This is a genomic window from Enterococcus sp. LJL128 (assembly GCF_056924295.1).
In genome coordinates, this window is the sequence record NZ_JBXPBP010000002.1 from 111,789 (window position 1) to 169,459 (window position 57,671).

Genomic DNA, 57,671 nt, shown 5'->3' on the forward strand with positions numbered 1-57,671 from the left:
TTGATTAAATAGGTTAGCGGTTTGAAGCGTGTTTGTAATCCAAAAGCAACGACAATCCCTAGAGGAATTGATCCTAATAAAGTAAAGATAAAAACTTTCATCGTCATTGCTGCCCCGCTTAATAAAGCAGGTAAAATTTCCCATACATATTCCATCTTACTTCCTCCAATAGCTATCTATATAAATTTCCAATCTTTAGTGTCATCTATATAGATGTTCTGATTTCTTGCTGAGTGTTCAGCTGATTTATAAAAAAAGCCCTCTCGGCGTTAGCCAAGAGGGCGAAGATTCGCGGTTCCACCTCAATTCACTACTGACTTTCGAACAGTAATCTTGTGAACATTCAGATTTTTCTGAATGTTTCCTCAGTAACGGTGAGCGTTCCGCAGCTTCCTACTATATTTGTTCAGAAACTGACTTTTTCAGATGTGTTCATTACCGGACTTCAGCTGCCTCTTTCAGCAAATAAGGCATTCTCTGGACAGAAGTAATCGGGAACTACTTGTTCTGTGCATTAGTTTTTATTGTATTTTAATGACTTGGCAGCAATAGCATAACGTACTGCCTGTTGCAATATTGAAAATAAAAAAGTCCTTTGGCAATAAATGCCAAAGGACGAAATATCGTGGTTCCACCTTTGTTCACTGTACTCTCACAAGTAACAGTCTTAAAAAGTCAATGTATGACTTTATGCTGTAACGGGCTTACCCGAATCTGCCTACTTCCTTCAGCAAATCAACTCCCAGATGTGGTTCACTTTGTATTGTGTCTTTTTCCACCAGCCAAAGACTCTCTGTTTCAATCAGCAAAGCTACTCTTCTGTTCTCTGTTTTTTTATAACTTTATCACCCGTCTTCCTTTCTGTCAACTAAAAAAATAAATGTTTGTAAGCATATAAGTTAAGCAATCAATTTTTTTCAGGTAAAATAAAGAGAAGAAAACAAAATAACAGCTGGTATTTTGTGAGCTGTTGAACGAATGGTTTCAAAGGGGGAAAGAGGATGAAAAAATTTAGTTTACTGGCAGCAGCAGCGGTTCTGATTTTGAGTTCATGCAGTACGGGTCAGCAAAGCAGTAGTAATTCTACTGAAGAGAAAAATGAAGCAGAACAGGTAATCAATGTGGCTTCCGGAGGTGAGCTGTCAACATTGGACAGTGCGCAGTATACAGATGTTTATAGCTCAGATATGATTGGTCAGGTGTCTGAAGGGCTGTACCGATTGAATAAAAACCAAGATCCGGAATTGGCAATGGCAGCAGCAGAGCCCACAGTCAGTGAGGATGGTCAGGTTTACACTTTTAAATTAAGAGAAGCAAAATGGTCAAATGGTGATCCTGTTGTGGCAGGTGATTTTGTGTTTGCTTTCAAAAATGTTGTTGACCCCGCTTACGGATCAAGCAGCAGCAATCAGATGGATATATTTAAAAACGGCAGGAAAATTCGTGAAGGAAAGGCTTCCTTGGATGATTTTGGTGTGAAGGCTTTAGATGATCAAACCTTAGAGCTGACATTGGAGTATCCAGCACCTTATCTAGCTCAAGCTTTGGTGGGTACACCTTTTATGCCGAAAAATGAAAAATTTGCCAACGATAAGGGGACAGCTTACGGTACTTCTTCTGATGATTTTGTAGGGAATGGTCCTTTTCTGATTTCCGGTTGGGATGGAACGACTGAGAGCTGGACATTATCTAAAAATCCTGATTATTGGGATCAAAAAAATGTAAAGCTAGATACTATCAACGTGCAGGTTGTAAAAGAAATTTCTACTGGAGCAAATCTTTTTGATAATGGGGATTTAGATTATACCGGGCTGGCTGATACGTATGCACTTCAATACAAGGATTCGCCACAAGCCTATTTTGTTCCTAAGGCATTAGTGGGTTATTTAAGCCCTAATCATAAACGTGAAGTAACTGGAAATGTTCATGCTCGTAAGGCAATTTTGCAGGCGATTGACAAAGAAGCATTTACGACCGATATTTTAGGAGATGGCTCGACAGCGCTAAACGGATTTGTTCCTAAGGATTTTGCGAAAAATCCTGAAACTGGAGAAGACTTCCGCAAAGAAAATGGTGATTTTTTAGCCTATGATTTAGAAGCAGCTAAAAAAGAATGGGCGCTGGCAAAGCAGGAGCTTGGAAAAGAAGAAATCGAACTAGAATTGTTATCTGCTGATTCTGCTATTGCCAAAAAGACGATTGAGTTTGTTCAAGGACAGCTGCAGCAAAATCTTTCTGGACTGAAAATTGTTCTTAAATCAGTTCCCCTGCAGAACCGACTTGATTTGCAGACGGATAGTAATTTTGATTTGGTTTTTGGTACATGGACGCCAGATTATGCTGATCCAATTAACTTTTTGGAATTTTACGACTCTAAAAGCGGCTTAAATACAGCTGGATATGATAATCCAAAATATGATGCTGGGTTGAACGATGCTCGAATTACTTTAGCCAATGAGCCGGAGAAGCGTTGGAAAGAACTGCTGGATTTAGAGAAAATTCTTATAGAGCAAGATACCGCAGTTTTACCGTTGTATCAGGGAGCGATTGGCTATTTAAAATCTGATCGATTAAAAGATCTTCAGGTATTTTCATTTGGACGGACGATTTCTTACCGGACTGCTTATGTAGAAGAATAAGAGAAACGGAACACCATAAATAATTAATACATTTAAATACGATAATCACTGGATTTTCTGATTTCCAAGAAAATCCAGTGATTATTTTTACCTATTAACAAAATGGCATGTGCATATACCAGAATGGTATGGGGACGAAAATGAAGATGATTGTGGAGAGCAATCATCGCCAAATGTTGTCCCCTCAATGCAGCTTGACATAGAAAAATAAGCTGTCTGAAAGCAATTTCGGTTTTCAGACAGCTTATTTATTGTTCTATTTCTTAATGTTCTGAAATTTCGGTTGGCAACAGGATGGTTTCTCTTTTTCCATCATCAAATGCAAACACTCGATCTGGATAATCAGGAGAGTAGTTGTAGGCTAAATCTACAGCCATTTCTACATCACTGAACTCCTGAGAGAAACGCAGAGTAATTTTTCCGTTGTTGTTGACTAAATCAAAGGTCAGCATATTTGTTAACGGAATAACTCCTTTTAAATTCAAGTCTATAATCAGCCAGATACTGTCAATCAATTCTCCTGGAAGACTGGAAACAACACCAAAGGAAGCATAGCGGCTGCGGCTTCTGTCAAATGATTCAAACATAAGAATCCCTCCTCGTTTCACTTACTCTATAAATCCTGCTAAAAATTTCCCATTATGAATGCTGGCGCTGCTATACAGAAACACATGATAGAAAAATAAGCCCATAAAGAAAAAGCTGGATAGTTTCTAAATATCTGTATGGTTGTTTGAGTTAAATGACAACTTTTCCAACAACGATGTTTGTGCTAGAGACTGGATAAATGGAAATAAAACTATCTTACATTTTTAATAGGATTTACATAGTAGTATACAGCAAACAATAATAACTTTCCTTTTTTCTGTCTTGAACCAGAGAATTTTCTCTAAGATAAGAGATTAAGATTTTTCTTTTCTTGATTTTTTATAGACAAATAAGCTGAGAATCAGAAGGAATACTAGACCGATAATCAAGGAAAACTGAGCGCTTATTTCTCCAGTAGTTGGAAGCAAGCCGCTAGAAGCTTGTTTTTTCTGTTCTGATTCAATTTCTTTAACAGCAAGTTTCTCTGTGTTAATCGTCTGTTTCTCGTCATTTGAGTCAGTGTGTTCTGCGAACAGCTGCTCTTTTTTTGTGCTTTCTCCTGTATAGTAATATTCGAAACAAACATACTTAGCTTCTGGATTAAGTGTATTTGCAGGAATGTTGAACACGGCTTTATCCGTTCCAGAAGAAGCTTCGATCGTGACCACGTCTTTATTTTCAATGACGATTTTTGGCTCTTTTCCACTGACAATTTCTAGAAGCTGAGTAACTCGAGTGTAAGTGCCGGGAAGAAAGTTTTCATAGGTAATCCAATCCTCCAAATGATTGTCGACGGTTGCATCAATGGTTTTGCCCCCTTCGCTGGTGAGCAGTTCAGTACCTACAAGAGGTAATTCATTTGCATAGACTGTCTGGCTGGTGCTTTTTGGGTCCGTATGACTAGCAAAAAGATATTCTGCATCAGTATTTTTTTCAGTATAGTAATACTCAAAGCAGACATATCTGTCTCCTGGTAAAAATGTATTAGCTGGAATGATTAGTTCTGCTGTATCTTGACCGTTTGCTTCATCTATCTGAACCTCACTTACCTGCTCGTAAATAATTTGACTGGCATTTTGTGTATCATCAAGCTTAATCAGTTGAGTAACTCGAGTATACTCACCAGGGATGAAGTACTGATAGTCGATAAAATCGATAAGTATATTTTCTTTGCGGCTATCAATAAGCTTTTCACCATCGATGCTAGCCATCACAGTCCCTACAATCGGCAAGCTATTTGTATAAACTGTCTGATCTGCGTCTGTAGCGTCTGTGTGTTGTGCAAATAGATTCTTCTCCTCCATCTCTGAGCCTGTATAGTAATATTCAAAACAGACATACTTACTATTGGCTTTAAACGTATCAGCTGGAATGATTAAACGAGCTGAATCTATCCCGTCCGACTGAGAAATAAGAATAGAATCTGTCTGTTGGAAGACGACTTCGCCGGCTTCATTTTGTTCGTTAAGCTTAAGAAGCTTTGTTAGCCGGGTGTAAGGACCGGGGGGGAAGTTCTTATACTGAATCTGGTCTTCAAGGATTTGTTCCTTACGGCTGTCGATTTCTTTACCACCATCAATTGCGGCTAAAATAGTTCCTACGGATGGATTAGCCAAGACATTGATTTTCAAAGAAACAGTTGTCGGTACAGCACTGCCGCCAGTGGTTACCGACTGGGCGTTGTTTTTTACGTAAAAGTACTGGCTGCCGGAATAATACCCTTCTTTTGAGAAATGAATGGTTTCACTTTTAGAGACAGCACTTGGGGTGACCGTGACAGAGTTTCCATCATGACTGATGCTGAAAGATGGTGTACTGCTAAGTGTAAATCCGGCTAACAGGTTCTCATCATCTGTGATTGTTAATGATTCACCAACCTTTACAGTGTATTCTTTTTGGTGGATAGCTGGCTTTTTTTGGTAATTTGCAATGTTTTGATAGATTGTTTTTTTATAGTCAGCGTAATTACTCAAATTAAGGTCCTGCAGCTGATAGCCCATTGCTTCCCAAATAGCAAAGTTAGTCGCAACTTTGAACTCCACAGAGTCTGTTTCTTTTGCACCGAAGTTCACAATTAGATTAACTTCTTCTTTTTGCTCGGGAGTCATTCCAGCGAATTCTGTCTGCTGAGTAAATCCTGCTCCGGGCTGAAAAACGACCCCTGGTTCTACACAATAAGCTAATTTTCCATCAATATGATAGATTTCAAGATAGGAACCCCAGCCGTACCAAGAGCTGCCTTGAGATTCATGTGTTACATGCCACGTATAAGGGTACATCTCACTGGCAGTTCCGGAGGCTTTTCCGCCTTTTCTGGAAAAAGGGATATCAATAGTCTCGCCGAATTCAGTCGTCACTTGTAGGCCGAAACCAGGATCGGCGGCTGCATAGTCGCCGTAGCGCTGTTCAGCCAGTTCAATGATTTCCTGACGCGTTAGACCTTGAAGGTTAAAACCGTTTATTTCTGCTCTATTCTTCTGGATAACTTGAAGATGAGGCACTAGAGAATCAAGTGCGGGGAGTGCTGTTGAGGAGGGGGGATTAGCTGTTAGAGGAGTATCAAGAGAGAAATTTTCTTTTTCAATATAGGTATTCTCTTCTGTTTGCTGGACTTCTGATGGAGTGAGTGCTTGAGCAAGCACAGGGCTTTGGAACAGTGAGAAAAGCAGCGTGGAACAGACGGCTGCCTTTTTCAGCTGTGCCAACCACCCCTTTCTAAGGCTTGGGAATTTTGTCATTTATTTTCTCCTTTCAAGTTATAAGGTAATCAGTGCTTTGAAAAGTTTTTTTAGCATTGATTCATTTTACGAAGCGTGAAGGCAAGTTAAGTATGGTGATTAATCAGGAAAATTTAAACTGTTGCTTTCCTCCTTTCTATGAACTCTTAATTTGCCTTTCAAGAATAAATTCGTAAAAAAAACTGAAATGAATTAACTTAAAAATAAAAAAATCTGCGAGCCGCATGGCTCACAGATTGCTTAGGAGACTATTCTATTCTTCTTCACCGATAACTTCGGGTTCAGCCGGTGCTGCCGGTACTTCATCTTCCGCTGTTTCAGATTGTGCTTCAGTGACGCTGACAACCTGTTCTTCACCATCTGTGACAATCGTAAAGGCATCATTTTTAGGAAGGTCAGCCACAGTTAAGGCATCTCCGATGGCTAGCTTGCTAATATCAACTTCAACTTTTTCAGGTAGATTTTCTGGTGTTGCTGATACTAGGACAGTGTATAAGTTTTGAGTAAGTACACCACCAATTTTAACACCTTCCGCTTCTCCGACTAAAGAGATTTCAGCTTCTACTTCAGTTTCTTCTTTCATATTTACAGCCAGAAACTCAATGTGTTTGATTTGACCAGTGAAAGTATCCAGTTGCGTTTTATATATTAACGTATTGATTTTTTTCCCTGCAAGGGATAGCGCAATTACTGTGTTCGCAGCAGTGTCGCGTAAAATTTTGGCTAATTCTTTTCCGTCGACTGTAATAGGCGTACTTTCGATTTCATAGCCGTAAACAACTGCTGGGATTTTACCTGAGTGACGTAGCTCATTTCTAAGTGAACGGGGACGGACGGCTCTTTCTGTAACTTCTAATGATACTGACATAACCTAAATTCCTCCTTCAATAGTGAGTGAATTTAATTGGTTAAACAAAAATACAACATAAAAATTTCAAGGAAAACAGAAAGAGGATAATTACAACAGAATTATCCCCTGAAATATGACTATAATACTTTTCTCTTCCAGGTCATTACGCTGTTTTTGAGAAACCGATGATTCACTTTACTCTTTAACCTTAACGTGCTTTTGACTTTAAGTCAAGGAAAGCGATATTTTCTGTTTGTAACTTAACCAATTTTATGTATAATTAATGATTATTGAATGAGTAGATTGAGGAAAATACGATGCGTTTAGATAAGCTGTTGGAGAGAGAAAAGATAGGTTCGAAAAAGGCTGTTAAACGACTGCTTCTAAGGAAGGCAGTGACAGTAGATGGAAAGCCGGCAGAAAGTGAAGGGATGAATGTTGATCCGGTCATTCAGGAGATAAAAATTTTTGAGAAGACATTGAAAACAACTGGTCATTCTTACTTTATGATGAACAAGCCAAAGGGGGCAGTAACAGCGGTTAAGGACGCTAAGCATACTACCGTACTGGACCTTCTGGCAGATAGGGACAGAAATGAAAAACTCTATCCAGTGGGAAGACTGGATAGAGACACCGAAGGACTACTTTTGATTACAGATAATGGGCCGCTGGGTTATCAGCTAATTCATCCCAGTAAAAAAGTTGTTAAACGTTACAAGGTAATAGTAAACGAACCTCTAAGCATAGAAGACTGCCGCCAATTTGCAGAAGGTATCACTTTTACTGGTGGACAACAATGTCAGCCTGCGGAACTGCATATTCTTTCCAGTTCCTCTAAGCAAAGCCTGGCATATCTTGATATTCAGGAGGGCAAGTTTCATCAAGTTAAAAAAATGTTTTTGTCTGTTGGCAAAAAGGTGATCTATCTGAAACGTCTAAGTATGGGGAGCTTATTTTTAGATTCGAAGCTGAAACCAGGTGAGTATCGGCGATTAGAGCCTGAAGAACTGAAATTGCTAATGTTATACTTCAAGAAATAACTATAGAAATGAGTGGGAAAATGAAATACAAGACATTGCTTTTTGATGTAGATGATACTTTATTGGATTTTAAAGCTGCTGAAAAGAAGGCTTTATACACATTGTTTTCAGAGGAAAAACTAGTTTTGACTAACGAAATTCGACAGAAATATAATCGGATTAACCGTCAACTATGGGAGGATTTTGAACGGGGCAAAGTAAAAAAAGAAACGATTAGTGAAACCCGTTTTGGTTTACTATTTGAAGAGTTGGGAAGAAAAGCTGACGGGAAAGAACTAGGCGCCCGCTATATGAATCATTTAAGTAACGGTCATGATTTATTGGGAGACAGCAAGCAGATACTGGAACAGCTGCATGCAGATTATGACTTATATGTAGTAACAAACGGCATTGCTTCAACTCAGTATAAAAGGTTGACGGATTCAAAGCTGCTGCCTCTTTTTAAAGATATTTTTGTTTCGGAAGAGGTAGGCTATCAGAAACCAATGAAGGAATATTTTGATTATGTCTTTGAGCGTATCCCAAATTTTGAGCAGGAAAAGACCATGATTATCGGAGACTCTTTGAATTCAGATATCGCCGGGGGAAATCAGGCCAATATTGAAACAGTTTGGCTAAACCCTGCAAAAGTAACTAAACAAACTGAAACAAAAATTCAGCCGTCTTATGAAATCAGCCGGCTGGATGAGCTGTTCACCATATTAGGCTGAGAAATGAAGCAGTAAATAGCTCTTTTACCGTTATAAACATAACGGTAAAAGGGCTATTTACTTATTTCTTATAGATCAAGACTTAAGCGCACCATATCTTTAAGCTGTAGGTTGTTTTCTATGATTGGTTCATCATAATGACGTATAAAGAAATCTTTATCAATTCCTGTCATACGGAATCCGCATTTTTGATATAAGTAGAGCTGATTCAAGCTAGTGCTTCCAGTTCCGATTTCTATTGTTTTATAGCCATGCTTTTTAGCAGTTGTAAAAGCATGGGTAATCAACTGCTGTGCATAGCCCTGTTTTCGATATAGTTCATTAACTGCAAGATTGACAATTTCAAGTGTGTCTGGTCTTGTTGGCAGTAAAACGATGATGCCGATAAGACAATCCGCATCAGAAATAGTATAGACCTGCCCCCGCTTTGTATAATCATCAACTAGTTTTTTTGAAGGATCAGCTTCCAAAAGCAACTGGTAGTGCTGTTTAGTCAACTCTTTAGTTAAGTGGATAATCATAGTTTTTTCCTCCTGAAAATAATTAAATTCCTTAACAAGTATGAATTCTGATGATTGCACAGGATATTTGTGTGCCGATTTTTCCTCTAAAAGTTCTTGGGTAATAAGGAAATGCTTGCTTATCGCAATCATTCTTATTTTCGTACGCCTACCATTCTACTAGAGGTTCCTGTATAAGTAGAACTGGCAGCTAGCTCATAGTAAGGAAATGCTTGCTTATCGCAATCAATCTCATTTTCGTACGCCTACCATTCTACTAGAGGTTCCTGTATAAGTAGAACTGGCAGCTAGCTCATAGTAAGGAAATGCTTGCTTATCGCAATCATTCTTATTTTCGTACGCCTACCATTCTACTAGAGGTTCCTGCACAAGTAGAACTGGCAGCTAAAAATTCTTCATGCATAAAGACTTTAACGTTATTTACGTAATTGATTCTAAAAAAAATGAATTTTCAGTAGCATTCTTCTGTCTTTTTATTATAATAGAAAGGAGTGATAATGGCTATTTGCTGAATAAAGAAAGAGGTTTAACTGCATGAAAAACAAGCAACCGATAATCATTGGGGTTACAGGTGGATCCGGCAGCGGAAAAACGAGTGTTAGCCGGGCGATTTTTAACCATTTTCCGAATCATTCAATTATGATGCTGGAACAAGATTCTTACTATAAAGACCAAAGTAATTTGAGTTTTGAGGAAAGATTAACTACAAACTATGACCATCCCTTTGCTTTTGACACAGATTTACTGATTGATCATTTAAAACAATTACTGAGCTATGAAAAAATTGAAAAACCAGTATACGATTATGTAGCGCATACCAGAAGTTCTGATATTATTATTCAGGAACCAAAGGAAGTAATTATTCTTGAAGGAATTTTGATTCTGGAAGATCCAAGACTTCGCGAGCTGATGGATATCAAACTGTATGTTGATACAGATGATGATATTCGAATTATTCGCCGTATCAAAAGAGATATGGAAGAGCGGGGACGGACACTGGATTCAGTGATCGAACAGTATTTGACAGTGGTTAAGCCTATGTACCATCAATTTATTGAACCAACAAAGCGTTACGCGGATGTTATTGTGCCCGAAGGCGGAGAAAATCATGTAGCGATAGATTTGATTACAACAAAAGTTAAAAGTATCCTCGGCTGATTTTAAGTTGAATTGCCAGGAAGAATATGAAAAACCGAAAGCTACTAGAAGGCTTTCGGTTTTTTACTGTATATATTTTTTTCTAACTATGCGCTTCTGTATGCAGCTGATGAATAACTGCTAGAGACTTAAGAAATTCTTTTTTTAAAACAGACCATTTCTCATATTTTTGCATGGAAAAAATATAATCATCTAATCGGTCATCTTTTACGATGCTAAAAGAAAAGTGTTTATCATGAATACAGACAAAATCGAATTTGAAAGTTTCGGTTTCACTGTCGTATCTATAATGACATTCCTTAATATAATCCAGTGCCTTGGCCTTTTTTGAAAGAATGGCACATCTTTCTAGTAAATAAGTGAGCTCAGAATTGTTAAATGGTCGATTAGGTGAAACTTTAACCGAATAAATATTCATCTAGTACTCCTTCTATTGAATTTGGTAATTCCAACATATTTCATCCCTTGAGTAAATTCAGATAGTTTCCATTAAATAAAATCAATCGATAACCTTGTTTGGGCTTCCACAAAACGGGCTTATTTACGTTAGCTAATTCAAAAAGCCAACTGTATTTCTGTACGTTGGCTAGCTCATTAATCTTCAGTGGAAATGAATGTGGATTTTTCTGCTGTTCAGCGTAAGAGCTTTGGTTGAGTTAAATGGACAAGCTAACCCAAGAAAAGAATTCTAAACGGTTGAAGCAGTGTCTGTTCTTAGTTTCGTATATAAAATCCTTAATGGGAATCACAAGAGAAAAAATAACTAGTACTACAAATATTATCTTATCATATGTAATAACAATATTCTAATAATCTGATGAATCATCTTGAAAAAACCAAAAATACGTTAAAATAATCAGAAAGATTTTTATTTTAAGAAATAAACAGGTTTTTTTGATAAATTGTCGTATATTCTGCTATCGATTATCAATTTTTTGCATTTTTTTGGAAATTCTTGAAAAACATTTCTGTACGAATCATGTTATAATTTGTAAAAAAGGTTTTTCTTGGAAAGAGGGAGATAAGAAAGATGATTCGAAGGGGAGAAATATTTTACGCAAATCTTTCACCAGTAGTGGGTTCTGAACAGGGAGGAATTCGCCCTGTTTTAATTATTCAAAATAATAAAGGAAATTTGTTCAGCCCAACACTGATTGTAGCACCCATTACTAGAAATATTAGAAAAAAGATGCAGCCAACCCAGGTCAAGGTTAACATTCCACACGAGGAAGAGATGACCCCTTCTCTGATTTTGCTGGAGCAGATTCGAACGCTGGATAAAGGGCGGATTCTGCAGAAAATTTGTAAACTTCATGAAGGTGATATGGAAAAAGTAAATCAGGCGCTGAAAGTAAGCATTGGCATCCGATAGACCATTTTGGTAGATACATAGAAAACGATTGAATGACTAAGGACATGTCTGAAAACTACGGTGAAACCCGAAAGTTTTAGATGTTTACCTTTTATTTGTAATCAAATTTGAAACAAGATTTATTCGATTTTAGGGCAGAAGGCATACTATTGTCTCAGCCCTTATTTTTATTTAGTCAAGATTTGAGTTTTCTTTATTTTCAGTGTAGTGTAAACATAATAACAAAGGAGGCGGCAGCATGAAACAGATTCGTTATGGTATTTTGAGTACAGCACAAATCGTACCAAGGTTTGTACAGGGAATTAGGGAAAGTGCAGCTGGAGAGGCTGTTGCGATTGCAGCAAGAGAGCTCAGCAGAGCTCAGCAACTGGCTGAGAAACTGCAGATACCGAAAGCTTACGGCAGCTATGAAGCGCTATGTCAGGATGAAGAAGTCGATATTGTTTATATTGCAACCTATAATAAAGGGCATTATGCTGCAGCTAAACTAGCGCTGGAAAATAAAAAAAATGTGCTATTGGAGAAACCTTTCACATTAACCTTAGCTGAGGCAGAGGAACTGTTCTTGCTGGCAAAGCAGCAGAACTGTTTTTTGATGGAGGCACAAAAAGCAGTATTTTTACCGGTGACAGCAATGGTAAGAGACATTATTCAGCAAGAAAAAATAGGCAAAATCAAGTATATACGTTCAGTCACTGCCTATCCTAATATCGACCATCTGCCTTGGTTCCATTCTCTGGAAGCGGGTGGAGGAGCCCTTCATGGTTCCGGCAGTTATCCGTTAGAATACATACAGTATGTACTAAATGCGACGCCTGAAAGCTATTCAGGACAAGCTTCTATAGTACCTGGGAAAACAGATGACCGTTTCGAGCTAGCCGTAACCTTTCCCAACCAGATACTAGCTAGTATTTTTATTACAGTGGAATTGGATTTACCTAATGAACTGGTCATCTATGGTGAAAAGGGACGTATTGAGGTTCCGAATTTCTGGAAATCTGCCGAAGGAGTAGTTCGGTATGAGAATGGCTCAGAGGAATACTTAACAAGTGAATTTGACAGCGAGTTCTCCTTTGAAGTTGACCATGTGAATGAGTGTCTTGAAAAAGGGCTGAAAGAAAGCCCGATAATGACTGAAAAAATAACAAAAGAAACAGTTAGTCTTGTAGAAAGTATGTATAGACAATGGTTTAAAGACGGAGATTTAGACGAAGAAAAGTTGAAATAAAAAATAAATTATGTTAGACTTTAGGACATGCGACGAGTTGACTTAACCAAACAATCTTAATTGTTCCGATTTATCGGCTGGTGGTTAGTTGAAACAGAGGCACGGATGTTCACTCATCACTACCGGATTGTAGGTGTCGGATGGAATTTTTGTGGAGAAAATCCATCTATCTGTATGTTAATATGGGTACTGTAGAAAAAAAGAAGATATTTTATCTTCTTTTTTTTGTACTTAAAATAAGAGCACCTAACCAGAAATGGAGGTAAGTGCAACCTTTTACAATCCGATATTTTTTTAAGGGATTGCACTTAATTATATGAAAAAAGACTTGACTGTACAGCGTTTTCAAAATGAATACGAAGGATTTAAGTGGAAAGCAGGTCTGGTTTCTTTTGCCGTTACAAAAAACATTTGGATAAAGTTGCACTTACAAAAGTGCAACTTTTTTGTGTTGTTCCCTAAAGGAAATCAAGCTATAGTTGCAGATGTAAGGAGAAGGAATGAAGGTGAGTAAGGAATGTCACTGCACTTATCAAAACGAGAAATCAATATTTTACTAATGCTTTTGGACTTGGAAGACAGTATTACAACAAAGGAGCTAGCTGAAGCTTTCAATGTGAGTGTTCGCACAATCAAGTATGATTTAGACAATGTTCGTGAATGGTTTCAGGAAAGAAGCATTAGTCTTCAGTCACGAAGAAACAAAGGAATTTGGCTAGAGCTTCCTGATTCAGAACGACTGACATTAAAAAATGAGGTTTTAGAGGTTGATCGGTTTGAAACCTATCCGGATCAAGAGCTGCGAATGAATCACTTAATCTTTCGTATGGTTCTGACGAAAGATTATCTAACATCGCAAGAGCTGGCAGACGAACTTCAAGTTAGTCGAAATACAGTTCTAAAGGATTTAGATCGTTTGGAAGAATTCATTGAAGGTTATGACTTGGAGCTTGAGCGGCAGAGTCGTCTAGGTTTTTCTATTCAGGGAGAAGAGAATAAGGTTCGGCTGTTAATGGAATACATCAGTCAAAAAGAAATTACTGAATATGATATCTATCAAATTATGAGCCGCTTTGTTCAGTCAGGTAATCAAAAACGATTGATTGATGTCCGTATAGGAGCAAATACAATTTTCCAGGAAATCTATCAGGTGGCGCTGAATGAGATGACCAAACTGTTGGATCCATCGTTGTTCGATCAGTTCAACTATGCTGAGATCCTTTCAATTACCCTAAGAGTAGCAATTGCTGCATCAAGAATGCAGCTGAATCATACAATGAATGGGTATAAAATACTGGCGAATCAGGAAGAGCTGAAGGACAAGCAGGAACTGCCGTTTTTACTGATGAGTAATGTGTTCGAGCATTACGAGCTGCCTCTGCTGGCTGATGAATATCTCTATATCTATAGCGATGTATTTATAGCGGGAAATCATCAGGATGTAGCACAGCTGACTGAAAAGTTAATCAAGGATGTTTCTGAAGAAATTAATTTTCCGTTTTATAGGGATAGGCAGCTATTCACTAATTTATTTGCCCATCTATCCTTGCGTCTGACAAAAAAACATTTGTTCATCAATGAATACAATCCCTTTGTCGATGATATTAAGGCGAAGTATCCACAGTTGTTTACAGCAATAACACATGCCAGCAGCAGGGATATTAAAAATACGGCGCTTTTCATTAACGATTCATTTATTGCGTATATTGCGTTGCACTTTCTTGTAGCATATGAGAAAACTCAGCATGAGATTAATGTTGTAAGAATCGTTTATGTGTGTTCAACCGGCTTGGGAGTGACCAGTCTGATTGAGCAGAAAATATTGGAGGAGGTATCCAATGTTGAAATTGCTGGTTTTGCTTCTGTATTAAATGCAGCAGAAATCATCGAAGAAAAAAATCCTGATTTGGTTTTAAGTATTTTTCCCATTGAGGTTGCTAACCGGCCGTTTATCAAGGTCAATCCGTTGCCTTCAGAAGGTGATATACAGCAAATTCAGGAAGAGGTCAATAAGATTCTGACCAGTGTTCGAGAAGGGAGTATTCCTAGACTGATTCCAAGGCAGCCCTTAAAAGAAAATAGGGGGCTGGAAGCAGAAAGCCGGGATATTCTGATGCGGGCGTACATCATCTATGAAGAGTTGCTGAAAGCTTTTAACGAAAAGCTGAATGAAGAATATAAAGAAGCTTTTCTACTTCACGTGATGTTGATGGTCCATCGAATCATTTTTGATGGTCAATATGAAAATGAAGGGAACATCGTAAAAGAAACCCTGATGGCTCAACAGCAATTAGTCGAGCAAATTGAGCAGATATTCGCTAAAAGTAACCTAACAGTTAATCAGGCGGAAATCACAGCTTTATTGAATTACATCAGAGAGGAGTGAAGAGATGAAATTAACAGACGATGCAGAAAAAATTGTGAATGAATCTGAGTATAAACAGGAGCTGGAAGAGTCAATAAGAAAAACAGAAGAATTATTGGAAGCAGCTTCAGTTGTTCCAACTGAACTACAGTGGACGATTTTGATTAATCATGTAAATGAGATGATTAAACGTTCAAAAGCAAATGAAAAAATGACTGGTGTTGACCCGGCAATGTTTGAAGAGGTGTCGAAAGAAGCTCTGTCAATTGCCGAAGCACTTGTTGAACATATCGGTAATTTACCAGTGGATGAAATGTATGTTTTATCTATACACTTTGAAGCTGCTAAACAAAATACAGCTGAATAAAAATAATTTAAATTTGGGAGGAATAAACATGATAACAGTAGTAATCGCAGATCGCTTAGGTAAAGGTCAAAATGTCGCAAAGGGTGTTGAAGCAGCAGGCGGACGTGCAGTTGTTGTTCCAGGAATGGGCGCTGATATGCGTTTAGGCGATATTATGCAGCAGGAAAATGCCGACATGGGCATCTCATTTTGTGGAAGCGGTGGTGCAGGGGCCTTAACCGCTGCCAATAAATACGGCTACCCGGAACGTCACGGCATGCGCTCAATCGAAGAGGGGATCACCGCTATTAATGATGGTAAAACTGTACTGGGCTTTGGATTTATGGACCAGGAAGAGCTTGGGAAGCGTTTGACAGAAGCTTTTGTCAAAAAACATGGTGAATAATCATTGTTAAAAAAGCGATTCTGTTTTTTTGAAAATAGGTCAAGAGTTAGAAGTTATAAGCAAGATTAATCAGCAAACGATAAAAGAAGACAACAGCCATAAAGGGAAACAGGGCTGTTGTAGACAAAAATTAATAGGAGGACCATCATTCTAGCAGGATGTACCTGCGTAGAGATGCTGGCTACCGGACCACCAAAGAAGACAACAGCCATAAAGAGAAGCAGGGCTGTTGTGGACAAAAATTAATAGGAGGAAGAACAGTGAGCGCAACGGAAAAAACTACTCAAATCGTGAAGGTCTCAGGTAAAGGGGAGAATAAAGCGGCAGCATTTGCCAGTGCTTTAAGTGATGTATCGAAAAAAATCTTAAAAGAGTCAACAGATGTCTTGGTACGAATTGAGCCCATTGATATTGATATCCTTTCTGCGGTAGAGAAGAATTATACAGAACGCTTTCTGTTCTTCTTCTTTCCAAGAAAACGAACAAGTTATGAAGTGGAGTTAAATGTGGAAGTGGAAATCAGCAAAATAGCTATGGCGGATGTTCCCTTCCAAATAGTTGATGGAACAGATCCTAATGGGGTGGCTGTACCGTTTACAACGAAGAAAATTTAAAAGAGGGTAAGGAGGAAAAAGCAAGTGGACTTAATAGTTATTCTATTTAAATCAGTTATTATTGGCGGACTACTTGGCTTTGCAGCAGGTGCTGGAGCAGCAAGAATGTTCCATGCGCCGCAAACACAGGGGTTAGGAGCGTTTAGAACATTAGGAGAGATGAATGCCGCAGAGGGAGACCCAGCTTCTCATTTTTCATTTGGTTTGGGATTTTTCTTCAATGCATGGGCTTCAGCAGTTGGCGCTGGAGCGTTCACACAGGATGTGACGCACCGAATCGTACCAAACTGGGCAGCAGCAGCATTGCTAATTAAAAATAAAGATGTGACACAAACTGTTCATGATCCTAAGAAAATGGGGATTGCTGGAGCTATTGCTGGAATCATCACCGTTGCTTTTCTGAACAGCACAGCAGCGGCAATTCCGGAATCACTGCAGGTTACAGCAGTAGCTGTACTTGTTCCGGCAGCAACTATTTTGATTAATACAGTTATGCCGGTGTTGTTCTGGCTGGCGGCTTTGGATGCTGGCAAGCGCACAGGCTTTTGGGGTACATTATTTGGCGGACTGTCTCAATTAGTAATGAGCAATGCAGTTCCCGGTGTTGTTTTGGGGATTTTAATCGGTAAAGGCGTTGATGAACTAGGTTGGACTCGTATGACTAAAGGAATGATGGCAGCGATTATTTTACTCTTTGTATTCAGTGGCTTCTTCCGTGGTTTTGACCTGCAGATGATTGAAAGCTTCAGACTGGACATTCCAAACTGGTTAAATGATCTGCATAATGTATTCACTGTGAAATAATTAGATATCCGTATAAATCATGTGAAAGTTTTTGTTATATGAGAAGTTGTCACTTCTGTGTATGATGGACGTTTAACAGTCAGTTTCACTAGCTTTAAAATGAAACGGTACGGCAGATGATATCTTTTCTTTGCATGATTTATATAAGTAAGGAGGAAGAAAAAAATGAATGAACAAGAAAAAGCAGAATGGTCACAAGATGAAATAGAAATTCAGGCAGCTTTAAAAGCAAAAAGCTTTTGGTATGCTGACTGGTCATTTCCAATATTAGTTGGATTAATGGCTGCCGCTGTTTTTGCTGGAACTCATATGTATGTAGTACATGGTGTGGGAGCTTTTAACGAAGTATCCATTGTTGCAATGCTGAAGGCAGGGCTTGATGGTGGTTCATATGGTGCAGCTGCAGCTTTTGGAGCCAGCTTCCTGTTTGCCAGAATATTAGAAGGCTCTTTAGTCGGAATTCTGGATTTAGGTGGATCAATTTTAACTGGATTAGGTATTGGTGTACCTGCAATTCTGTTAAGTATGAACATCAAAGCACCTATTGAAAACTTTGCATTAGCTTTAATTACAGGTGCAGTTTTGGGCTTACTTGTCGGCGGTATCATTATCTTGATTCGTAAGTTTACAATTAATCAAGGTGGATCAACATTTGGTGCAGACGTAATGATGGGCGCTGGAAATGCATCAGGACGTTTCTTAGGACCGTTGATTATCTTAAGTGCAGCAGGTGCATCTATTCCTATCGGAATTGGTTCAACAATTGGTGCAATGATTTTCTATGCATGGAAAAAACCTATTGCTGGAGGCGCAATCCTTGGAGCAATGATTTTCGGCGCATTTTTCCCAGTTGAGTTGACTCAATAATTAGTGCAGAATTCTTCATTGAAACAGTAAAAACCGTTTACATTAAAAGAGTATCGTGTTATTATGGAAACGAAATAATTTTATAACATTATAATCTTTAGTAGCGGGGGGAACAAAATGAACGGATTTGTATTATGGATGGAACAACATTTAATGCCTGTAGCAAACAAATTTGGCTCACAACGACATATGGTTGCCATTAGAAAAGGGTTAATTGCGACAATGCCATTGACCATTGTGGGTTCATTTTTTACACTTTTTCAAAATATCCCGATTGATTCCTATATGGAGTTCATTGCACCTTATCAAGCTGTAATGGACATTCCATCAAGATATACGATGGGAATCTTGGCGTTATATGCAACATTTGGGATCGCCTCTTCTTTAGCTCAAAGCTATAAACTAGATACGCTAATGTGTGGGATTTTAGCGCTGGTAGCCTTTTTAGTAACAGCGGCACCTCCTACAAGGGTTTTTGAAGATGTTCCAGAGGTGATTAATGCAGGGCGTTATATTAATTTGGCGAATTTAGGCGCAGCTTCATTATTTGGCGCTATCGTGGCCGCACTTCTGACTGTAGAAATTTACCGATTCTTTGTTTCAAGAAACATTACGATTAAGATGCCTGATGGCGTTCCGCCTGAAGTATCCAATTCCTTTGTAGCTTTGATACCGGGAACCGTTATCCTGTTATTGTTTTGGGGGCTACGTCATATCGTTGGGTTTGATTTGAACGGCTTCTTAAGTAATCTACTAATGCCGTTGAAAGGCGTATTGGCTGGAAATAGTTTGTTTGGCGGATTGCTGACAGTGTTCTTAATCTGTTTCTTCTGGGTATTGGGAATTCATGGTCCTGCTATCATGGGGCCGGTTATTCGTCCGTTTTGGGACATGTCGATTGCTGAAAATAACGAAGCGTTTATCAGTGGAGTTAGTGCTGACGCTTTACCAAATATATTCACTGAGCAATTCTTACAGTGGTTCATTTGGATTGGTGGTGCGGGTACAACTCTGGCACTTGTTATACTAATGATGTTTTCAAAATCGAAATATCTAAAAAGCTTAGGAAGACTATCTTTCCTTCCAGGAATCTTTAACATTAATGAACCTGTAATTTTTGGTACGCCGATTGTTATGAACCCAATCATTGGGATTCCATTTATTGTTGCGCCGCTTGTGACAACAACCTTGTCTTATTTCCTGACAATATCAAATGTGGTTCCTATGATGGCTGTGCGTTTAGCCTTTACCCTGCCGGCACCAATTGCTGCATGGCTGAGTACGGATTATAGTGTAATGGCAGGCATACTAGTATGTATCAACTTTGTGATTACACTGGCAATTTACTATCCGTTTTTCAAAATATATGAAAAACAACAGCTTGATAAAGAGCTGGAAGCAGAAAAAGCATAAGAGTATTGACAAATACATGGGGGAGGGTGGAATGACACAGTTGTGTCGTTCGACCCTTTTCAATCCAAATAGATAAATTTTGCTAGAGAAACAAGGTATAATAGAAGTATCTTTGCCTAAACTTTTGGGAAACAGCCCTTTCAGTTGGCTGAATGAAGTTTAATAAGTTTATTGGATTTTTGCACAGGTGTTATTTCGTTAAAAGCTTCTATTTTATAGGTGAGATAAAACCTTACCAGCAGCTGGTCATGTAGACCATTTCTTGCAGAATTTATAATAGAAAGAATGAGATATGATTTGGAGGTATTCAACATGTGGTTATGGTTTATTCTGTTTTTCATTATTTCTCAGGTTATAATTGAAAGAGAGTACTTACCTGAACGGTTTACGGATTTAAGGTTACGATATCTTTGTTTATATTCAATAGGTGGTATTTCTGCAGCAATTGTTATTGGCGTATTGGTTGGTCAGCCGATTTTACTGATAGGAACGGTAACAATATTCTTTGGATCGCTGGTCTCATGGAAAAACCGGAAAAAATTCGACAAAATGGAGCGTGGCAAAAGTATATGAAACGAGCATTAGGTGTATCTGTCTACCCTGACCATAGTGATATGGATCAGGATAAAGCGTATTTGAAAAAGGCAGCTGAGTGCGGCTTTACAAGAATTTTTATGAGTATGCTGGAAGTGACTGAAGGAAAAGACGTAGTGACCAAAAAGTTTAAAGAGCTGATTCATTATGCCAAGGGGTTAGGTTTTGAAACGATTTTAGATGTAGTTCCAGCCTTGTTTGATCAGCTGGATATTTCGTATGATGATTTGTCCTATTTCCATGAGCTTGGCGCTGACGGTATTCGCCTAGATGCGGGTTTTGATGGGAATAAGGAAGCCAAGCTTACCTATAATCCTTATGATTTAGCTATTGAGCTGAATATGAGTAATGATGTTGCCTACCTGGATAATATTTTGACTTATGAAGCGAATAAGCCATTTTTATACGGCTGTCACAATTTTTATCCTCAGGAAGGGACTGGTCTTCCCTATGACTTTTTTGAAAAATGTAGTATTCGTTTCAAGAATAATGGTATCCGGACAGCGGCGTTTGTTGCTTCCAGTATTGGAGATATTGGTCCCTGCGACATTAATGACGGACTGCCGACGTTAGAAATCCATCGTCATCTTCCTATTGATATTCAGGCCAAGCATTTGTTCGCTACAGGACTGATTGATGATGTAGTAATCGGCAATGCATACGCATCAGATGAAGAGCTGGAGGCATTGGGTCGAGTGAATCGCTATCAGCTGGAACTAGCAGTCGATTTTGTTGCAGATGTAAATGAAGTAGAAAAAGAAATTACGCTGTCTGAACAGCATTTCCGCAGAGGAGATATTACAGAGCGGATGGCGCGTTCTACTGAAGTACGGAAAAAGTATATTGATGATGCTAATCCAGCACATGACAATGAAGGCGAATTTCAGATTGGTGATGTCGTCATTGGTAATGATGCCTTTGGCAAATATAAGAACGAGCTGCAGATTGTCTTACAGTCCCACAAAGACAGTAGAAAAAATAAAGTAGGAAGTATTACTCCAAGCGAATTGATGCTGTTGGAATTTATCAAGCCTTGGACAAAATTCAGATTGAAAGAAAAGTAGGGAAATAAAATGACATATGATCTGCTAATAAAAAACGGTAAAACAATAGATGGAGAAATGCTGGAAATTGCAATATCTGAAGGCAAAATTGTCAAAACGGCTGTTTCAATTGCTGAAGATGCAAAGGAAATCATTGATTTGAATGGAGCTGCATTTATTTCAGCCGGTTGGATTGATGATCATGTACACTGCTTTGAAAAAATGACGCTGTATTATGACTTTCCAGATGAAATCGGCGTAAAAAAAGGTGTTACAACTGTTATTGACGCTGGGACAACAGGTGCGGAAAACATCCATGAATTTTATGATTTAGCTGTACAGGCAAGGACCAATGTCTATGCACTGGCAAATATTTCTAAATGGGGGATTGTTGAGCAGGATGAACTGGCAGATTTGAGTAAAATCAAAGAAGACCTTGTGAGAAAGGTGCTGCAGGAGCTGCCTGATTTTGTCATTGGAATTAAAGCTCGTATGAGCAAAACAGTAATTGGAGAAAATGGGATTACTCCTCTTGAAATGGCAAAGAAAATCCAAAAAGACAACAACAACTTGCCGTTAATGGTTCATATAGGTTCAGCTCCGCCGGAACTTGATGAAATTCTAGCTAATATGTCTGAGGGAGATATCCTGACACATTGCTTTAACGGGAAACCGAATGGTATCTTGGATAAGAATACAGGGAAAATTAAGGACTTTGCTTGGGCTGCTTTCAAAAAGGGCGTAGTATTTGACATCGGCCATGGGACAGACAGCTTCAATTTCGAGGTTGCTGAAACTGCATTTAAAGAAGGTATGCTGGCTGAAACCATTAGTACAGATATCTATATCCGAAACAGAGAAAACGGACCAGTTTATGATTTAGCAACGACAATGGAGAAGCTGCGGGTTGTGGGATATGAATGGGCAGATATTCTTAAGAAGGTGACTGCTGCTCCTGCTGAAAAATTCCATTTGAATAGTAAAGGACAGCTGAAAGAAGGCTTTGACGGAGATTTAACAATCTTTACAATTGAAGAAGGTCAGAAAACTTTGACCGATTCAAATGGCTTTACCAGAGAAGCCAAAGAGTTGATTACTCCTGTGAAAACCATCGTTGGAGGTGTTGTTTATGACAATTAGTTACGAGAAATTCAATTTAAAAGAGGTTATTAATGCTTCTGGACGAATGACAATTTTAGGTGTATCAAAAGTATCTGAACGAGTCTTGGAAGCGCAGCGCTTCGGTGGGGAACATTTCTTTGAGATGGGCGATTTAAGCGTTCAGACAGGAAAATATTTGGCGAATCTGCTGAAGGTTGAGGATGCACAGATTGTGTCTTCTGCCTCTGCTGGTATTGCACAAAGCGTGGCTGCTCTAATTGGTCAGGGCTCAGCTTATCATGCCTATCATCCGTATACAGAAAAAATTGACCGGAGAGAAATTATTCTACCTAAGGGGCATAATGTAGATTATGGAACTCCGGTAGAAGTGATGGTAGCTCAAGGTGGAGGACAGGTGATTGAAGCCGGCTATGCCAATATGTGTACGCCAGAGCATATTGAAATGATGATTACAGACCGCACAGCAGCTGTTTTATATATAAAGAGCCATCATACCGTTCAAAAAAGCATGCTGGGTGTGGCGGAAGCAGCAGCGGTTGCCCACAAGTACAGTCTTCCGTTGATTGTAGATGCAGCAGCTGAGGAAGATCTTTTTAAATATGTTGAGGCTGGCGGAGACTTGGTAATTTACAGTGGTGCAAAAGCGATAGAAGGACCAAGTGCTGGACTAGTGATTGGAAAAAAAGAGTTTATTGAATGGGTTCGTTTACAGGGTAAAGGAATTGGCCGAGCGATGAAAATTGGCAAAGACAATATTCTCGGATTTACTCAGGCGGTAGAGGACTATCTGACAAACGGCAGTGAGGATGGCAAATCAATGCAGAAACGTATGGAGCCATTCATCGCCGACCTAAATCAATTACCGAACATAGAAGCTAAAATTGTTCAGGATGGTGCCGGTAGAGATATTTATCGTGCCAGCGTCAAAGTCAGCGGACGGAAATCAGCGAAGCAAGTCATCCAAGAGCTGAAAACGGAAAGTCCGGCAATTTATACAAGAGAATATCAGGCGAATAATGGAATTATCGAATTTGATATTCGTTCAGTTAACAAGGAAGAGATGGACAAGATTACTACCCGTTTAGCTGTAATTATGGCTTAAGCTAAGAATAATAGTAAGATTTAAGTTGAAAACAGATAGAAAATTATAGATGGAGCATGGCACTGTTCATGTGAGAAGAAGGAGATAATATTATGTCATTAACACCAAAATACTTAGAAGATCGTTTATGTTTAAATGTTTTAGCCAATTCTGTGGAAAATGCCAAAGCCTGCTATGAAGCGGCGGAAGGTCACGTTGTTTTGGGTGTACTTTCAAAAAATTACGATACCGATGAAGCGGCAATAGAGGATATGAAAAAATATGCTGCAGCTACAAATAACGCATTATCTGTAGGTCTAGGAGCTGGCGATCCAAATCAAAGTCAGATGGTTTCACGCATTTCAAAAGAACTGCAGCCTCAACATGTCAATCAAGTATTTACAGGTGTGGGAACTTCACGGGCCTTATTAGGACAAAGTGAAACAGTAATTAACGGGTTAGTTTCTCCGACTGGAAAAGTAGGCTATGTAAATGTTGCAACGGGCCCATTGAGCTCTCAAGCTCCCGCAGGAGAAGTACCGATTGAAACAGCAATCAAGCTTTTACAGGATATGGGTGGAAGTTCCATCAAGTATTTCCCAATGAAAGGCTTAGCTCACAAAGAGGAATACAAAGCTGTTGCAGAAGCCTGTGCTAAATATGATTTCTACTTAGAACCGACTGGCGGGATTGACTTGGAAAACTTTGAAGAAATCGTTCAAATTGCAGTAGATGCTGGCGTGAAGAAGATTATTCCTCATGTGTACAGCTCAATTATTGATAAGGAAACTGGCGATACGAAGCCGGAAGATGTAAAAACATTAGTAGAAATGATGAAAAATACGTTAAAATAAAAGCCGGGCAAATCGAACAGCAAATGTGTTAAACCTTTGTGGTTGAGCCTTTGTTGAGGCTTTCGATTTTTACAGCTGGATAGGATGGAAACAAAGATGAGAATTTCAGCTTTTGGAGAAGTAATGATGCGGCTGACTCCGCCGGAATATCTGATGTTGGAGCAAACCAGGGAGCTGCGGATGGATTTTACCGGAACGGGCGTCAATATTCTAAGCAATCTTGCTCATTTCGGTTGTGAGACAAGCCTAATTACTAATCTTCCAGATAACCGTTTAGGAGAAGCGGCAAAAGCAAGCTTACGTCAGTTAGGCCTTGGTGATAGATGGGTAGGTCAGCATGGGAATCACATTGGCTCTTATTTTGCTGAGATGGGGTATGGACCAAGACCCACTCAGGTCACTTATCAAAATCGTCACAGCAGCTCATTTGGCGTAAGCGGTGCAGCAGATTATGATTTTGACAGCTTCCTAGAAGCAACTGATTTGGTTCACATTTGCGGTATCTCTTTAAGCTTAACGGATCAGACAAGAGCAGCTGCATTTGCATTGGCAGAAAAAGCCCATAGTCAAGGGAAAAAAATATGCTTCGATTTCAATTTTCGTCCAAGTTTAAACGAGAACAATGAAGCGGTATTTATGCGTGAACAGTATGAACGGATGCTGCCGTATTGTGATATCGTTTTTGGAACTCAGCGGGATTTAACTGATTTATTAGGGATGAAAGCTGATGAGACCTTAGACAATGAAGAACAGTTTAAATCGCTGACTAAAACATTTATGGACAACTATGATATTGAATTATTTGCCGGCACTTTTAGAATTAGAGAGAATGGCAGTTACTATCTATCGGGCTTTTTATTTGATAAAAATCATTATGTACAGGCTGAACCAAGAGAAATTATCAATCTTGACCGGATTGGCGCCGGAGATGGCTATGCCGCTGGTGTACTTTTGGGATATGCTGAAAAATGGGCTCTTGAGAAAACTGTAGCTTTTGCAACGGCAAATGGTGTTTTAGCTCATACAATTCAAGGCGATGTTCCATTAACAACGAGGAAACAAGTGGAGCATATCATGCTGCACCCTACAGTTGATTTGATTCGCTAAGTAAGATAGACTGAAACGAAAGTTTGCCTAGTCAGCTACTTTCGTTTCAGTCTATTTTTCATTATAATAGAGAAGATGGAATTTATGAGTAGCGAATCAACTGCAGGAGGAAAGACGATGCCCAAGGATTTTTGGAATGCTTTGGAAAATGAGCAAATAATTGAAAGTATTCGCAAACGCCCGGGAATGTATATCGGTGCTTTGGGGCTTTCGGGTCTGGAGAGTATGATTATTCAGGTGCTTGATGAGCTGCTGAAGCTGACAGATCAGCCTGGAAATGCTCGAATCACTGCTGAGCTTTCTAAAAATCAGCTCATTTTTTCCTTTGCTGTAAAAAGAGAATGGCATTTAACGCAGGAAAGGGAACAGAATCAGCTGTCTTACTACTTTTTTCTTCAGTTATTGCTGGCTTTGTCCGAACAGTTGGGGATAAGCATTGAAACACCAGCCGGTCGGGAAATAAGGATTTATCAGCATGGAGAGCTTGTCAAGGAAGCCGCAGTGAAATCGAAAAGCGAGGAATATCGTCTAGAGCTGGCATTCACCCCTGATTCGGCTTATTTTGGAACCAAGCCTCTTTCCTATTTTGTTTTATTCAATCGTTGCCAACAGCTGGCTATGCTTAACAGCGGATTGACGATTACATTGAAAGAGGGCGAGACTCAAAAAAATCAATTAGTCTACGAAGAAGGATTAGTTGAATATATTTTTCAAAAGGACAATGCACTAACCAGAGGAAGCCGTCCGCTAACGATTCGGACTAGAAGAGAAGATGTGGTTATTCAGGCAGTGATTTCAAAGAACCCTTCCGCAAATATCAGAGACAGCTTTGTTAATGGCTATTTACCACCAGATGGCGGGACACATATGGAAGGTTTTGTTCAAGGAGCGGTAGACGGCATGAATCGTTTTTTAGAAGAAACGAGCCGAATGAAGATTATAACAGTTGAGAATTTTCAGGAACGTTTTGATTTTGTTCTTTCTATTCAAGTCAGCCGACCTCGTTATGCCGGAGCGGTTAAGCAAAAAATCCGTAATCCGGAGCTATATAAAATTTTGCGGGAAGTGGTGTCGGATGAGGTTTTCCGCTTTCTGACACGCCATCCTTCCTGGTATGTCACTTAATTCTGATGACGATGAGAGGGGAAGAAAAATGAGAGTGTTTATTGACGGAGATGGTTCGCCAGTAAAGGATACAGCAATCGAGACCGCCCTTCAATATCAAATGAAGATAGTCGTTGTAACAAGTATTGATCATTATTCTCTCAAGGAATATCCTGAAGCGGTTTCCTTTGTTTATGTGGACAAAGGGAATGATGCAGCAGATTATAAAATCATTGCGCTGATTAAAGCAGGGGATATTCTGATTACTCAGGATTATGGCTTGGCTTCACTAGCTTTACCAAAGGACGTGACCGTACTTCATCAGCTGGGCAAAGAATACACTGCCGAGACGATTGGTCAGTTGCTTGAGCAGAGATATTTTAGTGCTAAAATTAGAAAAAGCGGAGGCCGAACCAAAGGGCCGAAACCTTTTACGAAAGAAGACCGGGAACAGTTTCGTTTAAAGCTGATTGAAGTCATCGAGAGGGAAGCACAAAAGGAAATGTGAGGATAAAAAGAAACAGCCGTTTCTTTTATATTTGTTTCTACTACATAAATCGTTTTTATGCTAAAATAATGAAAAAGAAAATTTTGGTTACGGCCGCACCAATCTATTTAGATGGAAATTTAGGAGGAAAAGCATTTGAAGATTGTATTACTCTATGGAGGGAAAAGTGAGGAGCATGAGGTATCTATCTTATCCGCTTTTTCTATTTTAAATGCAGTTTACTATAATTATTATCAGGTCCAGTTAGTATATATTAGTAAGGAAGGTCAGTGGGTTCAAGGACCGCTGCTGACAGAACCGCCACAGGATGAAACAGTTCTACATCTAACTTGGAATCCTCAAGGTGAACAGAAGTTTGGAGGGAACTTTACTGGTAAGGTAATTGCGCCTTGTGATATCAAGGAAGAGGATTCAATCGTTTTCCCTGTTCTTCACGGTCCAAATGGGGAAGATGGTACCATTCAAGGATTTCTTGAGACTATGAATATTCCTTATGTAGGTGCGGGAGTACTAGCTAGTGCGACGGGCATGGATAAAATTATGACTAAATACTTGCTTCAAACAGCAGGTATTCCTCAGGTTCCGTTTGTTCCTGTTTTGGAAAATCAATGGAAAGAAAATCCTAAGCATATTTTTGAACAGTGTGAAGGTTCGCTTATTTATCCAATGTTTATTAAGCCTGCGAATATGGGTTCAAGTGTGGGAATCTCAAAAGCAGAAAACCGCGAGGAACTGCAAAATGCGTTGATTGAAGCGTATAAATATGATTCCCGTGCGATTGTAGAGCAGGGAATTGAAGCGAGAGAAATTGAAGTAGCAGTATTAGGCAATGAAGACATTCGGACAACTCAAGCAGGTGAAATCATTAAAGATGTGGACTTTTATGATTATAATTCTAAGTACATCGATAATAAAATTACTATGCAGATTCCGGCAGAGGTACCAGAAGAAGTTCATCAAAAAGCACAAAAATATGCTAAAAAAGCGTATCGTATCTTAGATGGCAGTGGTTTGAGCCGCTGTGACTTTTTCTTGACAAATAAGAATGAGCTGTTTCTAAATGAATTAAATACAATGCCTGGCTTCACACAATTCAGTATGTATCCATTGTTATGGGAAAACATGGGTTTGAAGTACAGTGATTTGATTGAAGAACTAATTCAACTGGCTTTAAACCGCTATAAAAGAAGACAACAGCTGTTTGAAGAGCAGCAGTAATAAAGCTGCTTCAAAATAGCACAGAGAGAGCGGGACAAAACGAGCGATTCGTTTTGTTTCGCTCTTTAAATCCAAGCAAACAGTGGGCAGGAGCACCTAGCAGCATTTAACTGCGATGAGTGACTTTCTGTGGAAATAAAGATTTCTTGTCTCGGCCGCATTCATTTTATCGCTGTAGACAAAAAATGAACATATGAGGAGAGAAAGCGGATGAAGCTTAGCTTTTGGGAAGTTGCACAAATAGTAAATGCTGAAAATAATTGGAAACAGTGGGCAGATTTTTCAATCACAGGACTAGAGTTTGATAGTCGCCTAATAACAGAAGGCAGTCTTTTTGTCCCGCTGTCTGGTACAAATGACGGTCACCTTTTTGCAGGAAAGGCGGCGGAGCAGGGTGCATCTGCGGCATTTTGGAGCAGTTCGGAGGCTGCACCGGAGGGGTTGCCGATTCTTGAAGTGGCGGATACGTTGAAAGCGATGCAGCAGCTGGCTGTTTATTACCTGAAGCAGGTGGCTCCTTCCGTTATCGGCATCACTGGCAGCAATGGGAAAACAACCACAAAAGATATGACTGAAGCAGTACTTGCACAATCATTCAAAACCTATAAAACTCAGGGAAACTATAATAATGATATTGGTCTTCCTTATACTATCCTTCATATGCCGGAGGACACGGAAAAGCTAATTCTTGAAATGGGGATGGACCACGCTGGCGAGATTGCCTTTCTGTCTACGTTAGCTCAGCCGGATGTAGCGGCAATTTCAATGATTGGCGAGGCGCACATTGAATATTTAGGCTCTCGTCAAGGGATTGCAGCGGCTAAAATGGAGATTGTTGATGGGCTGAAATCCGATGGGCTACTGTTGATTCCTAATGAAGAACCTTTATTGCAGCCTCTAGCTGAACCTTTACAGCAGAATGTGAAAACATTCGGCTGGGAAGCATCAGCTTCTTATCAGGGGAAGATTATTGATTCAGGAAAAGATTTTACCAGCTTTATGATTACGGGCTCCCCGCAGTTATTTACGATTCCCATGCCTGGAAGCTATAATGTGACGAATGCGTTAATTGCAGCGGCAGTCGGTCGCTGGTTTGGACTTTCTGATAAAGAAATTGCTGCCGGGTTAAATGCTTTAGTAATGACCAAAAACCGTACGGAGTGGTTGAAATCAAAAGCTGGTGTTGAAATTTTAAGTGATGTGTATAACGCCAATCCAACTGCAATGAAGCTGGTTCTGGATAATTTTCGGACGATGAAAGGCAAGGGCAAACGTGTCGCTGTTTTAGGTGCGATGCTGGAGCTGGGACCGGAATCCGAAGCAATGCATCAATCGGTTGAGGCCTATTTGAATCCAACGGAAATAATGGAAGTCTATCTCTATGGCGAGGAAATGCGCAGCTTATATGATACAATCGCAGAACGCTATCAGGGAAATGCTCATTACTATGATAAATCTCAGAAAGCAGAGCTGATTGAGGCAGTGAAAGGGACTCTTTCACCTGAGGACATGATTGTTTTGAAAGGCAGCAATGGAATGGGACTAGCTGAAGTTGTAGAAGTGCTGATAAATGAAAAGTAGTTTTCATAAAACTTGCTGAAAAGCACGATTCGTGTTAGAATGAACTATTGTCAGAGGATTTGAATAGAAACAGATGGCAGAAGGAACATTTTGCCAATCATATATTACTTGAACAGCTGAACGATTCCGTTTGGCTTTTCTGTTGTCGTAGTTCATATGATTGGATTTTCGATAGAGTTGATAAGAATAGATAGTTTGATAAAACATAAAGAATATATCTTTATTTCAATGATGAAGAGAGCAGGTCTGCTAAGCGAACTGATCCGGCTTTTTTCAACAGAGCAAACTGTATGGCTGGGTTTATTGACCCTATTGAAATGTTTAAAGCGTGGGACAATGGTCCCGAATAACAAGAAATTAGGAGGATCACATTGAAATTTAGAGAACTTGGTTTATCATCTAAATTATTATCAGCTATTGAACGCTCAGGATTTGAAGAAGCAACACCGATTCAGGCAGAAACTATTCCGTTGGCACTGGAAGGGAAAGATGTTATCGGACAGGCCCAAACAGGAACTGGTAAAACAGCTGCTTTTGGTTTGCCGATGCTTGAAAAAATTGATGCAGACAATCGTGTACTGCAGGGATTAGTTGTGGCGCCGACAAGAGAACTAGCGATTCAGACACAAGAAGAATTATACCGTTTAGGAAAAGATAAAAAGATTCGTGTACAAGCAGTATACGGAGGGGCCGATATTGGGCGCCAAATCAGAGGTCTGAAAGACCATCCGCATATTGTTGTTGGTACGCCAGGCAGACTGCTGGATCATATCAACCGCCGTACATTGAAGCTAGGAACAGTAGAAACCTTAGTATTGGATGAAGCAGATGAAATGCTGAATATGGGATTTTTAGAGGATATTGAGAAAATTATTTCTCAGGTTCCTTCTGAACGTCAGACATTGCTGTTTTCTGCGACAATGCCGCCGGCAATTAAAAATATTGGTGTGAAGTTCATGAATGACCCGCACCACGTAAAAATTAAAACAAAAGAAATGACTGCTGATTTGATTGATCAGTATTATGTTCGCTCAAAAGATTATGAGAAATTTGATATTATGACAAGACTTTTAGATGTTCAGACACCTGAATTGACAATTGTATTTGGTCGTACTAAGCGTAGAGTAGATGAGCTTGCCCGCGGACTTGAAGCTCGCGGCTACAAAGCTGAAGGGATTCATGGCGACTTATCACAGCAAAAGAGAATGAGTGTATTGCGGTCATTCAAGAATGGCAACCTTGATATTCTGGTAGCGACAGACGTTGCTGCCCGCGGATTAGATATTTCCGGTGTTACCCACGTATACAACTACGACATTCCACAAGATCCTGAAAGCTATGTTCACCGTATCGGAAGAACAGGTCGTGCAGGTAAGGGCGGAATTTCAGTAACCTTTGTAACACCAAGTGAAATGGGTTATCTTCATGTGATTGAGTCATTAACAAAGAAGAGAATGTCGCCCCTTCGTCCGCCAACTGAGAAGGAAGCTTTTCATGGCAAATTAGGCGCTGCAATGGAAGAAGTAGGTACGAAGCTTGAAGAAAACGGCTTGGATAAATACTTAGCTTCTGCAGAAGTTTTGTTAGAAAAATACTCTTCTCAAGACTTAGCTGCTTTGCTGCTTAAAACAATTTCTAAGGACCCGGCTGATGCAGCTCCAGTTAAAATCACTCCGGAACGTCCGTTGCCTTCACCAAAAAGTGGTGGATTTAATAAGAACAAACGTTATAGCGGCGGCGGGAATCGTCAGCGCAAAGACAACCGTTCTTCTCAAAGTAGAAATAAAAATAACAAAAACAACAGCAGTAGTGGTGGCGGCTACAATAAAGGCAAAAAAAATTATTCCTCTAAACGAAGCAATGACAAGGGCAGAGGCTTTGTCATCCGTGAAAAAGGAAACAGCTAAATAGAACAGCTGAATATCAGGCTGCAGATAGATATCTTTTGGGATTATAATCTGCAGTCTGTTTTGCTATAATAAAGTTTAGGGTTTTCTTAGGCTTCTTGTAGGAAAAAACCATTTATTTTGATAAAATAAAGATAATTTATTGATTTGGAGTGCGTGTCCGATTATGATAAGAGGAATAGGGATTGATATTGTTGAACTCTCTAGAATTGAAAAAATCGTTGAGAAGCAGTCGTCGTTTATTAAACGGGTTTTGACTGAAAAGGAGCTTGAGCTCTTCCAATCGCTCTCTTACCGGCGGCAGGTAGAATTTTTAGGCGGACGTTTTTGCTGTAAAGAAGCTTTTTCAAAGGCCTGGGGAACAGGAATTAGTGGTGTTGGATTTCAGGAAATAGAGATATTGAAAAATGCTGCGGGGGCTCCTGAAGTAACCAAATCACCTCATAAAGGCAATGTATTTGTCTCAATCTCTCATACAGAAACGATGGCTGTGGCACAGATTATTTTAGAAGATTAAATTTTGTATTCTGAAAAGGAGGGAGATAGAATGGTCACGGGATATCACCGACCAACAAAGCTTATTATTGATAGACAGGCAATTATTGATAACGTGGCAGGAGAAGTAGCCAAAATGCCGACTGACAAAGAGCTTTTTGCTGTGGTTAAAGCGAACGGCTATGGGCATGGAGCTGTTGAAACAGCTAAAAGTGCATTAAAGGGCGGCGCAGCTGGTTTTTGTGTTGCCTTATTAGATGAAGGGATTGAACTGCGGGAAGCAGGAATCACTGAACCTATTTTAATTTTAGGTGTTGTGGAACCAATATACATAGAGCTGCTGCTGAAGTACAATCTTTCTGTAACAGCTGCAACAACGGCGTGGCTGTTGGAAGCTTGTAAGTGCTTAAAAAGATTGACTGGAAGTCAAAAGCTAAAGATACATATAAAAATTGATACAGGAATGGGTCGTCTGGGATTTACTTCACTGAAAGAGGTACTTGATGCAGTTCAGCTCATAGAAAATAATGAGCAAATCGAGTGGGAAGGAATATTCACTCATTTTTCTACTGCGGATGAAATAGATACACTCTATTTTGAACAGCAGCTGAAGATGTTTCAGGATATTATTAGTGAACTGCCTCGACAGCCTCGTTATATTCATAGTGAGAATAGTGCTGCAGCCTTATGGCATCCGAAAAGTACGGGTAATATGATTCGGTTTGGCATTGCTATGTACGGATTGAATCCATCAGGGCGTTCTTTAATAGAAAGCTACCCGCTGAAGCCGGCACTAACCCTTGAAACAGTATTAATTCAAGTAAAGGAACTTCAGCCGGGAGCGGGAATAGGATACGGAAAGACGTATACCGTTGCCGAAAAGGAATGGATTGGGACAATTCCTATAGGCTACGCGGATGGTTGGCTGAGGAAAATGCAGGGATTTCATGTTTTGGTGAATGGTAAAAAGTGTGAGATAGTTGGGAGAGTATGCATGGATCAGTGCATGATTCGGCTGCCTGAGGCTGTTCCGGAAGGGACAAAGGTTACTTTAGTTGGGGAAAATCAGGGAGCGGAGATAACACTGCAGATGGTTGCTGAGTATTTAGAAACCATCCATTATGAAGTTGCATGTACGTTTTCACAACGCATACCAAGAGAATATATAGGGGGATTATAATGGTTAAACGTGGAGATATCTTTTTTGCAGATCTCTCTCCTGTTGTTGGTTCTGAACAGGGCGGAATTCGTCCTGTCCTAGTCATACAGAATAATTTGGGGAATCATTTCAGCCCGACAATTATTGTCGCGGCAGTAACAGCCAAAATGGCTAAGCCAAAATTACCTACACATATAGGAATCAATTCAGAGGAGACGGGGATTGAAAGAGATTCAGTAATATTATTAGAGCAGATTCGAACGATTGATAAGGTTAGGCTTAAGGAGAAGGTTTGCCACTTAGGTGTTGATGTGATGCTTGAGGTCGATAGAGCTTTGGGCATCAGCGTAGGCATCGTTGAACCGGAAGAATCAGTAGGAACCTATCAAATATAGATTTTGTCCGATGCTGACTGACTGGAATACATAGTGAAAGAATACAATATTTAGTTTGAAATTAAAGAGTATGAACTGCAGAATTTGCATACAGGCAACGGTAATTCTGCGAATAGAAAAAAAAGTTGGCAAGAGCAAAGTGTAATGTTACAATGGATTATGTATAATTGGGTAGAAAATTGAGTTTTTAAAGAAAAATTCTTCTTGAATGTTTTTCATTAAGATATAAAGGGGTTTTTTATTTGGTCATAATCATTACAGGGATTGTCGTAATAGCGATGCTGGCACTTTTCAGCTATGAGCTGTATAAACGAGTGAATTTGAATCAGCTTAATTCGGAAAATCCCAAAATGCAGAAAAAAATCAATGTATACAGACAACAGGAAAACAGCCGTTTAGTCGTTTCGCTGGTTATTGCAGTCATTATTATTTCCTTTGTTTTATTAGGAATCCTGTATCAGCAGTATACATTGCATAAAGACAATGAATCTCTTAAAGCGGATGTAGAGACATTGGGAAAGGGGGCAGCCAGCGGTAAGGTAATAGTCGAAGAATACCAAGACAAAAATCTGAAGCTGGCCGAGTTTCCCTGGGCAAAGGCTGTAGAGAGTCAGGATGCCGCAGCTTTGACGAGCTATGAACTTCAGCTTTCAAGAGATTGGAAGCCGTTTTTTGGAGAAATCAGTGTGACAATCGTTCGCAGTCAAAATACACAGTCTCTGACTGTTTCAGTATTTTCGTCTTCACTGACGGATAAAGATTTTGAAGTAGCAGAAAAAAATGCAGAGAAATTTGCAGAAGCATTAAGCGGTATCAAGGAAGTAACGGTTATCGATTTTAATTTTACATATCGTGATAAGACAAACACGTTAACGAAGCAATCAATGGTATTTGATCGGGAGTCACAAGATCAGGGCCTTAAAAGGATAGAGCTAAATAAATAATAAGAAATTTATGGAAATTTAAAATGAGGTGTAGAATACATGGCAAAGAGACGGTTAATTAAAAAAATTAACGAAGTTTCAGATGAAGAGCTGGATCAGGACTTATTTGGAACGGAAAGCGATGGGACAGATACGGAATCATCCTATGCTTTAAACGATCAGCTGGAAAAACAGGAACAGGAAATTAAACATTTAAGAGAATTACTGGAGGAGTACCGCTTACAGGAAGCAGACTTCGAACAGGAGAAGGATGAAAACTTCAGATTATCCCAACAAAATAAGCAACTGGCGCTCAAAGTCGAAAATGATCAGAATGAACTGGAAGCGCTGGCTGACAAGAATGATGAGCTAGAAACGCTGTTGAATCAACGTGAAGCTGAAATTGACGATTTGAAAAATACACAAACAACAACGGATTCTGATGAAACAGCAGTATTGAAGCAGCAGATTAGTGAGCTTCAAAACGAGAACGCTGAAGCACAAAAGCAAATCAGTAATCTGGAAGCAGAACTGCTAGTGAAGAATAAAGAATTAGACAGTAAGATTTCTGAGAAAGAGCAGGAAATTAAACAACTGCAAGCGGATTTATCATCTCGTGGAACAATTACAGAAAAACAAGAAGTATTGGAGACGGTAAAAATGGAATTAGAAGAATTAAACAAAAAACTTCAAGCAAGTGAATCAGAAAATCAGGAACTGTCGCAAAAAATTGCCGATCTTCAGCAAACAGCTGCGAGGCTTCAGGAAGAAAACCAACGCTTAAATGATAAAGCTGTTTCTTTAGCTGCGGATAGCTCAAACCCAGAGGCTACTGGTCATGTAGAAGCACTGAAGCAAGAAATGGAATCAATTCTTAAAGAGAAAAGCGAATTAGAAGTTACGCTTGGCCGTATTCAGGCATTGAATGATAAGCACTCTGTACAGAAAAATGTATTTGAAGCTGAAGTAGCTACATTGAGAGAAAGCTATAAACAAAAAGAAACAGAGCTGGAAACAGTGAAATCTGAACTAAGTGCATTACAAAATGCATCTTCAGCGGGAGAAATGAAAGGTGAACAGTTGGCAGAACTATTGCAGGCTAAACAGCAAATCAATGATTTACTGCTGAAAAACCAGTCATTACAAGAAGAAGCGCTGAAATCTCAGCAGGAAATCGGGGAAGTAATGGTTTCTGCGAAGAAAGAAGCAAACCGCATCATCAGTGAAGCACAGGTTGAAGCAAAACATATGATTAATTCAGCTGAGCTGGAAATGTTGAATATCGGCAACCGTGCGAAAAACATTTCTAATGAAGTAGAAGAATCTAAAAATGAAATAATGGGCATTTACCGTGAGTTAGAAGAACGTTTAAGCAAGCTTTCACGTTTAGATAAGTCAGGAAATTAAGTTTAAGGAGCAGCTGTTATGAAACGAAAAAACAAAAAAATCGCGTTGTGGTCGCTTTTTTCAGTAGGAATCGTTTTGTTTTCTGGTTATTTGATGGAATCCACGCCAATCATGGGATCTACGCCGGAAGAGGGTGTAACAGCTTCAAATGAAAAAACAAATGCAACTGTGAGTACAAGTGAAGCAGACAAAGGGAACAGCTCAGACTTAGCTGATACATCTGTCGCAGCGAGTGAAAGCCATGAAGCAACAGCAGCTATTGTTCCTGCTCCAGAAGAAACAATTCCTTCTACAGAAACGGGTGGTACCTCTGAACTTTATAAAGTAAAACAGGGAGAATCACTTTGGGAAATTGCTCAGAATGCCAATATATCCCTGCAGGATTTGATGAATATCAATCAGTTGAGCAACAGTGTTATTCTTGAAGGTCAAGAATTGATTACTGAAAAATAATAAGATAAAGAAGCTTTCAGTTCATGTTTTTCAGAGCTGAAAGCTCTTTTTAGTATTTTTTATGGTAAAATTGCTTTTGGTTTGTTATTCTTAATAAGATATAGAACGTAAATTGAGGTGTAGCAGCAGTATGGATGAGTTTGTAGATAACCTGAAAAAAATGAAGCGTACGGGGAATTCTTCAAGCGGAAAGCGTCAGATGGCGAATAAGAGGATGATGAAGTCCGGTAAGCCTAGAAGACCTCTGATTAAACAGCAGCCCTTAGAGGGGGACCAGAGAGGCGCAGAAGCACCTGCGATTGAAGAACCTTCTGTTAGAAGAAAGAAACTAGTGCTAAACACTGGGGATAACGGTTTAGTTAATGAGACCGAGTTTAAACCTGAAGAAGAAGTTGCTGAAACAACAGATGAGATAAAGAAAGTAAGTAATCCAGAAAAAAAAGCGGAGGAAATATCCACAGCTAAAAAAAGCAGCCGGGAAGAGCAAGATGAAGAGCAGCTCTCGAAGAAAAAGGTTATGGGAGAAAAGAAAGAGCAGGGACAAAAATCGAAAAGCAAACCTGCAAAGAAAAAACGTAAAAAACTTTCTAAGGAAGAGCTTGCCCGCAAAAAGAAGCAGAGAAAAAAACAGCAAATTATAGAAGTAATCAAATTTCTTGGGCCTGTAACAGTGATGGCATTCATTGTATTTATGTTTATTTTTAAAACTTCTCCTCATGTGGTGGATGGAGATTCGATGAAGCCGACGCTTTTAAGCGGAGATAAGGTAATTGTCAAACGGACAAAGACACCTGACCGCTATGAAATCATTACATTTGATCCACCGGTTGACAGCGATTATCAATATGTTAAACGGGTCATTGGGATGCCGGGAGATTCCATTTGGATTGATGGCGCAGATTTGTTCATCAACCAGTCGGGCAACGTACCCGCTGAAGTCCCGTTAAATGCTGCAAATGAATTGCCGGATGGAACGATTAAAGTTGCATTATCTTCAAAAGCACTTGAACAGTTTGAAGGGTTGGAGAAAATTCCCGATGATTTCTATTTTGTTTTAGGAGATAATCGGAATAATTCCAGTGATAGTCGTGAATTTGGATTAGTAAGCGGGCGGGCAATTGAAGGAGTGGTTTCTTTCCGTTTTTCTCCATTTCAGTCAATGGGGTGGATTAAGTAAAGAAAAATAGTATAAAAGCTGTTGGAACAAGAAATGTTCCAACAGCTTTTTTTTAAAATAGTAAATCTGGCAATAAGTAAAAATAAAGTAATACCGCCGTTTTAAAGAGTTATTCTCACTAAATTCCGTTTTTCCCTAGAAAATAGAGAACTTTAAAGAAAATTCTTTGATATAATGAACTTAAAGTCATTTCAATTATTTGTTAAGTAATTGTAGAATTAACTTTTCTACTTCATCCATGTCATAATTGTTCCCAATATCAGAAAAGACATATGTTGTTTTCTGATTTTCCGATATGGTATCGTCATAAATATTCGATAGTAGTATGTCATAGAATGTATCTTCAAGATAAAGCTCTGCCTTAATAGGATACTTGTGCCCAAGGATATTTGACAGATGCTGAATAACCAGTTCCCCAATAAATGGATTTAGAGAATGGTAGACACCAATGACGATTTTTTCTTCATTTAGTTCAGCAATATGATTTAAAATGATTGTGTAGTTGATTTCTGTGAATCTATTTCTATACTGGTCTTTTTCACCGCTGGAGTTAAATTTTTCAGAAGCAATACCCATTATTTCAATAACTTCATTTCCTGTAAAAGGATGGCGATGAGCGTTGACAATAGATTCAATCGTCCAGTTATCAAAAGGAAGTATGAAGCCATCAAAATAATACAGTCTGGCATGCAGCTGAAACAGCAGATTTTCAATATAAGATAGACGTGAAGGAGAAGCATAGCTTGACAGATAACCTTGCTGCTTCAAGTACTTTAAAATCACTTTGTTCATATAATTAAGATAAGAACCTGATGTTCGCTGCTCCTCTGCAAGACGAAAAGCAAAGGATGAATTTGGCGAGAAATTATTCATGGAGCAGAAGAAATCATAAAACATGTAAGCTTCATAAATAGTATAAGGTCGATCAATTTTTTTCATATATGTATGGAATGCTAGATTGATTTCTTCAAATAAAGGGCGATCCGGGTAATCATAATTCGGACTAATGACCGGATTAAATTCTGTACTTATTCGCCTTAAAGAAATTTTCATCCATAGTTTAATCTGGAAAGCCTCTGTGGGATCAAATGGGATATTCAGGGATTCTTTCAAGGCTTCGACAAATCCAAGATATTGATTTGAGGTTTCTTGCTCTAAATCACTCTTATCTTCAAAAAGAAACCAAAAGAAATTAAAAAAGAAATACCGAATCTGTTTTTCTTCTCCAACTAGTTTACCTCGTTTTATCTGTAATCGAAATTCTTTCAGAAGCTCATTCAATTCAGTAACCTTTCGATAGTAGGTTGCAGAGCTGATGGCGTAGGTCAGTTGAAAATATTCACAGCTGACTTCATTTTTTTGAAACAGCTGATTGACCATTTGAAATTTTATCGATTTATCAAGAAAAAGCAGAACGACTTTCTTTAATGGAAATTCTGGTTCTTTGTGTAAGTAAAGCACATCTCCTTCAGAAGAGATTTCAACCTTACCATCTATTCCATTTTCCTCAAGAAAACTTCTTAAAAAAGACAGGTACTCATTTAGAGTAGGCAAGCTGATTTGGAATTCTTCAATGAGTTTGCTTTTTGTTGATTTTCCTTGATTATTATATAGAAATAATAGAATATCATTCATATAGTCATAGGGCTTTTCTAAAAAATCTCGTTTTAGCATAATAGACACCTCACTTTAAGGATACTTGATTCATGGTAAAATGGCAATATCAATCTGAGAAAAGGGTGTTATTCTCACCTGTTGGATTTCTTTTTTATGAAAAGTTATATATAATGAAGTCACATGACTGTCTATGCTTTTGGCTAAATAAAATTTTTTACAGGCAGGAGCAGCTAGTTTGAAGGGAGAAAGTACAGTGAAAATAGTAATAATCGGCGCATCCCATGGCGGGATACAGGCAGCCTTAACTATAAAAAGATTAAATCCAAAAGCTGAAATCATACTGATTGAAAGAAGAAACGATGTTAGCTATGTGTCCAGCGGTATGATTATAAAGCTAAAAGAGATGGTAGATGATTTAAATGACGTGCGTTATATAACTCCTGAAGGTCTTCGCAAACTGGGAATTGATATTTATTTAGAATCTACGGTGGTTCAGATAGACCCTAAAAATAAAATAGTGAGCTACAAGTCTTCAAATGGAGAAGTCGCTGGAGAAAATTATGATAAGCTAATCCTTGCAACAGGCTCTAACCAATTTTCTTTAAATATGAGTTTGCCGGATAATGATCGAATTACGTATTTTAAGAGCTACAAAAGCTCATTAGAAGCCTTACATAAACTAGAAGAAGCAGCAAGCATATCGATCATTGGCGGCGGTTATATCGGAGTTGAGCTTTGTGATGCTCTAAGGGATAAGGGAAAAGAAATCCATCTTATTGAAAGTTCTGACTCGATTCTATTTCGCTATATTGATAAGGAATTGTCTGCTATTCTCGAAAAAAAGATGGCAGAATCTGGTATTCATCTGCATCTAAATGAGAATGTCATGACTTTTGGCAAGACAGATAGTGTTCCCTTTACAACTGTAACAACAACAAAAGAGATTGAAAACGAGTATGTTGTGATTGCTGTAAACGCTCGGCCTGACACATCATTGTTTCAGGAATTCCTTGATTTGAATCACAATGGAACAGTTCGTGTGAACAAGCGGATGCAGACGAGTGATCCGAGTATTTACGCACTGGGAGATATTGTTTCATACCCTGTTCATAACAGCTACCGTCAGTCATTTATTCCATTGGTGAATAATGTTGTCAGAAGTGCAACAGTTGCAGCCATGAATGTTACGGAAAATAAAATGGAGTATAAAACGACACAAAAAACGACGGCAACTAAAGTATTCGATTACTACATTGCCAGTACAGGTTTAACAGAAGCCGAAGCGAATTTTGAAGGGCTGGATATTGACAGCATCTTTTTAAAGCTTCCATATCAACTACCTTATTTGAAAGAGCAGGAAGATATTTATGTGAAGCTGGTCTTCTCTCAGCATAGAAATACGCTAATTGGTGGCCAAATGATGTCAACGAAAGACATTACCCAGATTATCAATACGCTTTCCCTGGCAATTGAAAAAGAAGTGACCATGGAAGAGCTAGTGACCATGGATTTCTATTTCAACCCTACGTTGAATCATCCAATGGGGATCCTTAGCCGGGCGGCGTATGAACATATGATTAAGCGATATAAAAAGTAAAAATTGTCCTGTTTGCAACAGTCTGGACTGCTGATTTTCTGTTTTTATATCAATATAAATCAGCGTGCCAGGCTTTTTTCTTCTGTTTGAAAACAAGTAGTTTTACATCAAAATGTGTTGGCAGGACAAAAACTAAATGAACTCTTAGAACTTGAAGCAAAAAGCAGGAAACCGCTGCCTTTGTTTCAAGTTTTTATTTTAGAGCTTCCTTGTACAAGCAGAACCGAAAACTAGCTCAGATTTGGGTACCAATCAACAAGATTTTGGTACGCCTGGGATTTCGCTAAAAGTTCCCTTTTTTAATCCTATAAAAAGACTTGAATCATAGAACTACCTGAACGAAAAGAATAGAAGTTATAGGAAATAGCTTTTCAGCTGATTTTTTTGATTGATTTCATTATGTTGGTTTGATTTTTTATGTTTAACCATCTAATAGCTACTGACCATCTTCGTTAATGATTTTTGCTAACATAAAATAGGTTAAAGCTGAATAAGCCAGCTTTTTCTATCGGATTTTCTAAAAGTGGCAATCAAATTATTATTACTTATAGATGTTTCATTTTATAATAGAGAAAAGCTGCAGGGAGGATTCACTATGAAAAAACAAGAACAAGCTTTTATCGATTTTGTTATGGAACGTACACTAGCCGATCATAAGGGGGATATGGATAAGCTTCTTGGTGAGCTGTTGGAGAAAAAGAACAGCGGTCAGCTGAATAAAATGTATTTAATGGGTGTTATGCCTCGAGCGCTTTCCTATCTTGAAGCAGATAAGGTGCCGGAAGTAAAAGATGCAGTCGAAAAATTGTTAGCATAAGAAATCAGCAGATAAAGTATCTGTTTGGATATGTATAGAGAACGAGATAAATTTAATGAATGAGAAGAGGCTGTGACAGAAGTTTTCTAGCTCGACTTATTTCTGAAGAGGCGGCTTCTGTCACGCTGTTTATTTGGTTTTAGAGGATGGAGGCATACAAGTGTCACATCCTCTTTCCTAGTTTTAAGAGTCAAATCAGCACCCTGTATTTATGCAAAAGTATTTATTCGGATACATGGCTCGTAGGTAATTGCCTTTATTTTTCTTAAGAATGCTGACTGATATTTCGAGAGCATACAGAGCTTATCTTTTGCAGATAGGGGATACTTTAAGATATTCTTTAAGAGATGACTTAAAAATTACGACAGATTAAATTAATTGTCCAACAATTAATCGTCTGCCGGTTTTTCAAACTGTTTTTATCAAAAAAGATGTGCTAAAGTAAGTCGTCGTAAGGAAGCAGGTGGGAATTATGAAGCATATAAAAAATACTTTGAACTTATTTATAGTAGATTGGAAAAGAATTTTTAAAAATCCGATTGCAGCGTTATTGATTATCGCTTTGATGATCATTCCTTCGCTCTATGCCTGGTTTAATATCAAGGCTTTATGGGATCCGTATGCGAATACGGGGGAGCTGCCGATTGCAGTATATAGTGATGATCAGCCAGCAGAGTTTCAAGGAAAACAAGTGAGTATAGGAGATGAGGTATTAGCCAATCTCCATAAAAATAAACAGCTGGGCTGGCGCTTTGTTGATTCAAAAAAGGATTTGGATGAAGGCGTGAAGTCTGGTAAATACTACGCGGGAATCTATTTGCCAAAGAGCTTTTCAAAAGATTTATTAAGCTTTACGACAGGAGAAATCAACAAGCCTGAAATCGTTTATTCTGTGAATGAAAAAATCAATGCAATTGCACCTAAAATTACAGATAAGGGAGCTACTTCCCTCCAGACAGAAATATCTTCTGAATTTATCAGTACGGCGAGCAGCACGTTAATTAAAGTTTTTAATGAGATCGGGTATGATATTGACGCAAACTTGGTTAGTATCAACAAAGTAAAGAGCCTGATTTTATCAACAGATGAAAACATCGATACGATTGACGGGTATGTGCAGCAGGTTGTTGATCTGCACAAGAAAATGCCTGAAATTAAAGAGAAGATTGCCAAAGCAGAAGAGTTTAAGGCGTATATTCCTCAAGTGGATGAGTTGACTGAAAAAATCACCGAGCTGAATAACAACATGCCTGCATTGAAAGAACAGGCCAAAGTGATCCTAACTCTTCAAGAGAAAATACCAGAGATACAAAATGCCGGTAATCAGCTGGCAATGATTGACAGTGATTTTGCCTCTGTTGAACAGGTGATGACGGAGGGAATTGCAGAAGCTAAACAAGGACTGCAGATTATTCAATCTGTTGAAAGTGCATTGCCGGATATTCAAAAGCTGGGTGAGCAGGCGGATCAGTTTGGAACAGCGACGATGGAAGGAGCTCAAAAACTTCAGGATGCTTTGCCAAGTATCACTAGTAGTGTAAAAATTACTTTGGAATCTATTCAGGGAATTGGCACGAATGTTGCGTCAATCACCAGTCAAATTCAACAGATGCTGGCAGATAATGAGCTGACACCTGATGAAAGAGCATCACTAAAGGTGCTGTTACAGAATTTTTCTGAAAGTTTGGGCGGCCAAGTAAATGCGGCACAACAGCTGTCTGCATTGCTGACAAACATTCAGGAGTCAGCCGGAAATCAAAACTTACAAGGGGTCATCGATCAGCTTAATGCTCTTCAAACCTTGATTCAAGGATTGAAAAGCCGGGTAGACAGTATTAACGTGGATGCAATTACAACAGCTGAACTGCAGGCAATTGCCGGAGAAATCACAGCTGGTGCAAATGAAATTGCCAGCACGGCTGGAGGAATTCTGGGGAATATGGATAGTATTAATGCAACCATCAGCAGCCTGTTAACCGATTTGATTAATACAATTACAACAGCTAAAGGCTTGCTTTCCCAAGCTCAGCAGACAGACTTTACAGCATTACTGAATGCCACAGAGGGAACTGTATCGAATGCTATTGGAATTCTTGAAAAATATCAGGCTCAAATGCCTGCCATTAAGCAGGAGGTTCATGATGCGAATGTGCTGTTGAATGGTCATATGGATACGATTGTAGGCGGTATTAATAAAGGAGCCGATTTATACAATAATGAACTGCCGGTTGTCGAGGAAAAGCTGGGACTGGCTGCAGATTTTATCAAAAATGATTATCCTGGTATAAAAGCGGATATTACGGATACCTTAACGATGGTTGATGAAAAACTGCCAGCAGTGGAATCTGCTTTGAATACGGCGAATGATTTGATTGAAAATGACTGGCCAAATATTAAAAGCGGACTTCATAAAGCGGCAGAAGCTATTCGCAAGGGTGAAAGTGAAGTGGATTTAGGTGAAGTTCTAAAATTATTGAAGCTGGATGCCACTTCAGAAAGCGACTTCTTTACTGAGCCAGTAGTGGTCAAAGAAAATCAGATTTATCCGATTGCCAATAACGGGTCTGCAAGCACACCGTTTTATACAGCACTTTGTCTATGGGTGGGCGCTGTTCTGTTTTCAAGTATTGCTACAACAGATTATTATTTGGATGAAAAAGACAAGAAACGCTATAGCAAAAGAGAACAGTTTTCAGCTAGAATGCTGACGTTTATCGTGATGGGGCTGGCACAAGCCCTAATCGTTACCCTAGGGAACTATTTCCTTTTAGGAGTAGATGTCAAGGCGCCGGTTTACAGTGTGTTGTTTGCATTGTTGATTGCCCTCGCCTTTATGACGCTAGTATACGTGCTGGTAGCTCTGTTTGGGAATGTCGGGAAAGGTATTGCGATTATTATTCTGGTTCTATCTATTTCCGGTGGGGGAGGAAATTACCCAATTCAGGTTTCAGGTAAATTCTTCCAGATGATTAACCCGTTTTTACCATTTACCCATGCAGTAAATCTGCTGAGAGAATCCGCTGGAGGAATTTATTGGCCAAATGCGTGGAAAGCAATCATTATTTTAGTTAGTTTAATGATTGTTGTCGGAATTTTAGGGACAATTTTTTATCCTATTTTAGAACCGAAAATGAAGAAGCTTGCGGAAATTTCGCATAAAAGCCATATTTTCCATTAAAAAGAGTTTCTTTCACCTGAAAGAAAAATCAGACAGTTTCCCTATGCGGACAGTCTGATTTTTCTTTATTTTGTTCTGACTGTACAGCTTTCTAGGGATGCAAAAAACTAGGTAGTCCTAACAATTAAGAAATGGTCTGCTTTGTCTAGGAATAGGGGATTTCTAAATAGTAAGAATCAAGTGAAAAATTTAAAGCAGCTATATACAATTAAAGTAGAAATCGGTATATTTTTCTAATACTTAAAAAAAGGTAGGGATTGTATGATAACGGGAATAGTTAATTGGTTTGAAAAGAAGGCGGATAAAACGAAGGATCAGCGGACTGCTTTTGGTATATTTGCCGGGATTGTAGGATTGATTTCCAATCTGCTTCTGGTTATTGGGAAATTTTCCATCGGTTTTGTTTCCGGAAGTGTATCAATTATGGCAGATGCGGTTAATAACTTATCAGACATGATTTCTTCTCTGGTAACATTAATTGGTTTTTATATTGCGGGGAAGCCGGCTGACAGGGAGCATCCTTATGGTCATGAACGATTTGAGTATATCAGCGGTATGTTCGTTTCACTACTGATTACTTTTGTGGGCTTTCAGTTCTTCCTGACTTCGATTGATAGAATCAGAGAGCCTAAAAGTATCCAATTTAACTGGGTTTTATTAGTGGTTCTGCTGTTTTCGATTGGATTAAAAGTTTGGCAAGGGCTGTTTTACAAGCAGGTTGCTAAAAAGATTGATTCTAACACCCTAATTGCAGCTTCTAAGGATAGTCTTAATGATGTCTTCACAACGATTACCGTTTTAGCTTCCACTGCGGTAGAGGGGCTTACAGGGCTTAAGATTGATGGCTATATAGGCTTGCTGATTGCTGTGTATATTATTTATAGCGGGATTCAGTTGATTCGGGAATTTGTCAATGAACTAATGGGCTCCAGACCGGATCAAAAAGAGATTGATCAGATGAAGGCTTTTTTATCCGGCTATCAGGATATTGTCGGCTATCATGATTTGCTGATTCATCAGTACGGGCCTAATCAGATTTTTGCTTCGGTTCACATTGAAGTAGATGACCGCTGGGATTTGAATCATGCACACCAAATTATTGATCAAATTGAATACACATTTAAAAAGCAATTAGGTGTGGAACTGGTCTGCCATGTGGATCCGGTGAATTTATATGATGAAGAGCAGCAAATGATTCATAAGGGCATCAAGAAGATTATTAAAGAAATTGATCCAGATTTACGAGCGCATGATATTCGTTTAGTAACTCATAAGGATGTAGCAACGATTCATTTTGATTTAGTTGTTCCCAGCAAGTTTCGGCTAACGGATGAAGCACTTCAGAAAGAAATTCAAGAAAAAATTATACTGACAATTGGCATATACCAGCTAACAATCACATTTGACCATAATTATTTACTTTAAAATAACAAAAATTATTTTTTTCTCATAAACTTCTCTCTTTTAAGAAAAAACTGATAAAAAAAGTACATACTCCCATGTTAACATATCCTTAAGGAGTTGAAGGACATGAACCTAGCATATTTAGCTATTATGTATTTTTTTGTAGTCGTTATTATTGTTCTATGTTTCTTGTTAATAAAAGAACGTCAGATGTTACAAAAAACCTTGTACGAAAAAGACGTTCTGCAAGAACACTTATCTGATTTGAAAGTCGAGAAGGTTCGAATGAACCATATGCTTAAAATGCAGGATGAAAGCATTGTTCATCTAATGGATGAGCCTGAGATACAAGAGAAAAAAGCACAACAGCCGGCGATACAGACGCTGCGAGAAGAAATACAGCGTGAACCGATAAAAAGAGAGTTTGAAAGAAGTGAACCGGAATCTAGCGAGTTTTCGAAGCGTTCACCGAAAAAACAGCAAGAAGCCGAGCCAGAGATAGAGGAACACAATGAAGAGCCCTTCATCATTCTGAATAGCCGCCGCTTCTCTGGATATGAAGATGAAGTCTATCGAAATATTGAAGAATAATAAGCAATAGTTTTAAATAAAAACCACGATAAAATCAGTCAAATTCTGATTTTATCGTGGTTTTTATGTTAGGGTCAGGAACTGTAGGTTCCATACCACTGTAGAAAGAATTGATTCATCTGAGTATTTGTCAAATAATTAGAGCCAGTCAGGAAGTTTACAGATTCGCTAAAATAGTTGAGCTGTTCAACGATAAACTGGTTAATTTCCTTAATCTGAGGCTCCAATCCTAATTCGTTGCCTGCTCTTTTTTTTATAAGTAACCGTTCAATCTGCTGTACAAGCTCAGCAGATAATCCTTCTTGCTGAAGCAGCTCCTGAAAAAGAACGGGCGGTGCTGTTTGATGGGCTTCAATCCACCGACAGGCGAGTAGGGGACGAAGAACATAAAAATATTTTTTGATTTTAACCGTTTCGCCCTGCAAGTAATCCCGATAGTTTCCTTTAGCCATATGCAGATAATGATAAATCAGTCCTTTAGACTGAATAGAAGCTTTCATCAGTTCCAAAAGCTCTGTGTGGAATAGGGAATCCTTATAGTAAACAATGGGCGAAGCCAGCCACTCTATAAGTGATGGGTTGCTTTTTTGTAAAAGCAGCAGACTTTTATCTAAATCCCATCCGCTGATATCCAGCAGCTCTGAAATAGGATATTCAAGGGTGTCTCTAGTTTTTTGAAGCTGTAGGTACCAGCTTTTAGGACGAGTGTAGATAAAGCGAACATCATAGTCACTGTCTGTCGAGGGAAAGCCCCACGCTCTGCTTCCTGACTCTACAGCATATAAAATTCGGATATTTTCTTGTTTTTCGATTCTTTTTAATTCTTGAATAATTTTATTTTTCATGGAGATCCTCCTTTTAGAGACGCGGATCCAAATCCTTTTCTTTTTCAAATTCATAAATCAGTTCAGCCAATGTATTCATATAGACGTCATTTTCTTCAGTTAACTCATGGATTGGAATCTGCAGCAGTTCAGCAGCAAGAGCAGCTTCTCTTTTAGAAGCCTTCAACTTGCCATGAATTTTTTTGTCTTCAATAAGCTTCTGATAGCGTTTATCGGAGCGATAGTCATAGCCGTAGATAAGAGTTAAGTATTCTTTATTGCGAACCTTCATAAAGGGAACGGCCTTTGAATTCCCCAGATGTTCCGGTTTAATGACAATTCCTTCCATTTGATTTGTAATGGTGATTGTTTGAAAATAGTCTTCTGCCTGTGCTAAGGCGGACTCTTCTAAGAGATTAACAACTAAACAATTATCCTCCGATAAAAAGCGGTAGATTTCAGAAGCAGACTGCTCCGGCAGCATTTGACTACCGTCCTGATAAACCACTTTTAATAAATTAAATGGTTTGTACGACAACTCCCCTTCGCTGCCATAAAGCTCAATCTGTTTTCGATAAACAGCTAAAGCCTGTTCTTGTTCAGAGATACCTACCTGCCGGCTGCGGGTCTCGGTTAATAATGCAAATTGGCGTGCTGTATAATCGCCGTATAAGTCAGACAATGTCTTCTTATCTTTATGGTACTGATCGGTAAGATAGTCGGTAGCATCAAGCTTTTGAAGTGCTTTTGCATAGTTCTCTTCAAAACCAAAATCTTTTAGTACAGTAAGTTCTTTTTCTATACCGAAGGAAATCGGCTGATACTCTTTTTCAATCAGTCCTTTGCCGAGAACACTCCATGGCAGCAGCTCACCATCCAACAACAGCATCTCAATGTGATTCTCCTGCATATAAGGTAGAAATTTTATCAAGAGCTCCTGATAAATTGGCTGAAGCTCCAGCTGCCGAATAATATGTCCATTTCTGGATACTGCAAAACAGCGGTCGAGTTCAGTATAGAGATAGAGATTACAGCGAGACCCCATATATTTAGGCTGCAGCACTACATTTTCTATTCCCTGCTGCTTAAAGTAGTTGAGTCCAGCTTCCAAAGATTCTAAATCGTTTGTTTCAGGGTCAGCAGCTGAAGGCGACATGGTACCGGAAAGGTATTGAATGTTGTTGCGGGCCATATAGCGCAGCCGCCTCTGGCTTTCTCTAGGAAGTGTCTGCCATGAAGGTTTTTTAGGCTTAGTAAAAAGCAAAGGCAATGTTTCTGTCTGGCCCTCTTCAGATGGCACAGAATACAACATCGTTTTATAAGGTAAAATCTTAACTGCTGTCAGGCGGTTTTGAGCTACAGCACCAGTATCAATACTTCGCTTGTTCTTTAGTTTGAAAGGCTCCTGACAAGCAATGTGCCCGAAAAGATGCAGCGGCAGGTTGAAGTAGCTTTCTTCTTCCAGAAATTCCAACTGGGGCTGAAGCTCAGCCTCTCGATTCAAGCGGAAGTTACGCTGTTTTCTTTTTGACCCATTATCCAGCTTGCCAAGATACTTTTGGCGGCAAGGAGCATGTGTGACAATGAAGGATTGTTCGCCTCCGCCAATTCTACGATAGAAAGGTTTAGCTTTTTCAACCAGCTGAAAGAATTTTTCCCGCAGCGCATCATCTTTTTCCAAGATGCCAACAGAATCAAAATAATGTGCCAGCACCTGAGGATCAGCACCTTTAATCGTCCCTTTCAAATAATGATAGACAAAATGCTCATGATTTCCAATCGTCAACAGCAGCAGCTCCTGATTGGCATAAAGAAACTCGATAATTTCTGCCGTCTGTTTTCCTTTATCAATCCAGTCACCGTTAAGAATTACTTTTCCTGAACGTTCATTCATGACTAGCTGATTCTCTACTACTGAATGACCAAGCCGAATCAGCAGCTGTTTTAAGGCGTGAACACATTCATGAACATCGCCAATAACAGAATAGTCATGAGCCGGAGGCAGGATACAGGCTAAATATTCTTCCTGATCCTCAACAGCAATCTGAATATCAGCAAAATCTTTTTTAGGAATACGATGAATTGCATGATAATTTTCTTTAGCCAGCTTTGGTAAAACCTCACGCTTCAGCCGTTGAATATGGTTGCTGATAAGACGGCGGGAACGTTCACTGGCATAATAGTCCTCCCGATTTTTGTAATCAAAGACAACTGCTTCAATACGATAGTTTTGTTCCTGGGCAATTGCTAAAATTTCCTGGCGAAATTCCTGTGCCAGTCCAGTTGTATCGACAATGACAAATTCTGCCGAAACAGGATAGGTTGTCACAAATTCTAGTCTTTTCCGCAGGTAGGGGAAAGCCACATTACTAGCCTCCAGCATTACCTGATCGTATTTATCATACGCATGTCCAAGAATTTCCTGACGTAAATCATCCGACGAAATATATTGGACATTGCTGTAAAAGTTTTTTTCACAATCTTCAAAGCCCAGCTGTTTCATTAGAACTTCTTTTGAAAAGGTTGTTTTTCCACATTCTGTCGGACCAATTAATAGGAAAATTGTATGAGTTTTTGTTTGAATGAGCATAAATTATGCCTCCTTATTTTTTCGTAGAATACGCACACCCTGAGTCGTAGAAATACCATTTACTTTATCGCCGATTGCGAGGTAATCGATAGTATAGTCTGTCTTAGCGACAAGCTTGTCAATCCACTGCTGAAACTCCAGACGAGTCATTTCCCAGCAATGGTCTGTGTGTCTCATCTGATCTTCTGCAAGACTGTAGTAATGATTGAATTCCTTATTTGGTGTGGAAAGTATCATTTGATGAATATTTTTACTTAAAACGGTTTGAATTAGCTCTTCTGCTTCTTCCAAAGGCATGTGTTCAGCAACCTCCATCATAATGATGTCAATCGGTTCTGTAATGTTTAACTGCTCCCAGCTAGCAACAGAAGAATAGAAGGAAACATTTTCCAGTTCTTTTTTTTCAGCTTTTTCCTTCGCTGCAGCAAGTACTTCAGGGTTAATATCTACAGCGTAATAAGGCTGACCATTCAAATGGTTTGTAAATGCGCCAATATAGTAGCCTTCTCCACAGCCCACATCCAATATAGGATGTTCAAAGTCAAGAAGCGACTCCGCAAAATTTCTTCTTTGGAGATTGGTACCACCAAAGCTAAAGTCAATTTCATAACGATTGGTTGTCTCTATTTGTTTTTTAAAGTGATTAAAAAGGTTCCTTCTGCTTAAAAAATGGTGGGCAAAAAGATTTCGGATATAGAATGGAGCATCCACTGCATTCAAGGAATGAACGTATTTTTGAATCAAGCCCTCTGTTTCATCCATAAATTCTCTTCCGAATAATCCTTGGAAAGCGAGAAAAAGCTGAGCAGTATGCAGTAAATCGTGAAGGGAACCTTCTGTTTGAATAATCAAGGTACCATATCCAACTGCTGTTTCTTCATAGTTGAACTGAATATCAGGAAACTGCTGTCTGAAAAAACGCAGGAAATAAGAGCGTCTAATTGCAATGAAGGGCAGTTCCAGCTGATGAAGAAATCCTTCCGTATCAGATTCCTGCTGCTTAAACGGATAGCTGAAAAATTCAGTCAACAGTGAAAGATACGCGAGCGGCGCTTGATATTGAGCGCTGTTTAGATAATGAAATTCCTCTTCCCGGTTTGGACGAAAGGATAACGAAGGGTTCCCTTGATCTGTAAAGTAAGCTAGATAGGTTTGAGCATCTGCATACCAGCCATAGCCCATGCCCTTTCGTATTTTTCTTAACTGCAGCCCGCTTTCCGGATTTTTATATAAGATATAAGATAATTTTGGATTGGTTGATGTCAGCTTGATAATTGCCATAATAGACCTCCTGTAAAGTTTATACTTGTATCATAACGAAAACCTCCTGATCTATCTTTAAAAAAAAGTTGCGTACTGCGGAAGGTTGTGTTTACAATTAATGAAAAAGGTTGATTGAGGGTTATAGATTATGGCAAAAAAATTTCAGGAATTAGTCAAAAATTTTGATAAGATTCGAAAATATACTCGGGACTTTTATATTTACGGTTTTAAAGAGCGGGATGACTTTGTTTATGGAAGTCAAAGAGGGTACGATAATGAACGCAGAAGAATCGAAAGCTATTTATCTGAATGGATTGTAACGGAAACCGTTCATGGAAAGAAACGGGTACGCTTAGAATTAGACCCGAATAAAAGCACAGCGAATCCATTAAGCGCTGTTTGGGGGGCAAAATCCTTTACGAAGAATGACATTTTTCTGCATTTTACTTTGCTGGATATTCTGCAGGGGACTAAGGGCTGGACTGTACAAGAGATAGTTGATGAAATTGATGACAGCTACCTTTCTGGCTTTTCTGATGGCTATTTTTTAGACCCTCTGACGATTAGAAAAAAATTGAAGGAGTATACGGCTTTAGGCTTCTTCAAGGAAAAAAAGGCTGCAAGAGAATGTATTTATTTTCAGGTGCCCCCTTTAGTATTAAATGATGAGCTTCGTTTGGCTATTAGCTTCTATAAGGAAATCTTTCCTGTAGGCTTATTAGGAGATTATCTGTTGCAGGATGAACCACAGGCAACACCAATTCAGTTTAAGCACGCATTTCCAGTTCAGATTTTAGATAGTCAGGTTACGCTGCAGCTGTTAGAGGCAATTTATCAGCGGCGGGCTATTTCTTTTGAAACTGAAAAGCAGCATTTTGAAGATTTTATCCCGGTTAAATTCAGCTCAAGCTGTGAGTCAGGGCGGCAATATCTGATTGGTCGGGTCACAGGGAAAAGACATTTTTATTCAGTACGGGTCAACTTCATTTCTAATGTGAAGTTAGGCAGCGAGGCCGTCCAGTTTGAGCGTCTGCATACACAGTTTTTAGCGCAAAAGAAAATTAATTGGAATGCTGCGCTGAGCAGCAGAAGGACCCAACGGTTAAAAGTTTATCTAGCAATTGATGAAAAAAAAGAACAGTACCTAATTCGCAGGCTGGAAAAAGAAAAGCGTCGGGGAACCGTTACACACTTAGGTGAAAATGAATTTCTTTTTTCAATTGAGTTAACGGATATGGTTGCTTTAAATCCATTTTTACGAACTTTTTTTGGCCGTATTCAGCGAATTCAATGCAGCAACCGTACATGGGAACAGAAATTTTGGCAGGATTATCAGCAGATGCACGAGATGTATTTTGGAGGTGACCAAGATGAATCAATTATTTCATGAAGTCTATGGACGCTATTTTCAGATTGTCTCCAAGGTATTGGCAAAAAAAGAACGCAGTGAAGAGGAAATTCGACAGCTGGCTGAAGCTTATGGTTATGGAGAAACAGCTTTTAGTTTACTTCCCTACCTATTGTCGGAAGAAGACAATTGGCATCTGCTGAAAAAAAAGGAGGATAATTTCCAGCGGATAACAGCAAATGACAGCTTTCAGCCAACAACAAAACTAGAAAAACGCTGGCTAAAGACTATACTACAGGACCCGAAAATTCATCTCTTTTTAACAACAGAACAGTTGGCAGAGCTTAATCAGATACTTAAGGAAGAAGAGTGCTTATTTTCATTGACTGATATTGATTATTTTGATCAATTTCAGTCTGGAGACCCTTTTGAAAATGAAGACTATCAGCAGAATGCCCGGACTTTGTTAAAGGCAATTACTAGTGATGGGCTGACCACAGTAAAGTATCAGACCTTAGGTCGTGAAGAAAGCATTTGTCATACAATCAAGCCGGAAAAACTGGAATATTCACAAAAAAATGATAAGTTTCGATTAAAGGGTCAACGGTTGACAAAAAACGGCAGTTGGGAAGGAATAATCTTTAATCTTTCGGAAATCCGACAAGTAGAAATGCTGGAAAATCATGACCTGACTACTCCTCTATCAGAAAGCTTCTCTGCGAGGGAAGCAGAGAAGCAGATTGTTTGTTTGCTAAGAGATGATCGAGATACATTGGAGCGGGCAATGTTTCATTTTTCTAATTATCGTAAGGTAACGCAAAAGACAGAGAATGAAAAGGAGTATTCGCTCACTATTTATTACCCGGCACATTACGAAACAGAGCTAGTGATAAATATTCTTTCTTTTGGTCCTTTTCTAAAGGTTATTGAACCAGAGAGTTTTATCCATCAGATTCGTTACCGTTTAAAAAAGCAAAAGGAACTGCTTTTTCCAAATGGGATTATAGATTAAACAGAAAAAAGCGGCAATTGACTTCCTTAAGTCAAGTTGCCGCTTTTTTTGGTTTTATAGTTTAGCACCCATTGACTCAGGTGGCTATTGTCAATGACCTGCTTAGTTAGGACCTATTTATAACTCGTTTTTACTGCTTGAGAGCTGAATAAGTTCGTTCTGCTAATTAAGAAGAATGTTTACTTGCCGGATCGAGACGATGCTCAATCATGCCGAGCACCCAATCAGTAATAATTGCCATTAAGGCAGTAGGAACTGCACCAACCAAGATAATGGAGGTACCGTCTGTCGCATTTGTACCGCGAATAATAATGTCCCCTAACCCTCCGGCACCAACAAAGGCACCGATAGCAGTAATTCCAATGGCTACGACTAAGGCATTGCGTATTCCTGCCATAATAACAGAAACAGAGAGAGGCAGTTCAACCATGAACAAGCGTTGAATTTTTGTCATGCCCATACCTTTTCCTACGTCGAGAATATTGTTATCCACTTGTCTCATCCCTGTATAGGTGTTCTTGATGATGGGCAGTAAAGAGTATAGGAAAACTGTAACAATAACAGTATTTACTCCAAGTCCTAAGCCCAGCATCAAAATAGAGAGCATTGCTAAAGAGGGGACAGTTTGAATTAGGTTGGCAATGCTGATTATCCAGCCTGCCAGCTTTACTCGGCGGGAAATAAAAATCCCGATGGGAATCCCAATCGCTGCGGCAAAGAGAACACCGTATACGGAAATCAGAAAATGTCGAACGACCTGACTGAATACATAGCTGCCGTTTTGGCTAAAGTAATAAAAGAACTGCTCGAAAAGATTCATATCTTGTAAATTCGTCATTTTTTCCCACCTCCGTCAGATTCAAAGTAATGGTTCTCACGTAAAAAATTCTCTGCCACAATTGCTGGTTCCATTAAGTCATTATCTGCCTGAAAGTTTAATTTCTGCATTTTTTCTGTAGAAATCTTACCTGAAAGCTTACCAAGAATTTCTTTTAATTCCGGGTTGTCTTTCAAAATGGCATCTGTGGCCACAATACTTGCATCATATGGTGGAAAGAATTTTAAATCATCTTCCAGCATAACAAGATCATAGCTGCCAATACGTCCGTCGGTAGAATAGCCTAGCACGACATCCATTTTTCCAGCAGCAACAGCATCGTAAACTAAACCAATCTGCATTGGAAAGACACGTTTGAAGTCAAAACCATATTCTTGAGTAAATCCTTCATACCCATCTCCTTTACGGTCAATCCAAGAAGTATCAGCACCGGCAGTCAGTTGATCTGCGACGTTCTTCAAATCGCTGATTTTTTTTAAATTATATTTTGCAGCTGTTTCCTTAGTTACCATAAATGCATAGGTATTGGCAAAGCCGTAAGAAGGAAACCAAGTTTGTTTGAACCGTTCCTGAAACTCTTTTTCAACGATATCAAAAGCTTTTTCCGGTTCTTTTTCCGGTGGCAGCTGCAGGGTACCTGTTAAGTCTGTCCCTGTATAGCGTGCTGCAGAGATACTGGTATCACCATTAATCATTGATTGATGAATAACAGTCGTAGTGGCTAGATTATTGATAATTACTGCATCCTTGTCTGTATAATGCTCAATCATGCCTTTGACTACATTTGCCAGAATCTGGATTTCGGAGGTTGATCCGCCGGCGATACTGATTGTATTCCCATCATTTCCACTTGCCAGACCAGGCAGCGAACAGCTGGATAAAGCGCCTGTGCTGAACAAAAGCAGCAGCCCTAACATAAGTTTTTTTAATTTTTTCATTCTGATTCCTCCCGTAATGCCATAGGTGTTAATTTCTTTTCCAGCAAACCTAACAGGAAATCAGCAGCTAAAGCAATTAACGCAACTGGAATGGTACCGCCAAAAATCAAATCTGCCCGATACAGGTTCAGCCCGCTGAAGATAAAGTCGCCTAACCCGCCTGCTCCGATATAGGAAGCCAAGGTTGCCCAGGCAATAACATAAACCGCAGCAAGACGAATGCCGGCCATAATCGTTGGTGTAGCAATAGGCAGTTCAACCATGAAAATTGACTGAGTATTTGTCATTCCCATCCCTTTAGCAGCATCCTTGTAATCAGCACCGACATCTTTTATACCAATATAGGTATTTCTTAAAATCGGTAATAGGGAATAGATGAATAAGGCTACGATTGCCGGGAATCTCCCAACACCAAATATAGGAATCATTAATGCCAAAAGAGCCAGAGAAGGAACCGTCTGCAGTGCACTAGTCAACCCGATGACAATCGCAGCAGTCCGCTTAGTTCTGGTTAAGAGAATTCCCAATGGAACGGCAAAAAGAATCCCTAAGGCTAATGCAACAGCGGAAATGAAAATATGCTCACCAGTCCGTGTAATCAGTTCTCCGCCTTTTTCCATTAAAAACTCATTCATGCTGCTCCACCTCCGCCTGAGCGACAGCCGCAGCTTCATCTGGAGCATTTTCTGAAGCGATAGTTGCAAGCTCTTCTTCACCCCAGATAACATCGTAGACAATATCAACCAATGAGGCTCTGGTTAGAATACCGACGACTTTCTTCTTATCACTGACCACGGGAACATATTTAATTCCTCGTTTTAAAATTCTTTGAAGTGTATCTCGAAGTAGGGAATTTTCTTTTACAAAGAAAACATCCGGATTAATAATGTCACTGACGCTGGTTGCTTTGTTGCGGCTGCGGTCAAGTGTTTCAACATCGATGAATCCTTTTAAAATCCCTTGTCCGTCAACAACCAGTAAAGTATCCACACGCTTTTCACGCATGACCTTAATGGCTTCTGACAGTGATTTTTCAGGAGTAATTGTTACCGCGTTGTGAGACATAACTTCTCCCACCGTTGTTGTATTGGATTTTGCCTGAATGAGACGATCCTCTCCGATGAGTTCTTCTACAAATTCATTGGCTGGTGCGTTAAGAATATTATCCGGTGTATCAAACTGAATTACTTTTCCTTCGCTCATAATAACAATTCGGTTAGCCAGCTTTAAAGCTTCATCCATATCATGGGTTACAAAGATGATTGTTTTTCCTAAGCGTTCCTGCAAATCCTTTACAAGATCCTGTAAAGAATCTCTAGTGATAGGGTCTAACGCACCAAAGGGCTCATCCATCAGAATGATGTCTTGGTCAGCTGCCAACGCACGAACTACGCCAATCCGTTGTTGTTGTCCGCCGGAAAGCTCATGGGGATAACGGTCCAGCATTTCACGAGGCAACTCTACCAAATCAATCATTTTTTCTGCAGTTTTATCGCGGCTGGCCTGATCGACTTTTAATAAACGGGGAACCAACGTAATATTTTCACGAATTGTCATATGGGGCATCAAACCTATATTCTGAATCACATAACCGATTTTCCTGCGCAGTTCCACCGGGTTAACAGACTGAATGTCCTTGCCGTTAATCAAAATCTTGCCTTTTGTAGGATCAGTCATTCGATTAATCATTCGCATTGAAGTAGTTTTTCCACTTCCACTGGTACCGATAAAGCAAATAAATTCACCTTTTTCAAAAGAAAGATTGACATCTTCGACGGCCACCTTGCCGCCCTTATAAATTTTGTACACATGTTGAAACTCAATCAAAACGTTCACCTCTAACTTCTTAATAGTCTCTCACTACTAG

The 57,671-nt window shown here is 39.2% G+C and carries 53 protein-coding genes and 2 other annotated features (1 of these 55 only partly in view); of the genes, 39 read left to right on the forward strand and 14 right to left on the reverse strand.

Annotation, left to right across the window (positions count from 1 at the left end; translation table 11 throughout):
* Positions 1-155 carry the 5' end (the start) of an amino acid ABC transporter permease gene (locus AC1Z3K_RS03470; RefSeq protein WP_426081104.1) on the reverse strand. Its footprint begins 487 nt before the window's first position, so the window shows 155 of its 642 coding nt (coding positions 1-155); the start codon lies at positions 153-155; the stop codon falls past the left edge of the window.
* Positions 156-274: 119 nt separating this feature from the next.
* Positions 275-524 (reverse strand) — a binding site (T-box leader).
* An 84-nt stretch (positions 525-608) separates the two neighbouring features.
* Positions 609-836: a binding site (T-box leader), on the reverse strand.
* A 165-nt stretch (positions 837-1,001) separates the two neighbouring features.
* Here AC1Z3K_RS03470 and AC1Z3K_RS03475 point away from each other — a divergent pair.
* The gene (locus AC1Z3K_RS03475) at positions 1,002-2,639 is read left to right on the forward strand and encodes a peptide ABC transporter substrate-binding protein (RefSeq protein WP_461731883.1); all 1,638 of its coding nucleotides are present in this window, start codon (positions 1,002-1,004) and stop codon (positions 2,637-2,639) included.
* Between the two features lie 263 nt (positions 2,640-2,902).
* Here AC1Z3K_RS03475 and AC1Z3K_RS03480 read toward each other — a convergent pair whose 3' ends face one another.
* From AC1Z3K_RS03480 to AC1Z3K_RS03490, 3 genes are all read right to left on the reverse strand, one after another.
* The gene (locus tag AC1Z3K_RS03480; protein WP_426081102.1) at positions 2,903-3,226 is read right to left on the reverse strand and encodes a DUF960 domain-containing protein; all 324 of its coding nucleotides are present in this window, start codon (positions 3,224-3,226) and stop codon (positions 2,903-2,905) included.
* Positions 3,227-3,541: 315 nt separating this feature from the next.
* Positions 3,542-5,965 carry a VaFE repeat-containing surface-anchored protein gene (locus tag AC1Z3K_RS03485; protein ID WP_461731885.1) on the reverse strand — a complete coding sequence of 808 codons (2,424 nt, stop codon included), beginning with the start codon at positions 5,963-5,965 and terminating at the stop codon, positions 3,542-3,544.
* A gap of 253 nt (positions 5,966-6,218) precedes the next feature.
* Complete coding sequence (locus AC1Z3K_RS03490; protein WP_461731886.1) at positions 6,219-6,833, reverse strand: 50S ribosomal protein L25/general stress protein Ctc; 615 nt, start codon at positions 6,831-6,833, stop codon at positions 6,219-6,221.
* A 299-nt stretch (positions 6,834-7,132) separates the two neighbouring features.
* On the opposite strand from AC1Z3K_RS03490, the gene AC1Z3K_RS03495 reads away from it, so the two are divergent.
* Both AC1Z3K_RS03495 and AC1Z3K_RS03500 read left to right on the forward strand, forming a co-directional pair.
* Positions 7,133-7,855 (forward strand): 16S rRNA pseudouridine(516) synthase, encoded by a 723-nt coding sequence (locus AC1Z3K_RS03495; RefSeq protein WP_461731887.1) that lies wholly within the window; start codon positions 7,133-7,135, stop codon positions 7,853-7,855.
* 20 nt (positions 7,856-7,875) lie between these two features.
* Positions 7,876-8,565: a YjjG family noncanonical pyrimidine nucleotidase gene (locus AC1Z3K_RS03500; protein WP_461731888.1), complete on the forward strand. Its 690-nt coding sequence runs from the start codon at positions 7,876-7,878 to the stop codon at positions 8,563-8,565.
* A 68-nt stretch (positions 8,566-8,633) separates the two neighbouring features.
* On the opposite strand, the gene AC1Z3K_RS03505 is transcribed toward AC1Z3K_RS03500, so the two are convergent.
* Positions 8,634-9,086 carry a GNAT family N-acetyltransferase gene (locus AC1Z3K_RS03505; RefSeq protein ID WP_461731889.1) on the reverse strand — a complete coding sequence of 151 codons (453 nt, stop codon included), beginning with the start codon at positions 9,084-9,086 and terminating at the stop codon, positions 8,634-8,636.
* A gap of 534 nt (positions 9,087-9,620) precedes the next feature.
* Here AC1Z3K_RS03505 and udk point away from each other — a divergent pair.
* Positions 9,621-10,244, forward strand: coding sequence for a uridine kinase (gene udk / locus AC1Z3K_RS03510; RefSeq protein ID WP_426081095.1), 624 nt, complete (start codon positions 9,621-9,623; stop codon positions 10,242-10,244).
* Between the two features lie 82 nt (positions 10,245-10,326).
* Here the strand turns inward: udk and AC1Z3K_RS03515 are convergent, their stop codons facing one another.
* A complete protein-coding gene (locus AC1Z3K_RS03515; RefSeq protein WP_426081094.1) occupies positions 10,327-10,662 on the reverse strand; it encodes a hypothetical protein in 336 nt (111 codons plus the stop codon).
* A gap of 612 nt (positions 10,663-11,274) precedes the next feature.
* Between AC1Z3K_RS03515 and AC1Z3K_RS03520 the strand changes: the two genes are divergently transcribed.
* From AC1Z3K_RS03520 to lepB, 28 genes are all read left to right on the forward strand, one after another.
* A complete protein-coding gene (locus AC1Z3K_RS03520) occupies positions 11,275-11,616 on the forward strand; it encodes a type II toxin-antitoxin system PemK/MazF family toxin (RefSeq protein WP_426081093.1) in 342 nt (113 codons plus the stop codon).
* Between the two features lie 238 nt (positions 11,617-11,854).
* Entirely contained in the window at positions 11,855-12,844 is a 990-nt protein-coding gene (locus AC1Z3K_RS03525; protein WP_461731890.1) for a Gfo/Idh/MocA family protein, read from the forward strand.
* 316 nt (positions 12,845-13,160) lie between these two features.
* Complete coding sequence (locus AC1Z3K_RS03530) at positions 13,161-13,358, forward strand: hypothetical protein (RefSeq protein WP_426081090.1); 198 nt, start codon at positions 13,161-13,163, stop codon at positions 13,356-13,358.
* A 3-nt stretch (positions 13,359-13,361) separates the two neighbouring features.
* Positions 13,362-15,230: a BglG family transcription antiterminator gene (locus AC1Z3K_RS03535; RefSeq protein ID WP_426081089.1), complete on the forward strand. Its 1,869-nt coding sequence runs from the start codon at positions 13,362-13,364 to the stop codon at positions 15,228-15,230.
* 4 nt (positions 15,231-15,234) lie between these two features.
* Positions 15,235-15,576, forward strand: coding sequence for a PRD domain-containing protein (locus AC1Z3K_RS03540; protein ID WP_461731891.1), 342 nt, complete (start codon positions 15,235-15,237; stop codon positions 15,574-15,576).
* Between the two features lie 28 nt (positions 15,577-15,604).
* Positions 15,605-15,961 carry a glycine-rich SFCGS family protein gene (locus AC1Z3K_RS03545; RefSeq protein ID WP_426081087.1) on the forward strand — a complete coding sequence of 119 codons (357 nt, stop codon included), beginning with the start codon at positions 15,605-15,607 and terminating at the stop codon, positions 15,959-15,961.
* A gap of 260 nt (positions 15,962-16,221) precedes the next feature.
* Positions 16,222-16,575 carry a DUF4312 family protein gene (locus tag AC1Z3K_RS03550; RefSeq protein WP_426081086.1) on the forward strand — a complete coding sequence of 118 codons (354 nt, stop codon included), beginning with the start codon at positions 16,222-16,224 and terminating at the stop codon, positions 16,573-16,575.
* Positions 16,576-16,599: 24 nt separating this feature from the next.
* A complete protein-coding gene (locus AC1Z3K_RS03555) occupies positions 16,600-17,379 on the forward strand; it encodes a DUF4311 domain-containing protein (RefSeq protein WP_426081085.1) in 780 nt (259 codons plus the stop codon).
* Positions 17,380-17,544: 165 nt separating this feature from the next.
* A complete protein-coding gene (locus tag AC1Z3K_RS03560) occupies positions 17,545-18,246 on the forward strand; it encodes a DUF4310 family protein (RefSeq protein ID WP_426081084.1) in 702 nt (233 codons plus the stop codon).
* Between the two features lie 117 nt (positions 18,247-18,363).
* Positions 18,364-19,659: a PTS sugar transporter subunit IIC gene (locus AC1Z3K_RS03565; protein ID WP_426081082.1), complete on the forward strand. Its 1,296-nt coding sequence runs from the start codon at positions 18,364-18,366 to the stop codon at positions 19,657-19,659.
* Between the two features lie 312 nt (positions 19,660-19,971).
* Positions 19,972-20,232 carry a hypothetical protein gene (locus AC1Z3K_RS03570; protein ID WP_426081081.1) on the forward strand — a complete coding sequence of 87 codons (261 nt, stop codon included), beginning with the start codon at positions 19,972-19,974 and terminating at the stop codon, positions 20,230-20,232.
* Positions 20,229-21,317: a DUF871 domain-containing protein gene (locus AC1Z3K_RS03575; protein WP_461732059.1), complete on the forward strand. Its 1,089-nt coding sequence runs from the start codon at positions 20,229-20,231 to the stop codon at positions 21,315-21,317. Before AC1Z3K_RS03570 ends, AC1Z3K_RS03575 begins: the two co-directional genes overlap by 4 nt.
* A 9-nt stretch (positions 21,318-21,326) precedes the next feature.
* Positions 21,327-22,436, forward strand: coding sequence for an amidohydrolase/deacetylase family metallohydrolase (locus AC1Z3K_RS03580; protein ID WP_461731892.1), 1,110 nt, complete (start codon positions 21,327-21,329; stop codon positions 22,434-22,436).
* Positions 22,426-23,520 carry a DgaE family pyridoxal phosphate-dependent ammonia lyase gene (locus AC1Z3K_RS03585; protein ID WP_461731893.1) on the forward strand — a complete coding sequence of 365 codons (1,095 nt, stop codon included), beginning with the start codon at positions 22,426-22,428 and terminating at the stop codon, positions 23,518-23,520. The genes AC1Z3K_RS03580 and AC1Z3K_RS03585 overlap by 11 nt, the downstream gene beginning before the upstream one ends.
* 92 nt (positions 23,521-23,612) lie before the next feature.
* Positions 23,613-24,353 carry a 2-dehydro-3-deoxy-phosphogluconate aldolase gene (gene dagF / locus AC1Z3K_RS03590; RefSeq protein ID WP_461731894.1) on the forward strand — a complete coding sequence of 247 codons (741 nt, stop codon included), beginning with the start codon at positions 23,613-23,615 and terminating at the stop codon, positions 24,351-24,353.
* A gap of 96 nt (positions 24,354-24,449) precedes the next feature.
* Positions 24,450-25,460, forward strand: a complete 1,011-nt coding sequence (locus AC1Z3K_RS03595) for a sugar kinase (RefSeq protein ID WP_461731895.1) — start codon at positions 24,450-24,452, stop codon at positions 25,458-25,460.
* Between the two features lie 117 nt (positions 25,461-25,577).
* Positions 25,578-26,585: a hypothetical protein gene (locus AC1Z3K_RS03600; protein WP_426081075.1), complete on the forward strand. Its 1,008-nt coding sequence runs from the start codon at positions 25,578-25,580 to the stop codon at positions 26,583-26,585.
* Positions 26,586-26,613: 28 nt separating this feature from the next.
* Positions 26,614-27,072, forward strand: coding sequence for a YaiI/YqxD family protein (locus AC1Z3K_RS03605; RefSeq protein WP_461731896.1), 459 nt, complete (start codon positions 26,614-26,616; stop codon positions 27,070-27,072).
* A 135-nt stretch (positions 27,073-27,207) separates the two neighbouring features.
* Entirely contained in the window at positions 27,208-28,290 is a 1,083-nt protein-coding gene (locus AC1Z3K_RS03610; protein WP_426081072.1) for a D-alanine--D-alanine ligase, read from the forward strand.
* Between the two features lie 210 nt (positions 28,291-28,500).
* A complete protein-coding gene (locus AC1Z3K_RS03615) occupies positions 28,501-29,871 on the forward strand; it encodes a UDP-N-acetylmuramoyl-tripeptide--D-alanyl-D-alanine ligase (protein WP_461731897.1) in 1,371 nt (456 codons plus the stop codon).
* A gap of 371 nt (positions 29,872-30,242) precedes the next feature.
* Positions 30,243-31,778, forward strand: coding sequence for a degradosome RNA helicase CshA (cshA, locus tag AC1Z3K_RS03620; protein ID WP_426081069.1), 1,536 nt, complete (start codon positions 30,243-30,245; stop codon positions 31,776-31,778).
* Positions 31,779-31,944: 166 nt separating this feature from the next.
* On the forward strand, positions 31,945-32,295 hold the full coding sequence (acpS, locus tag AC1Z3K_RS03625; protein ID WP_426081068.1) for a holo-ACP synthase: 351 nt from the start codon (positions 31,945-31,947) through the stop codon (positions 32,293-32,295).
* 30 nt (positions 32,296-32,325) lie between these two features.
* Complete coding sequence (gene alr, locus AC1Z3K_RS03630; protein WP_461731898.1) at positions 32,326-33,453, forward strand: alanine racemase; 1,128 nt, start codon at positions 32,326-32,328, stop codon at positions 33,451-33,453.
* Complete coding sequence (locus AC1Z3K_RS03635; protein ID WP_426081066.1) at positions 33,453-33,827, forward strand: type II toxin-antitoxin system PemK/MazF family toxin; 375 nt, start codon at positions 33,453-33,455, stop codon at positions 33,825-33,827. The genes alr and AC1Z3K_RS03635 overlap by 1 nt, the downstream gene beginning before the upstream one ends.
* Positions 33,828-34,069: 242 nt before the next feature.
* Complete coding sequence (locus tag AC1Z3K_RS03640) at positions 34,070-34,771, forward strand: hypothetical protein (RefSeq protein ID WP_426081065.1); 702 nt, start codon at positions 34,070-34,072, stop codon at positions 34,769-34,771.
* Positions 34,772-34,810: 39 nt separating this feature from the next.
* Positions 34,811-36,157 carry a coiled-coil domain-containing protein gene (locus AC1Z3K_RS03645; protein ID WP_426081064.1) on the forward strand — a complete coding sequence of 449 codons (1,347 nt, stop codon included), beginning with the start codon at positions 34,811-34,813 and terminating at the stop codon, positions 36,155-36,157.
* 18 nt (positions 36,158-36,175) lie between these two features.
* Complete coding sequence (locus tag AC1Z3K_RS03650; protein WP_461731899.1) at positions 36,176-36,610, forward strand: LysM peptidoglycan-binding domain-containing protein; 435 nt, start codon at positions 36,176-36,178, stop codon at positions 36,608-36,610.
* A 130-nt stretch (positions 36,611-36,740) separates the two neighbouring features.
* A complete protein-coding gene (gene lepB / locus AC1Z3K_RS03655; RefSeq protein WP_461731900.1) occupies positions 36,741-37,787 on the forward strand; it encodes a signal peptidase I in 1,047 nt (348 codons plus the stop codon).
* A 195-nt stretch (positions 37,788-37,982) separates the two neighbouring features.
* Here lepB and AC1Z3K_RS03660 read toward each other — a convergent pair whose 3' ends face one another.
* Positions 37,983-39,461 (reverse strand): AcpB/EbpR/MafR family transcriptional regulator, encoded by a 1,479-nt coding sequence (locus AC1Z3K_RS03660; RefSeq protein WP_426081061.1) that lies wholly within the window; start codon positions 39,459-39,461, stop codon positions 37,983-37,985.
* Between the two features lie 196 nt (positions 39,462-39,657).
* Between AC1Z3K_RS03660 and AC1Z3K_RS03665 the strand changes: the two genes are divergently transcribed.
* The 5 genes from AC1Z3K_RS03665 (at position 39,658) to AC1Z3K_RS03685 (ending at position 46,991) form a co-directional block, all read left to right on the forward strand.
* Entirely contained in the window at positions 39,658-41,001 is a 1,344-nt protein-coding gene (locus AC1Z3K_RS03665; protein ID WP_426081060.1) for an FAD-dependent oxidoreductase, read from the forward strand.
* Between the two features lie 595 nt (positions 41,002-41,596).
* The gene (locus AC1Z3K_RS03670; RefSeq protein WP_426081059.1) at positions 41,597-41,818 is read left to right on the forward strand and encodes a hypothetical protein; all 222 of its coding nucleotides are present in this window, start codon (positions 41,597-41,599) and stop codon (positions 41,816-41,818) included.
* Positions 41,819-42,290: 472 nt separating this feature from the next.
* Positions 42,291-44,996 carry a YhgE/Pip domain-containing protein gene (locus AC1Z3K_RS03675; protein ID WP_461731901.1) on the forward strand — a complete coding sequence of 902 codons (2,706 nt, stop codon included), beginning with the start codon at positions 42,291-42,293 and terminating at the stop codon, positions 44,994-44,996.
* Positions 44,997-45,257: 261 nt separating this feature from the next.
* A complete protein-coding gene (locus AC1Z3K_RS03680) occupies positions 45,258-46,421 on the forward strand; it encodes a cation diffusion facilitator family transporter (RefSeq protein WP_461731902.1) in 1,164 nt (387 codons plus the stop codon).
* A 105-nt stretch (positions 46,422-46,526) separates the two neighbouring features.
* A complete protein-coding gene (locus AC1Z3K_RS03685; RefSeq protein ID WP_426081056.1) occupies positions 46,527-46,991 on the forward strand; it encodes a hypothetical protein in 465 nt (154 codons plus the stop codon).
* A 74-nt stretch (positions 46,992-47,065) separates the two neighbouring features.
* Here the strand turns inward: AC1Z3K_RS03685 and AC1Z3K_RS03690 are convergent, their stop codons facing one another.
* Genes AC1Z3K_RS03690 through AC1Z3K_RS03700 form a run of 3 tightly spaced genes read right to left on the reverse strand, consistent with a single transcriptional unit; the run spans position 47,066 to position 51,686 of the window.
* On the reverse strand, positions 47,066-47,836 hold the full coding sequence (locus AC1Z3K_RS03690) for a nucleotidyltransferase domain-containing protein (protein ID WP_461731903.1): 771 nt from the start codon (positions 47,834-47,836) through the stop codon (positions 47,066-47,068).
* A 13-nt stretch (positions 47,837-47,849) separates the two neighbouring features.
* Positions 47,850-50,405, reverse strand: coding sequence for an AAA family ATPase (locus tag AC1Z3K_RS03695; protein ID WP_461731904.1), 2,556 nt, complete (start codon positions 50,403-50,405; stop codon positions 47,850-47,852).
* Between the two features lie 3 nt (positions 50,406-50,408).
* Positions 50,409-51,686 (reverse strand): class I SAM-dependent methyltransferase, encoded by a 1,278-nt coding sequence (locus tag AC1Z3K_RS03700; protein WP_426081053.1) that lies wholly within the window; start codon positions 51,684-51,686, stop codon positions 50,409-50,411.
* Between the two features lie 130 nt (positions 51,687-51,816).
* Here AC1Z3K_RS03700 and AC1Z3K_RS03705 point away from each other — a divergent pair, with 130 nt between their 5' ends.
* Positions 51,817-53,058: a hypothetical protein gene (locus tag AC1Z3K_RS03705; protein WP_461731905.1), complete on the forward strand. Its 1,242-nt coding sequence runs from the start codon at positions 51,817-51,819 to the stop codon at positions 53,056-53,058.
* Positions 53,039-54,028, forward strand: coding sequence for a WYL domain-containing protein (locus tag AC1Z3K_RS03710; protein WP_461731906.1), 990 nt, complete (start codon positions 53,039-53,041; stop codon positions 54,026-54,028). Before AC1Z3K_RS03705 ends, AC1Z3K_RS03710 begins: the two co-directional genes overlap by 20 nt.
* Positions 54,029-54,194: 166 nt before the next feature.
* Here AC1Z3K_RS03710 and AC1Z3K_RS03715 read toward each other — a convergent pair whose 3' ends face one another.
* The 4 genes from AC1Z3K_RS03715 to AC1Z3K_RS03730 are packed head-to-tail and all read right to left on the reverse strand — an operon-like array spanning position 54,195 to position 57,631.
* Positions 54,195-54,866, reverse strand: coding sequence for an ABC transporter permease (locus tag AC1Z3K_RS03715; RefSeq protein WP_426081050.1), 672 nt, complete (start codon positions 54,864-54,866; stop codon positions 54,195-54,197).
* On the reverse strand, positions 54,863-55,804 hold the full coding sequence (locus tag AC1Z3K_RS03720) for an osmoprotectant ABC transporter substrate-binding protein (protein WP_461731907.1): 942 nt from the start codon (positions 55,802-55,804) through the stop codon (positions 54,863-54,865). The genes AC1Z3K_RS03715 and AC1Z3K_RS03720 overlap by 4 nt, the downstream gene beginning before the upstream one ends.
* Entirely contained in the window at positions 55,801-56,439 is a 639-nt protein-coding gene (locus tag AC1Z3K_RS03725) for an ABC transporter permease (protein ID WP_426081048.1), read from the reverse strand. Before AC1Z3K_RS03725 ends, AC1Z3K_RS03720 begins: the two co-directional genes overlap by 4 nt.
* A complete protein-coding gene (locus tag AC1Z3K_RS03730) occupies positions 56,432-57,631 on the reverse strand; it encodes a betaine/proline/choline family ABC transporter ATP-binding protein (protein ID WP_426081047.1) in 1,200 nt (399 codons plus the stop codon). The genes AC1Z3K_RS03725 and AC1Z3K_RS03730 overlap by 8 nt, the downstream gene beginning before the upstream one ends.
* Positions 57,632-57,671: the final 40 nt, after the last annotated feature.

Excerpts from the sequence above, each read along its gene's own strand:
- AC1Z3K_RS03485 (WP_461731885.1), bottom strand. The coding sequence starts at position 5,965 with ATGACAAAATTCCCAAGCCTTAGAAAGGGGTGGTTGGCACAGCTGAAA.
- AC1Z3K_RS03660 (WP_426081061.1), bottom strand. The coding sequence starts at position 39,461 with ATGCTAAAACGAGATTTTTTAGAAAAGCCCTATGACTATATGAATGAT.
- AC1Z3K_RS03525 (WP_461731890.1), top strand. The coding sequence starts at position 11,855 with ATGAAACAGATTCGTTATGGTATTTTGAGTACAGCACAAATCGTACCA.
- AC1Z3K_RS03540 (WP_461731891.1), top strand. The coding sequence starts at position 15,235 with ATGAAATTAACAGACGATGCAGAAAAAATTGTGAATGAATCTGAGTAT.
- AC1Z3K_RS03575 (WP_461732059.1), top strand. The coding sequence starts at position 20,229 with ATGAAACGAGCATTAGGTGTATCTGTCTACCCTGACCATAGTGATATG.
- AC1Z3K_RS03615 (WP_461731897.1), top strand. The coding sequence starts at position 28,501 with ATGAAGCTTAGCTTTTGGGAAGTTGCACAAATAGTAAATGCTGAAAAT.
- AC1Z3K_RS03505 (WP_461731889.1), bottom strand. The coding sequence starts at position 9,086 with ATGATTATCCACTTAACTAAAGAGTTGACTAAACAGCACTACCAGTTG.
- AC1Z3K_RS03645 (WP_426081064.1), top strand. The coding sequence starts at position 34,811 with ATGGCAAAGAGACGGTTAATTAAAAAAATTAACGAAGTTTCAGATGAA.
- AC1Z3K_RS03700 (WP_426081053.1), bottom strand. The coding sequence starts at position 51,686 with ATGGCAATTATCAAGCTGACATCAACCAATCCAAAATTATCTTATATC.
- AC1Z3K_RS03560 (WP_426081084.1), top strand. The coding sequence starts at position 17,545 with ATGAATGAACAAGAAAAAGCAGAATGGTCACAAGATGAAATAGAAATT.
- AC1Z3K_RS03680 (WP_461731902.1), top strand. The coding sequence starts at position 45,258 with ATGATAACGGGAATAGTTAATTGGTTTGAAAAGAAGGCGGATAAAACG.
- AC1Z3K_RS03720 (WP_461731907.1), bottom strand. The coding sequence starts at position 55,804 with ATGAAAAAATTAAAAAAACTTATGTTAGGGCTGCTGCTTTTGTTCAGC.
- AC1Z3K_RS03495 (WP_461731887.1), top strand. The coding sequence starts at position 7,133 with ATGCGTTTAGATAAGCTGTTGGAGAGAGAAAAGATAGGTTCGAAAAAG.
- AC1Z3K_RS03475 (WP_461731883.1), top strand. The coding sequence starts at position 1,002 with ATGAAAAAATTTAGTTTACTGGCAGCAGCAGCGGTTCTGATTTTGAGT.
- acpS (WP_426081068.1), top strand. The coding sequence starts at position 31,945 with ATGATAAGAGGAATAGGGATTGATATTGTTGAACTCTCTAGAATTGAA.
- AC1Z3K_RS03675 (WP_461731901.1), top strand. The coding sequence starts at position 42,291 with ATGAAGCATATAAAAAATACTTTGAACTTATTTATAGTAGATTGGAAA.
- AC1Z3K_RS03530 (WP_426081090.1), top strand. The coding sequence starts at position 13,161 with ATGAAAAAAGACTTGACTGTACAGCGTTTTCAAAATGAATACGAAGGA.
- AC1Z3K_RS03520 (WP_426081093.1), top strand. The coding sequence starts at position 11,275 with ATGATTCGAAGGGGAGAAATATTTTACGCAAATCTTTCACCAGTAGTG.
- AC1Z3K_RS03690 (WP_461731903.1), bottom strand. The coding sequence starts at position 47,836 with ATGAAAAATAAAATTATTCAAGAATTAAAAAGAATCGAAAAACAAGAA.
- AC1Z3K_RS03595 (WP_461731895.1), top strand. The coding sequence starts at position 24,450 with ATGAGAATTTCAGCTTTTGGAGAAGTAATGATGCGGCTGACTCCGCCG.
- AC1Z3K_RS03565 (WP_426081082.1), top strand. The coding sequence starts at position 18,364 with ATGAACGGATTTGTATTATGGATGGAACAACATTTAATGCCTGTAGCA.
- AC1Z3K_RS03695 (WP_461731904.1), bottom strand. The coding sequence starts at position 50,405 with ATGCTCATTCAAACAAAAACTCATACAATTTTCCTATTAATTGGTCCG.
- AC1Z3K_RS03710 (WP_461731906.1), top strand. The coding sequence starts at position 53,039 with ATGAATCAATTATTTCATGAAGTCTATGGACGCTATTTTCAGATTGTC.
- AC1Z3K_RS03725 (WP_426081048.1), bottom strand. The coding sequence starts at position 56,439 with ATGAATGAGTTTTTAATGGAAAAAGGCGGAGAACTGATTACACGGACT.
- AC1Z3K_RS03580 (WP_461731892.1), top strand. The coding sequence starts at position 21,327 with ATGACATATGATCTGCTAATAAAAAACGGTAAAACAATAGATGGAGAA.
- AC1Z3K_RS03515 (WP_426081094.1), bottom strand. The coding sequence starts at position 10,662 with ATGAATATTTATTCGGTTAAAGTTTCACCTAATCGACCATTTAACAAT.
- AC1Z3K_RS03535 (WP_426081089.1), top strand. The coding sequence starts at position 13,362 with ATGTCACTGCACTTATCAAAACGAGAAATCAATATTTTACTAATGCTT.
- AC1Z3K_RS03570 (WP_426081081.1), top strand. The coding sequence starts at position 19,972 with ATGTGGTTATGGTTTATTCTGTTTTTCATTATTTCTCAGGTTATAATT.
- AC1Z3K_RS03685 (WP_426081056.1), top strand. The coding sequence starts at position 46,527 with ATGAACCTAGCATATTTAGCTATTATGTATTTTTTTGTAGTCGTTATT.
- AC1Z3K_RS03545 (WP_426081087.1), top strand. The coding sequence starts at position 15,605 with ATGATAACAGTAGTAATCGCAGATCGCTTAGGTAAAGGTCAAAATGTC.
- AC1Z3K_RS03715 (WP_426081050.1), bottom strand. The coding sequence starts at position 54,866 with ATGACGAATTTACAAGATATGAATCTTTTCGAGCAGTTCTTTTATTAC.
- lepB (WP_461731900.1), top strand. The coding sequence starts at position 36,741 with ATGGATGAGTTTGTAGATAACCTGAAAAAAATGAAGCGTACGGGGAAT.
- AC1Z3K_RS03705 (WP_461731905.1), top strand. The coding sequence starts at position 51,817 with ATGGCAAAAAAATTTCAGGAATTAGTCAAAAATTTTGATAAGATTCGA.
- dagF (WP_461731894.1), top strand. The coding sequence starts at position 23,613 with ATGTCATTAACACCAAAATACTTAGAAGATCGTTTATGTTTAAATGTT.
- AC1Z3K_RS03490 (WP_461731886.1), bottom strand. The coding sequence starts at position 6,833 with ATGTCAGTATCATTAGAAGTTACAGAAAGAGCCGTCCGTCCCCGTTCA.
- AC1Z3K_RS03585 (WP_461731893.1), top strand. The coding sequence starts at position 22,426 with ATGACAATTAGTTACGAGAAATTCAATTTAAAAGAGGTTATTAATGCT.
- AC1Z3K_RS03480 (WP_426081102.1), bottom strand. The coding sequence starts at position 3,226 with ATGTTTGAATCATTTGACAGAAGCCGCAGCCGCTATGCTTCCTTTGGT.
- alr (WP_461731898.1), top strand. The coding sequence starts at position 32,326 with ATGGTCACGGGATATCACCGACCAACAAAGCTTATTATTGATAGACAG.
- AC1Z3K_RS03650 (WP_461731899.1), top strand. The coding sequence starts at position 36,176 with ATGAAACGAAAAAACAAAAAAATCGCGTTGTGGTCGCTTTTTTCAGTA.
- AC1Z3K_RS03635 (WP_426081066.1), top strand. The coding sequence starts at position 33,453 with ATGGTTAAACGTGGAGATATCTTTTTTGCAGATCTCTCTCCTGTTGTT.
- AC1Z3K_RS03600 (WP_426081075.1), top strand. The coding sequence starts at position 25,578 with ATGCCCAAGGATTTTTGGAATGCTTTGGAAAATGAGCAAATAATTGAA.
- AC1Z3K_RS03605 (WP_461731896.1), top strand. The coding sequence starts at position 26,614 with ATGAGAGTGTTTATTGACGGAGATGGTTCGCCAGTAAAGGATACAGCA.
- AC1Z3K_RS03500 (WP_461731888.1), top strand. The coding sequence starts at position 7,876 with ATGAAATACAAGACATTGCTTTTTGATGTAGATGATACTTTATTGGAT.
- udk (WP_426081095.1), top strand. The coding sequence starts at position 9,621 with ATGAAAAACAAGCAACCGATAATCATTGGGGTTACAGGTGGATCCGGC.
- AC1Z3K_RS03670 (WP_426081059.1), top strand. The coding sequence starts at position 41,597 with ATGAAAAAACAAGAACAAGCTTTTATCGATTTTGTTATGGAACGTACA.